Raw genomic sequence first — 55,833 nt, 5'->3', positions numbered from 1 at the left:
CGTATCCGGCATGGCCTGCTCGTCAAAGCTCACGCCCACGGAAACGAGTATCTCCTGGCCGAGCATGCCGGGGCAGTCCAGCACGCTGACCAGGCTCAGGTACACTCCTGGGCCTTTGGCCATGCCTTTCGCGTCAAAGACCTCCACCACCGGTTCGGCGTCTTCCGTGTACACTCTGGCCTGAAAGTCCTTCACTGTTTCACTCCTGAAACCTTGCGCCGCTTGGGCGTCCGGGAAAAAAAGCGCCCGCGTCCGGGGGCGACGCGGGCGCTTGGCGCTTACATATCGTCGGTGATCACCATGGTTCTGGCGGCCCGGGTTTCGTCCAGACGCCCCACCGGCAGGGTGACGGGCGCGGCCCGCACCGCTTCCGGATCGGTTTCGGCCTGGGACAAAATGTCGCGCAGGTCGGCGACAAAGGCGTCGAGCGTGGCTTTCGATTCGGTTTCCGTGGGCTCGATCATCAAGCATTCCTTGACGATGAGCGGGAAGTAGATGGTGGGCGCGTGGTAGCCCCGGTCCAGCAGCGCCTTGGCGATGTCCAGCGCGCGCACGCCGTTGTGCGACTGCTTTTCGGCCGAGGCCACGAACTCGTGCATGCACACGCGGTCATAGGGCATTTCCAGCACGTCGTCCAAGCGCTTGCGCAGGTAGTTGGCGGCCAGCACCGCGTTTTCGCTCACCCGAATGAGGCCTTCGCGTCCCAGGCGCACCATGTAGGCGTAGGCTTTGAGCACCACGCCGAAGTTGCCGTAGAACGGAGCCACGTAGCCGATGGATTTGGGATAGTCGTAGCACAGATGGTAGCGGCACGAGTTGTCCTTGACCACGCGCGAAATGGGCAGATACGGCGTCAGCCGCTCGCTCACGCCCACCGGGCCCGCTCCGGGGCCTCCGCCGCCGTGGGGCGTGGCGAAGGTCTTGTGCAGGTTGACGTGCACCACGTCAAACCCCGCGTCGCCCACCCGCATCTTGCCCATGACGGCGTTCAAGTTCGCGCCGTCGTAGTAGAGCAGGGCGTCCACCTTGCGCAGCATCTCCACGATGCGCGGCAGGTTGCGTTCGAAAAGCCCCAGCGTGTTGGGGCAGGTCATCATCACGGCGGCCACCTGGTCATCGAGGACCTCGGCCAGGGCGTCGGGGTCGACGATGCCGTCCTTGGAGGGCACGGACACCACCTCGTACCCGGCGATGGCCGCCGAGGCCGGGTTGGTGCCGTGGGCCGAATCCGGGCAGAGCACCCTGGTTTTCCGGTTGCCCTTGTCGGCGTGGTAGGCCGCGATGGTGAGCACGCCGGTCAATTCGCCGTGGGCTCCGGCCATGGGGTGCAAGGTGAACTCGGCCATGCCCGTGATCTCGCACAGCCAGCGTTCGGTCTCGTACATGACCGCCAGCGCCCCCTGGGTAAGCTCGTCGCCGCGCGGCAACTGGGGCAGCAGGGGATGGAGCCGGGAAAATCCCGGCAGGGCGGCCACGTCTTCGCAGAACTTGGGGTTGTACTTCATGGTGCACGACCCCAGGGGGTAGAAGTTGGAGTCCACCCCGTAGTTCTTTTGGCTGAGCGCCGTGAAGTGGCGCACCACGTCGAGTTCGGAGAGCTCGGGCAGGCCGGCCGGGGTTTCGCGCAGAAGCTCGCCGGGCAGAAGGGCCTCCAGCTCGCGCCGGGGCGGCGTGGGCCACACGCCTTCGCGTCCGGATACGGATTGGGCGAACACGGTGCTCATAACACGTCCTCCAATTGGGCGGCCAGAATGTCGATTTGGGCCTTGGAGTGCTTTTCCGTGCAGCAGACCAGCAGGGCGTTGTCCATGCCCGGATAGTAGCGCCCCAGGGGGAAGCCGGCCACCACGCCCCGGTCGATGAGCCGCAGGCACACTTCGCGGGCGTCGTCCGGCAGGGTGATCACGAACTCGTTGCCGAAGGGGGTCTTGTTCATCACCTCGACGCCGGAGATGGCCGCCAGTTTTGCGGCGGCGGCGCGGGCGTTCTCCATGGAGAGCCGGGCCGTGCGGCGCAGCCCCTCCTCACCCAGAAGGCAGAGGTGGACGAGCGCGCGCAACGCGCACAGGGCCTGGTTGGAACAGATGTTGGACGTGGCTTTTTGACGGCGGATATGCTGTTCGCGGGCCTGGAGGGTGAGCACGTAGCCTTCGCGGTCCGCGTGGTCCACGGTGCGACCCACGATGCGTCCGGGCATCTGGCGCACCAGGGCCTTGGAGCAGGTCATGATCCCCAGGTACGGGCCGCCGAACGAAAGCGGCAAGCCCAGGCTCTGCCCCTCGGCCACGGCGATGTCCGCGCCCATGTCCGCCGGGGTCTTGAGCACGCTTTGCAACACCGGGTAGACGCTCATGATGCAGACCGCGCCCTTGGCCTTGGTCTGGGCGAAGAACGCGCCGGCGTCGAGCACCGCGCCGAAGAAATTGGGGTTTTGCACCACCACGCACGCGGTCTGGTCGTCCACGGCCTGGGCCATGGCGTTGAAGTCGGTGCGTTCCCCGTCGCGCGGGACCGTGACCAGGGTGAGGTTCAGATTCTTGGTGTAGGTGCCGAGCAGGATGCGATAGATGGGACTGAGCGTCTCGGGAATCACCACCTTGTGCCGTTTGGTATGGCGGACGGCCATCATGACGGCCTCGTAAATGGCCGTCCCGCCGTCGTAGACCGAGGCGTTGGAGCAGGCCAGGCCCGTGAGCCGGGTCATGGCGGTCTGGTATTCGAAGATGGCCTGCAAGGTGCCCTGGGAAGCCTCCGGCTGGTAGGGCGTATAGGCGGTGTAGAACTCCCCGCGCGAGATCAGGGCGTCCACGGCCGAGGGCACGTAGTGATCGTAGTAGCCGGCCCCGAGAAAACTTACGAAATCGGTGCGGTTCTTGCCCGCAAGCTCTTCCAGGCGCATGCGGGTATGCATTTCGGAAAGCCCCTGGGGCAGATGGAAACTCTTGGGGCGAAGCTCGGGCGGTATCTCGGCGAACAGGTCCCCCACCGAGGAGACGCCGATGACGTCGAGCATGGCCCGGACTTCTTCCGGGGTATGGGGAACGTAGGGCATGAAGCCTCCTTGGCCCGGCGCGGCGCGCGCCGCCGTTGTCTTACGCTTGGGAAAAACGTGAGCGAAGTGTCGGAAAAGACGCCGCTAGTGTCCGGCGGCGGCGATTTCCGCGTAGGCTGTGGCGTCCAGCAGGCCTTCGGGCTGGGCGGTCAGGCGCACCTTGATCATCCATCCGGCGGCGTAGGGCTCCTTGTTGACCAGTTCGGGAGCGCTCTCCAGTTCGGCGTTGACCTCCACCACCTCGCCGGTGACCGGGCTGTACAGCTCGCTGGCGGCCTTGACCGATTCGATGGAGCCCATCTCCTGTCCCTGGGTCAGCGCGGTCCCCTGGGCGGGCAGGTCCACATAGGTGATGTCGCCCAGTTGCTCCTGGGCGAAGTGGGTGATGCCGATGGTGGCCGTATCGCCTTCTATCTTGGTCCATTCGTGGGACGGGGTGTACAGCAGTTCGTTCGGAATCATGCGTATTGGCTCCTTTTCAGGCGAAATTGCACAGTTAGGAAAACCGAGCCACTTTACCTTGTCGCATTCCGCCCGGCAAGGGCTTCCTTGCCGGCGGGCTTGCTTCCAGCCGGGCCAGGGTGTAGGCGTGCGCCTCCTGGAGGCGCGCCATGACCATGCAACCGACCGAACCCACCCTGCCCGACTACACCAAAGGTCCTCGCCAGACGCTTCGCGTGGAGGGACTCGGCCGCACCTGGACCCTGAGTCGCACGGCGGACATGGAAACCCTCTGGGAATCGCTCACCCGGGAAGAATTCGGCGAAGACGAACGCATGCCCTACTGGGCCGAGCTGTGGCCGGCGAGCCTTCTGCTCATGCGTTGGCTGGACCAAAACCGGGCGCTTGTGGCCGGCAAGACCTGCCTGGACCTGGGGTGCGGTCTGGGCCTCACCGGCATTGTGGGCAGTTTCCTGGGCGCGCGCGTGGTGGGCATGGACCACCAGTGGCCGGCCGTCTTCTACTCCCGGGAAAACGCCCGGCTCAACAACGTCCCCCAGCCCCTGTGGACCCAGATGGATTGGCGCGCCCCGGCCTTCAAGCCCGCCGCGTTCGACTTCATGTGGGGCGGCGACATCGTGTACGAGACTCGGTTCTACCATCCCCTGGTGACGCTTTTTCGCGACGCCTTGGCTCCGGGCGGACGCATCTGGCTGGCCGAACCCAAACGCAGCGTCTCCACGCCCGTGTGGGAGCGTTTGCGGGCCGACGGCTTCCAGGTGGACTTGATCACCTGCGAGCTCGTGCCGGTGGAAGGGTATCACGTCACGGTAAATCTCTGGCAACTGGCCCACGGAGCGGGTATTGCCCGACCAAACGGCTGATGATAGCCTCCTGCGGCGGCGGGCGAGGCTTTCGTCCGGCGAAACCCGGTTTGCGACAAAGGAACTTCCATGGGCAAGACCATCCGGTTCGGGGTGTCGCTCAACTCCGAACTTTTGGAAAAATTCGACAGGCTCTGTGAGGAAAAAAGCTACTCCAATCGCTCGGAAGCCATCCGAGACCTCATCCGGGGTGTTCTCGTGCAAAAGGAGTGGGAGGACACGGACCGCGAAATCGCGGGCGTGCTCACCCTGGTCTACGACCACCACGTCTCGGACCTGGCGCAACGCCTGATCGAAATCCAGCACGACGACCACGATGTCATCCTCACCACGGTGCATGTCCACCTCGACCATCACAACTGCCTGGAAGTGCTCATCCTCAAGGGACCCGGAGACCGCCTGCGCGCGCTCTCGCAACGTCTCATTTCCACCAAGGGCGTCAAACACGGCAAGCTGACGCTCACAACGACGGGACAGGACCTGGTGTAGACGCCCATGCAAGACGTGCAATCCTCCCCCGCCGAGGTGTCCATCGCCATCGACCGGGTGGGCGTGCGGGGGCTTTGTCTGCCCCTGGTGGTCAAGGACCGCACCACCGGCCAGCAACACACCGTGGCCCGCGTGGACTTGGCCGTGGACCTGCCCGCCCGCTTCAAGGGCACCCACATGAGCCGTTTTGTGGAAGCCCTGGAAAGCTGGAACGGACAGCTGGACTACCACGGATTTCGTGACCTGGTGGCCGGCGTGCGCGACCGGCTCGAAGCCAAGAACGCTCACATTCTCGTGCGTTTTCCCTATTTCGTGCGCCGCGTCTCGCCCAAAAGCGGGGCGTTTTCCGTCATGGATTACGCCTGCCAGGTGGAGGGAGAACTCCTGGGCGAACGCTTTCGCATGACCCTGGGCGCGGATGTGCCGATCATGACCGTGTGCCCCTGCTCCCTGGCCATCAGCGACCAGGGCGCGCACAGCCAACGGGCCGTGGTCAAGGTGCGCTGCCGCTTCAAAGGCTTCATGTGGCTGGAGGAACTGGTGGCCATGGCCGAATCGGCAGGATCGAGCCCGGTCTACGCCCTGCTCAAACGTGAAGACGAAAAACACGTCACCGAAGAGGCCTTCGCCAACCCGCGCTTCGTCGAAGACGTGGTGCGCATGGCCGCCCAGGCCCTGGAAACGTGCCCCAAAGTCACCTGGTACAGCGTGGAAGCCGAAAGCCAGGAGTCCATCCATAATCACCAGGCCTTCGCCCGTCTTGAGCGCCAATTGGCGTGAGGGCGGGGGTGGAGAGGAAAGAAGGAAGAACCGGGGGGGAGGAAACCCCTTTTGTTCACAAAAGGGGTTTCCTCCCCCCGGGGCCCCTCTCCTTCCCCCAAAAACTTTATTTTGGGGTGACACGGCATGCGGGGAGGCTTTCGGACGTGCCCTTGACGAGCCTGTACCCCCGCCTGTCGCACCACACCCTCTCGAAGAGTGGCGTTTCCGCCATCCCGTCGCACTTTCGCACCTTTTCCCGAACCCAAATTGAAGTTTTTTGAAGGATAGGGGTTTGGGGGAAGGGAACTTTTGTTCACAAAAGTTCCCTTCCCCCAATCTTTTCCCTCACTCTCTCTCTTCTCTTACTTCTTCTCTTCCTCCAGCCCGGGCACGGGGAAGCCCGCGCACATCCGTTCCACTTCGGCGCGTACGGTCTTGCGCAGGCCGGCGTCGTCCGGGTGGGCGAGGACGTTGTGCATCCAGGCGGCCAGGCGTTCCATTTCGGGTTCGGCCATGCCCCGGGTGACGGCGGCCGGGGTACCCAGGCGGATGCCGCTGGGGCGCAGGGGCGGGTTGGGGTCGTCGGGGATGATTTGTTTGTTGGTGGTCACGCCGATCTCGTCCAGGAGTTCTTCGGCCCTTTTGCCGTCCAGGCCGTAGGTGGACTGGGTGTCGAGCACGAGCATGTGGTTGTCCGTGCCGCCGGTGACGAGCGCGGCTCCCCGATCGAGAAAGGCCCGGGCCAAGGTTTGGGAGCAGGTCAGCACCCGGCGGGCGTAGTCGTGGAAGGCGGGTTCCAGGGCCTTGCCCAGGGTGAGGGCCATGGCCGCGATCACGTTCATGTGCGGTCCGCCCTGGAGCCCGGGAAACACCGATTTGTCGATCCGGGAGGCCAGTTCCCCGCGGCACAGGATCATGCCGCCGCGCGGTCCGCGAAGCGATTTGTGCGAGGTGGTGGTCATCACGTCGAAGCCTTCGGCCAGGGGGTTGCGCAGCACCTTGCCGGCCACCAGCCCGGCGTAGTGGGAGGCGTCGCACATGGTGAAGGCGCCCACCTCGTCGGCCACGGACTTGAAGGCGGCGTAGTCCAGGTCCCGGGGGTAGGAGGTGTAGCCGCACAGCACGAGTTTGGGCTTGTGTTCGCGGGCCAGGGCGCGCACGCGGTCGAAGTCGATGCTTCCGTCGCTGGGATCGGTCTTGTAGCGCAGGAAACGAAAGAGACGGCCCATGTGGGAGACGGGCGCGCCGTGGGTCAGGTGACCGCCGTGGGAGAGGTCCATGGCCAGGATGGTGTCGCCGGGCTCCAGAAGGCCCAGGTACACGGCCTGGTTCATGGGGGAGCCGGAAAGCGGCTGCACGTTGGCGTGTTCGGCCCCGAACAGGCGGCGGGCGCGTTCGCGGGCCAGGGATTCCACCTGGTCGGTGTAGGTCTGTCCGCCGTAGTAGCGCCGGCCCGGGTAGCCTTCGCTGTATTTGTTGGTGAACACGCTGCCCAGGAGGGCCAGCACCTCGGGATAGGTGTAGTTCTCGCTGGGGATGAGTTCCACCCCCAGGCGCTGGCGGTTTTCCTCACCCACCAGGGCGGCAAAGAGTTCGGGATCGCAGGCAAGAAGCTGTTCGCGTGGGGATCGCATGGGCGTTCTCCTTCTTGGGGAAGGTTGGCATCGGCGTCGATGCAGCCCAGGCGAGCGGCGTGGTGATGTTTCGCGCTTCCCCGTGGTGGCCCACGTTTCTCGCCAGTCACGCGAAACAGCGATATTTGCGCGGAGCAGTAGCCCGGACCCGTGAGGACGTCAACAGCAACATGCGAACGGAAGGGAAGCGCCGCGCGCGAACGCCCAGACGGCGACGCGAGGTCGTCTGGACGCCCCGTCGTTGACCGGGGGCCGGGGAAAGGCTAGGCCCTGACGCCGAACGCTTGGTCAATTCCGGGACCCGGCGACGAGGTGATCCTGCCCGCAAGGGACGGGCGTCACGGCCGGGATGTCAGGCGGCAAGCCACAAGGAGCGAACGTGGGAAAAGGCGCATTTCGCGAAACGGCGGACATCGTGTTGGCTTCGGGCTCGCCCCGGCGCAAGGAGCTTCTGGGATCGACGGGCGCGGCGTTTCGGATCGTGGTGTCGCGCGTGGAGGAGCCCGAGCCGGAAGCGTGGGAGACGCCTGGCGGCTACGCCCTGCGCATGGCCCGGCTCAAGACCGCGGACGTGGCCGGGGAGTGCGCCGGGGCCTGGGTGCTCGGTGCGGACACGGTGGTGGCGGTGGGCCAAGCCATACTGGGCAAACCCGTGGACGAGGCCGACGCCCGGCGCATGCTGGGCCTGCTTGCCGGGCGCGAGCACACGGTGGTGACGGGCTGCTGCCTGATCGGCCCGGACGGCCGGACCGCCTGGGAAGAAGCCGTGGCCTCGCGCGTGCGCTTCGCGCCTTTGCCCGAAGCGGCCATCGCGGCCTACGCCGCCACGGGCGAATCCCTGGACAAGGCCGGCGGCTACGCCATTCAAGGTCTTGGAGCCTTCATGATCGCCGGCGTGGAGGGATCGTATACGAATGTTGTCGGCCTGCCCCTGGTGGAGGTTGTGGAAGCCCTGAGAGGGCATGGGGTCATCGTTGCGAGGAGCGCTTGAAAATCTCCGGCGTGCGGGCTCTGCCTGGGGGAGTTTCCATTGGGTTTCGTTCTGCTCATTCCAGGATGAATCCGAACTCTATCCAGCAGGGCATATCGAGCATTATTGCTTGACCGCGCGGCGAATCGCCCGCAATTTTCCCGCCAGGGAACAGGACATGCTGATGGGCGAGGCATGTCCTGGCGAAATTCCGGCAAGAGGCATACTCGTCAGCGAGGCCTTGCGCACGCCGTCCCATCCCAGCGGAGTCCAGCTGTAACGCTATATATGCAAAGGAGTTCTCGTGGTGGACATTCCACGGATATTCAACATCATGGAAAGCGCTCATCGCATCCATAATCCGTTCACACCGGAAAAGCTTGCCATTCTCGGCAGGGCGTTGCGTTTGGAACCGGGGGCCCGCGTGCTCGACCTGGGCAGCGGTTCGGGCGAGATGCTGTGCACCTGGGCGCGCGATTACGGAATCAGCGGCGTTGGCATCGACATGAGCCAGTTGTTCTCCAAACAAGCGAAACTCCGCGCTGACGAACTCGGCGTCGCGGACCGGGTCGCGTTCCGCCACGCGGACGCCGCCGGCTACGTCGCCGATGAAACGTTCGATGTGGCGGCCTGTGTCGGCGCAACGTGGATCGGTGGGGGAGTCGCCGGCACCATCGAGCTTCTGGCCAAGAGTCTCCGTTCGGGAGGGATCATTCTCATCGGCGAGCCGTACTGGCTGCAATTGCCGCAAACAGAAGAGGTCGCCAGGGGGTGCCGCGCCGGTTCCATCTCAGATTTTTTCTTGCTCCCGGAGCTGCTCGCGTCTTTCGGCGACCTCGGCTACGATGTCGTGGAAATGGTTCTGGCTGACCAGGACAGCTGGGACAGGTACGAGGCCGCCAAGTGGCTCACGATGCGCCGATGGCTTGAAACGCATTCCGACGATGATTTCGCGCAAGAAGTTCGAAACGAACTGACCTCGGCAGCCGAACGCTACGCCACGTACACGCGCGAATACTTGGGGTGGGGTGTGTTCGCGCTCATGTCGCGGTGACGCGGGGCAACCGCCGCATCAGGCAGGACCGCGTTGCAGGTCCGCCGAACGTCCCGCAAGGAGGGCGCTATGAACATCCGGGTGCAATACGATTGCGCAAACATCGAATGGGCCCTCGTGGCCGACATCCTGAAACGCGTCGGCATGGCGCACCATGCGCCGGAGGTTCACGCCAGGGCGTTCGCGCGGAGCCACACCGTCGTGTTCGTCCATGACGACGACAGGCTGATCGGCTTCGGCCGGGCGATCTCGGACGGAGAGTACCAGGCGGCGGTGTACGATTGCGCCGTGCTCCCGGAATATCAAGGAAAAGCGATAGGTTCCATGCTCGTCAAAGCCCTTTTGCAGCGTGTCGAGGGATGCAACGTCATCTTGTATGCCGCGCCGGGCAAGGAAGGTTTTTATGAGAAGCTGGGATTCGGAAAAATGAAGACAGGCATGGCGCGTTTCGTTCATCAGGACGCGATGCGAGACAAGGGATTCCTTGTGTAACAGGCGAGAGCGTGCGCCCGGGGCGACTTGGGAGCGTTTCGCCCTCGTTCCACTTCCGGGGAGCGAACGCCATGCCGACCGAGCGCGCCCGTGACGCCGAAGCCGCGCCGCGCCGACGAATGGTTTGAGCGGGCTGCGCGAACCGACTGTTTTCAACGGCCAGAGAGCGGGAAACCTCCATGGTGAAGAATATCGCTTGTCTGCTTGGCGCGATTTTCGTTCTCATACTCGTCGAGGTGGCGTTGCGCTTTCTTGTGCCGCCGGAGAACCAAAAACAAACCTTTGTTCCCAGTCTCTTCACTGCGGCCGGAGACAAGAAAAACTTTGTCGTGGAATACGACGAAGCCCTGGGATACCGCATCAAGACGCATGGCGATGCGGATACGTTTGTCGATTCCCTGGGGCGTTCCTTTCAAAAGACAAAACCGGCCGGCGTCTTTCGAATCCTCTGCCTGGGCGGCTCCACGACATACGGCGTGGGCGCGGAAGCGGAATTTTCCTATCCGGTCATTCTGCAAGACCTCCTGACCTATGAATACGGAAAGCCCGGGAGCGCCATCGAGGTGATCAACGCGGGCGTTATGGGATATCACAGTTGGCATAGCGTCCTGCGGGCCGCCCTGGAGCTCGACGCCCTGCAGCCGGATGTGTACATCCTCATGGACGGCGTCAATGATTTCTACGCCAGCCAATCCGTCAAGAACATGAGTTCTCTGGAGGACGAAAAAAAAGCGCTGGTCGCACTGGTGAACAGCCGGGACAAGAAGCCGACGGTGCTGTCGCGAGTGGAATCGCTGTGCGAAAATCTCGCCTCGTACCGCCTGTTGAAGACACTGGTTCGACATCCCGTGTCGGACAAGGCCTCGGTGGCGGAACGCCTGGAGCGCTTCGGCTACAGGTCCAATATGGCCCGGTTCATCGAGGACAAAAAAAGCAAGGGCGTCGATGTGGTGTTGGTGGATTATCCTTGGATCTACAACTTCATCACCCCCCACAGAAAGGTCCTCAACTACACGTACCGCGTGGATCAGACGATGATGTCCGAGGCGTCTCGATATTTCCATACGACAAACACCGAGCTGGGCGCGCAATACCATGTGCCTGTCGTGGACATGCAGACTTTCTTCAACGCCCTCATGGACAAGGAACCGGACATCAACAGGATCTACACGGACAACGTACACCTTTCGAAATACTCCAACTTTCTTCTGGCCCAGTGCGTGGCCGGAGCGCTCCGGTCCGATCCGGCCTTTGCCAAAGCGTTCCCCGGCAAGGCGAGGACCCTGGACGCTTCCGGGCATCCACTCCTCAAGCTCTACAGTTGGGGCAAGCGGATCGGCCCGTTCGGCTGGCTGCCGTTGGATACGGCGATTGCGACCCGGATCGTCGAAACCAGGGGGATCGAAGCGGTGCGCGATTCCGGCCTGGAGGGGTGGTCGTATCAGTACCCCGTGAACGGGCCCGGGTCGGTCCGACTGTCGTTTCGCACGAAGGACGCGGTGCAGACGGGCGGCGTGGTTCGCTGCTTTTTTTACCCGCGCATCACGCGCGTCGACTCGGGGTCCGTGACCGTCGCGCAGATCTTTCGGGATGGGAGAAAACAAACGGTCTTTCAGTTGGACCCGTCCAACGAGTACGCCGTGCAGTGTGCGCAGACGTACTTTTTCGACGCGCAGCCGGACGAGGGCGAAGTGTGCGTGGAGGTGACCCTGTCCGGGGAAAGCCAACTGTGGTATAAAGGCGATCGCTATCTTTTCCAGGTTCCGCCGTTCGAGTGATTCCCGCGGGCGGGCCGAGGACGGATCGCCGGTTCGACCTCCGGCCCGGCGGAATTACGCCCGCCCCGTCTGGGCCTTCATCCAGTCCAGCGTGTAGCGCTGCACCCTGGAGGCGTCGGGCGAAGTCCAGAAACCGATGTGCGAGGCCTTGTCGATCCAGAGCAGCAGGGAGCCGGCGATGGCGTCGTGGGCGTATTGCGCGTCGCGCGGGGGGACGTCGTTGTCCGCGTCGCCGTGGACGAGCAGCGTCGGGCACGCGACCTTGTCCAGCGGCAGCTTGTCTATGGCCGCGCCCATGGCCAGGTCGTTGTTCGCTCCGGCCTTGCGTTCGGCGAAACGGTCGCTCATGGTCTTGAACATGGCGTCCACCAGGGCGAACTTGTTGGCGTCGCCCAGGATTTCGCGCACCCGCCGGCCGATTTCGTGCTTGTCCAGGGTGCTTTCCGTCTGGAGGAAGCTCTTCACCACCGCGGCGGGAAAATGCTTGAAAAAAAAGCCCATGAGCCACTGTCCGGGCTTGCTCAAGTACATCCACTCCTCGACGGCGCTGATGCTGTCGCCCTTGTCGTAGTTCCTGCTGATGCCGTCTATCACCACCAGCGCCCGGACCTTGTCCGGATGGCGCTGCGCCAACTGGTACGCTCCCGGTCCGCCGCCGGACGCGCCCAGGACCATGGCCCGGGGGATGTTCAGGGCGTCCAGGAGCGCCGCCAGCATGTCCCCCTGCTCCTGGGCGGACGCGCCCGCGCTCAGGGGCGTGCCCAGGTAGCCGGGGCGCGAGGGGGCGATGATTCGGAAGCCGTTTTTGCGGGGCATCTCCCCTAGAATCAATCCCTGGTCATAGCCGCCGGGGCCGCCGTGCACCACCAGGACGACCGGGCCTTGCCCCCTGTCGGCGTACTCCACCGGGCCCCGCGCCGTTTCAACGATCAGGGAAGGATGCGTCAGGCATTCCCGCAGCTCTTGCGGGGTCACGATTTGCTCGTTGGCGAGCGACTCTCGCAGGTCGCGCGATTGGAGAACGGTCATGTTCCACTCCCGGCGGGTTTGGGATCCAGGTCAGGGACGCAGCGCAACAGGAACTGGTCGAGCCCGTGATGGCGTCCTGACACTGCGGGATCATTCGGCGTCGCGACGGATTTTTTTTATGACGGTAAAGCGGTTACCCAGGGCATGTGGCTTTGTCAAACGCCTGGCGACGGAAGCGGTCCCGGACCGCCGGAGAGGGGGCGTATTGTTTCGCAACCCCCCTCTTGACAAGGAGATTCCGATGATAGAACGATCGTTGCGGTGTAGACGAAGGCTGGCCGCATTGCGCCGGGCTCCCTGAGCGCCGCTCATGGCCGGAACGGCGCGTCCGGGGCCAAAGCCGAAGAAGACGGCGATGCCGCGGAAGCGGCGCCGATCGACACGTTGGTCTGTGGGAAGGGGGGCGTTCCGGCCGTCAGTCGCGCGCGGGCGGGGCTGGCCGTGGTGGCGTCGCGTCATGCCCGCGAGCAAGGTTTTCTTGACGATTTCGTGTCATTTCTATAGGTTCCGTCTATATGACTTTGTAGATAGCTTTGCTTTGCCCCATGCCGTGAATCATGTTTCATCATGGTGAAATATTGTACTTTTTCTGCCGCCAAGGAGCTTGCATGAAGATCAAGAGCGTTTCCACGGTGTTCACCCTGTCCATTAGCTTGTTGCTGCTGATCGGGGTGTCGGGGTTGGTGGTGTATGTTTCAAAAGCGATATACGCCAACACATTGGAAATCGAATCTCGAAACATGGATCAGATCAGCCAAACCCTGGCCCATCAAACGAATGAATATCTTGACGGCTGTCTGAGCGTGGTCCGTTCCATGGCGTTGCAGAAAACGACCAGGGAATATCTTCAGGGCGACGGGGCGATGTCGGGCGTGATCGACGACTCCCTCGCGGCGATCATCAAAACCCGGTCCGACTTGAACAGCGTTTTTCTCGTCAACGCCCAGGGCAAGGCCGTGGCCGGAGTGACCGCCCAGGGCAAGTCCATGGCGGGAACCGATCTCTCGGGGCGGGGCTACTGGAAACCCGTGCTTGAGGGACAAGAGAGCATCAGCCGGCACATCACCAAGGGAGCCGCCACCGGCAATCTGGTGTTGACCGTCGTGGTGCCGGTGAAAAACGACACCGGAAAGGTGATCGGAGCGGTCGGCCTGGCGGTGAACTGGACCAAGTTCGTGGACGAATACGTGCGTCCGGCCAAGGTCGGCCACTCGGGCTACGCCTATTTCGTGGATTCCGACGCCGTGGTCATCGCCCACCGCCGCGACGACATGCTCCTCAAGGATGTGAGCAACCTGGCATTCGTGCGCGACAGCTTGGCCAAGAAAAACGGATACATTCGTTACGTCTTCGAAGGCGTGGACAAGCTGCAATACTTCACCGAAATCCCCCGCACGGGCTGGGTGATTTGCGTCAACGACACCGAGTCCGAACTGGCGGTGGAGGCCATCAAGCAGCGCAACGTGCTCATCGCCAGCGGCGCGGTGGTGTTCGTGGTTCTGTTGGGTCTTATCCTGACCCTGGTGCGCCGCCTCATGCTGCGTCCCATGGCCCTGGTCCAGAACTATTCGGCCCGCGTGGCCGGCGGCGACCTCATGGCCAAGCTGGAAGGAACCTTCCACTACGAATTGGCCGACCTGGCGCACAACGTTTCCACCATGACCGAAGAGCTCAAGGAAAAACTCAGCTTCGCCCAAGGCGTGCTCAAGGGCCTGGCCGCCCCGGTCTTGATCACCAACAAAGAGAACAACTTGGTCTACGCCAACCAGAACATGCTGAACCTGACCGAAAAAGGCGGCAAGGTGGACGACTACATGGGCCAAGGCGTCGATCAGTTCTTCTACAGGGAGCGGGGCCGTGACACCATCACCGCCAAGTGCATCCGGGAAAATCGGGTCTATACCGGCGTGACCACCGAATATGTCACGGACAAGGGCAAGACCCTGAACATCTCCATCGACAGCGCGCCCATGTACGACCTGGCCGGTCAATTGAGCGGCTCGATCGCCACGGTGTTCGACATCACGTCGATCATCGAGCAGCAGTGCCGCATCGAGCAGCAGGGCGAACGGATGACCGAAGCCGCCCGCACCACCCAGGAAATTTCCATGGCCATGTCCCAGGCCACGCAGCAGATTTCCGCCCAGGTGGAGCAGTGCAGCCACGGGGCCGCCGAACAGTCGCAGCGCGTGGGCGAAACGGCCACGGCCATGGAAGAAATGAACGCCACCGTGCTCGAAGTGGCGCGCAACGCCTCCAAGGCCGCGGAAACGGCGGACGAGGCCAAGAAAAAGGCCCAGGAAGGCGCGGGTATCGTCAGCAACGCGGTGCGGGGCATCGGCGAAGCCCAGAGCCAGGCCCTGGCCCTGCGCGAGGACATGACCACCCTGGGCGGACAGGCCCAGTCCATCGGGCAGATCATGACCGTGATTTCCGACATCGCGGATCAGACCAACCTCCTGGCCTTGAACGCCGCCATCGAAGCGGCCCGGGCCGGCGAGGCCGGACGCGGCTTCGCCGTGGTGGCCGACGAGGTGCGCAAGCTGGCCGAAAAGACCATGGCCGCCACCAAGGAAGTGGGCGACGCCATCGAGTCCATCCAGACGGGCACGCAAAAGAACATTCAGAACGTGGAAAAGGCCGTGTCCAAGATCGAAGAGTCCACGGACCTGGCCAACAGCTCGGGCGAAGCCCTGCATCAGATCGTCGCCCTGGTGGACCTCACCACCGACCAGGTGCGGGCCATCGCCACCGCGTCGGAAGAGCAGTCCGCGGCCAGCGAAGAGATCAATCGCAGTCTGGAAGAGGTCAACCGCATTTCGGGCGAGACCTCGCAGGCCATGCACAACGCGGCCGAATCGGTGCATGAATTGGCCGACCAGGCCAAGGTGCTCGACGAGATGATCGAGTCCATGAAGTCGGGAGGCCAAACTTCCGCGAACGCCTTGCCCGCCTCGACCAAGGCGCTCGGCCGGTAGTGCCGCGCCTGCGGGATGCGCGCACGCCCGGGGCGTGGGCGCGGAAAGGGATTTCCGGTGCTTTCCTTGAAATCAGGACCGTGGTTTTCAAGGACAAGGCGGCAGGAGCGTCCGCGCAATATGACGGCGCGCGCATGGCAAGGGCGTTTCGACGGTTGCCCCTTCGCGCCAAGTGGTGCTAAGGACTATGTGAAATAGCGCACGGAGTGCGCGGTCTTCACCAAAACCCGTACGGAGTTTCCATGATCAGCATCGAACGCATTGCCTTGGGTTTCGCTTCGTTGTGTCGGTTGGGCAAACTGCCCGTGCCCGGCACCCTGGCTTCGGTCCTGGCCACCTTGGCCGCGCCTTGGTTTTTCATGTCCGCCACGTATCCGGTCCGCCTGCTCATCGTGGTGCTGCTTTTCATCGGCGGCGGCTTGGCCTGCCAGCTGGTCGAACAGCAGGAAGGCGAACAAGACCCCAGCCTGTGCGTCATCGATGAAGTGCTGGGCCAGTGGATCGCCATCGGATTCTTCTGCACCCTGAACTTCTGGGGCTACCTCGCCGGACTGGTGCTTTTCCGGGTGTTCGACATCCTTAAGCCCTATCCCATCCGGGCCTCCGAAAAGTGGTTGCCGGGCGGCTTCGGCGTGATGCTCGACGACGTTCTGGCCGGCGTGTACTCGGCCATCGTGCTCGGCATTCTGCTCTGGCTTTTCTAGTCCCCCGCTCATTTGGACAAAAAAAGCCCGGCTCCAAGGGAGCCGGGCTTTTTTATGCCGGAAAACGCCGCTTCTTCAGCCCTTTCCGCAACACTTCTTGTATTTTTTGCCCGAACCGCACGGGCAGGGATCGTTTCGGCCCACCTTGGGTCCGGACGACACCACCGGATCCTCCACGGCCTTGACTTTGCCGTCGTAATAATACCATCGTCCGCCGCGCCGGCGGAACTTGGAGCGTTCGCGTATCTTCTGGTCCTGGCCGTCCATTTGGTAGGCAGCCACGAACTCCACCTCGCCTTCGTTGTCTTCCTCGCCGCCGCCCTTTATCGAAAGAATGGTCAGACCCTGCCAGGTGGCGTTTTCGGACCATTCCCGCGTGGCCTTTTCGTCAAAGGACGCCTGCCAACGGCTGTCGAGAGAGTCGCGAAGAAAATCCACCGCGCCGGTGGCGTAGGCGCTGTAGCGCGAACGCATCAGGGACTCGGCCGTGGGGGCGGGGACCGCCCCGGCAATGACGGGGCCGCAGCAGGCGTCAAAAGACTTGCCCGATCCGCAAGGACACGGGGTCGGAGCGTCGGAGGCGGGGATTTCGGAACTGCTGGACATGGGTATCCTTTTCAACGAAGCCTCAAGCTTCGGGTTTGAGACGCCAAGGAGCGGCGCGACTATGATGGACGAACAAAATACCATAGGCTTCGCCGACGGAGTTTTCATCGAACCGGGACTGCGCATCCCGGAGGATGAACTCACCTTCACGGCGGCGCGCGGCGGCGGACCGGGCGGACAGCACGTGAACAAGGTGAGCACGCGCGTCACCCTGAGCTTCGACGTGGCGGGGTCGCCAAGCCTGACCGACGAGCAGCGCCGACGCATCATGGAGCGACTGGCCTCGCGAGTCAACCAGGACGGTGTGCTTCGCGTCACCTCGGGCGAGTTCCGCAGCCAGGCCATGAATAAAGCCCAAACCCGACTGCGCTTCGCCGAACTCCTGCGCGGCGCCCTGGTCCGCGAAAAACCCCGACGCAAAACCAAACCCACGCTGGGCTCCAAACTCCGACGGCTGGAATCCAAAAAACGCCGCAGCCAAGTGAAAAGCTGGCGCGCCGGACGTGACGAGTAGGAAAAGAGGTCGGGCGCGGGGAGGGGCCGGGTGAGGAGTTGCCTCCGGCGGCCACGGGACTCGCGCCCCTTGGAACCCCGAGTGGGCGCTTTGCGTCGGGAGAGCGCTGAAACGAACGGGAACGGCGTCAAACTCTGGCGAGAACACTTCAGGGACGCCCAAACGGCGCACCATTCATGCTCCCTTCGCCCCAAGGATAAAGTTTTTGGGGGAGGGGAGGGGCTTGGGGAGGGGAACCCCTTTTTTGAAAAAAAGGGGTTCCCCTCCCCAGTTCTTCTCTTCCTACTTCTTTTTCTTCTTCTCCGCGAAGTCGACGATGGTTCCCGAGATGCCGGCGAGGTCGCCGGTTATGGTTTCGACGAGTCTGGCGGCGCTGGTTTCCGGGGAGACGAGGTAGCCTTTTTCGTGCCAGGAGCCGAACATGGTGCGCACGGGCGGGGCGCTGCCGCCTTCGGCTTCTCGCGCCTGACGTTGCATGCGGGTATCCACGAGTCCGGGCCGGTAGACGAAGGTGGTGAGCCAGGGGGCTTCGGCGGCGAGCTGACGGCAGAGGGTTTCCAGGGCGAGCTTGGCGGTGCAGTAGACCGCGATGCCGGGCTGTATCAGGTCGGCGGCCTTGGAGCCCAGGAATACGGCCAAGCCTTGCCCCGTGGGCATGAGCGCCGGCACGCAATGGCGCAGGAGTTGCCAACCGGCCTTGGTGTTGGCGGCGAAGACTTCGTCGTATTGTTGCTCGGTGAGTTCCCACAGGGCCGGCCCGGGGTGGAACATGCCGGCGGCGTGGATGAATCCGCCGAAATCGCCCAGGCCCACGGCGGCTTTGACGAGTTCCTTGGCTGTGGCGGCCTGGGAGGCGTCGCCGGCAACGATGGTGGGCTTGTCCCCGGCGGTTACCATGTTCTTGGTCTCTTCGAGCTGGGCTTTGTTGCGGGCGTTGATGACCAGCTTGGCCCCTTGGGCAGCCAGGGCCAGGGCCAGGGCGCGACCCAGGCCCATGGAAGCGCCGGTGAGGATGAGGGATTTTCCCTTGATCATGGTGTTCTCCTTGTGCCGGGCGTCAGCCCTGGGTCACGGTGTTGGTCAGGGTTCCTATTCCTTCGATCTCCACGGTCACGGTGTCGCCGTCTTGCAGGCGTCCCACGCCTTCGGGCGTACCGGTCAGGATCACGTCGCCGGGGAGCAGGGTCATGGAGTGTGAGACGAACTCGATGAGCTGGTCCACCTTGAAGTTCAGGTTGGCCGTGGTGTCGTCTTGGTGCACTTGGCCATTGACGGCGAGGCGTATGGAAAGGTCGGAGGGATCCAGGCCGGTGGCGATGCAGGGGCCAAGGGGCATGAAGGTATCGAAGCTTTTGGCCCTGGTCCACTGGCCGTTCAAGGGCTGGTAGTCGCGGGCCGTAACGTCGTTGGCGCAGGTGTATCCCAGAACGAAGTCCAGGGCGTTTTCGCGGGACACGTTTTTGGCGGTCTTGCCTATCACCACGGCCAGTTCGGCTTCGTAGTGCAGAGTGGTCACTCCGGGGGGGATGACCACGACTCCGCCGGGCGGCAGCAGCGACGTGGACGGCTTGAGAAAGATGATGGGCTCCTTGGGCAGGTCGGAGTGCATTTCTTGGGCGTGGCCCAGGTAGTTCTTGCCGATGCCCACGCCCTTGGACGGATTGCACGGGGACAACAGGCTCACCAGGTCGGCGGCGACCCGGCTGTCGAGCACCGTGAACTGGCCGAATACGTCGCCTCGCACCAGAAAGATGTCCGGGCCGTCCAGAACACCCCAGTGCTCCTGGGCGTCATGAAGAAAACGAACGATTTTCACGTGGTTCTCCTTGGAAATGGGGGAAGAGCGGGCAAGAAAAGACGAAGATGCCTCCGGCGGCCTGGGGGAGTGACTCCCTCGGACCCCCCCGAGTGTGCTCGTTCTTTTTGCCAGCGCCCACATCCCATGTCCAGTGCGAGAATAGGGGAAGAGAAGGACAAAGAAGGCCGCCCTGGCCAAGACGCAAGTGCCTTGGCCAGGGCGGCCGATTTTTTTTGTTTTCTCCCGCTTTCCCCCGTCCTCGCGGCGAAACCCGCCGAAGGCACCTGGGGAGTCCCGAGGGGGTCACCCCCTTGGGCGGGGGGACGGGGGCGGCGCCCCCGTTCTTCCTCTTCTCGCTGCTCTTACCTTCTGCCGCGTCCGCCCCGGTCGCCGCCGCGTCCGTTGCGGTCGCGGTCGCCGCGCGGGCGGGAGGGGGCGGCGAAGTCGGCCAGGTCGATGGTTTCACCGCGTTCTTCGAGCAGCACGGCCTTGCGCGACAGGCGCACGCGTCCGTTGGGCTCCACGGCGATGACCTTGACCTTGAGGTCTTGTCCCATGGACACGGCGTCGGCCGGGGTTTCCACCCGTCCGATGTCGAGCTGGGAGACGTGGACCAGGCCTTCGAGGCCGGGCAGAATCTCGACGACAGCGCCGCAGTCGATGATCTTTTTCACCTTGCCGTTGTAATCGCGGCCCACGTCGGCCTTCTGGTCGTAATAGAGGACCATTTCCTTGGCGCGTTCCAGGGATTCGAGGGTGGGGGCGAAGATGGAAACCTTGCCCGAGTCTTCGATATCGATGGAAGCGCCGGTGGCTCCGGTGATGGCCTTGATGGTCTTGCCGCCGGGGCCGATGACTTCGCGGATCTTGTCGGGGTTGATCTCGACCACGGCCAGTTGCGGCGCGTTGGGCGAAAGCTCGGCGCGCGGCTTGTCCAGGGTGGAGTTCATGACGCCCAGGATGTGCAGCCGGGCTTCGCGGGCCTGGGACAGGGCGGCGCGCATGACCGCCTGCGGGATGCCGGCGATCTTGATGTCCATCTGGATGCCGGTGACGCCTTCGGCAGTGCCGGCGACCTTGAAGTCCATGTCGCCCATGGCATCCTCGTCGCCCAGGATGTCGGTGAGCACGACGTACTGGTCGTCTTCCTTGATCAGGCCCATGGCCACGCCGGCCACGGCGGCCTTGATCGGCACGCCGGCGTCCATGAGCGACAGCGACGCGCCGCACACCGAAGCCATGGACGAGGAGCCGTTGGATTCCATGATTTCCGACACCACGCGCATGGTGAAGGGGAACTCGTCCCCGCTCGGCAGCACGGGCAGGATGGAGCGTTCGGCCAGCGCGCCGTGTCCGGTCTCGCGCCGGGACGGTCCGCGCAGGGGTTTGACTTCGCCCACGCAGTAGGGCGGGAAGTTGTAGTGGAGCATGAACCGCTTGGTGATGTTGCCGGCGATGGTCTCAATGCGCTGCTCGTCTCCGGCGGAGCCCAGGGTGGCGATGCACAGGGACTTGGTCTCGCCCCGGGCGAAGAGCACGGAGCCGTGGGTGCGCGGCAGCGGAGACATCTCGATTTCGATGGGGCGCACGGTCGCGGTGTCGCGTCCGTCGATGCGGGTTCCGGTCTGTTTGATGCGGGCGCGCATGATCTTCTTTTCCATGGCCTCGACAATCTCGCCGGTCTTGGCGGCCACGCCCGGTTCTTCGGGGAAGGCTTCCTTGGCGGCGGTGACGGCCTTGGCCTTGAGGGCCTTGCGGGCGTCCTTGCGGCTCATCTTGTCGGCTATGGTCAGGGCCTGGGCCAAGTCCTCGCCCACGGTGGCGGTCACCAGGTCGACCAGGGGCTGGTTTTCGACCGGGGGCGTGAATTCCAGCTTGGGCTTGCCGGACTTTTCGCGCAGTTGTTCCTGCAGGTCGAGAAGGGGCAGCACGGCCTTGTGGCCGAATTCCAGGGCGTCGGCGATGACCTCTTCGGTGACGAAGTTGCCGCCGCCTTCCACCATGACCACGGCGTCGCGCGAGGCGGCGAACACCAGGTTCAGGGAGGAGCGCTCACGCACGGACGCCGTGGGGTTGAGGACGAACTCGCCGTCCACCAGTCCCACGCGGCCGCCGGCGATGGGGCCCATGAAGGGGATCTTCGAAATGTGCAGGGCGGCCGAAGCGGCGGTGACGGCCAGCACGTCGGATTCGTTTTCGCCGTCGTAGGAGAGCACCGTGGCGATGATCTGCACCTCGTCGCGGAATCCCTTGGGGAACAGGGGCCGGTGGGGCCGGTCGATCAGGCGCGAGGTCAGCACCTCGCGTTCGGAGGGGCGTCCCACTTCGCGGCGGAAGTAGTTGCCCGGAATGTTGCCCGCGGAGTAGGCCATTTCCTGGTAGTCCACGGTGAGGGGGAAGAATCCCTTGTCGACTTCCAGGGCCTGGGTGCAGGCGGTGACCAGCACGACGGTGCCGCCGCACTGGACCCAGATGGCGCCGTCTGCCTGGTTGGCCATGCGGCCGGTTTCGAGAATGATGGTGTTTCCGCCCGCCTGGCATTCCAGACGGGTGGCGTTGTCTAAAAGACCCATATGTTGTTGTCCTTGGTTTCGGTTGCGAAGCCGCGCGGGGCGCGGGGGCCTTGCCGGCCGGACCCGAAACGTGACAAGCGCGCTGGCGGCCATGAGCCGGCCTCATTGGCTCACGGGCGCTGGCGCGCGCATTACGCTCGGGAACGGACCATGCTTCCGTGGAAATCCGGCCGGACCGCCTGGGCGAGCCGGCCGGACGCTCCGTCTATTTGCGCAGACCAAGCCTACCGATCAGGGTCCGGTAGCGATTGATGTCTTTGTTCTTCAAATAGTTGAGCAGCTTGCGGCGCTGTCCGACCAGCTTGAGCAGGCCCGTGCGGGAATGGAAATCCTTCGCGTGGGTCTTGAAGTGGTCGGTCAGGTAGACGATGCGCGAGGTGAGCAGCGCCACCTGCACCTCGGGCGACCCGGTGTCGCCGTCATGGGTTTTGTACTCTTCGATGATCTTGAGCTTGGACTCGGCCGTCATAGCCACAGCGGTATCCTCCGTTGTACGATGCTTCAGGCGGGATTGCCCCCGGGCTCCTGGGGAAAAAGTCCCCGCAGGATGGCCCACCATTGCCCGCCGTCCCGGGTCCTGACCTCGGCCAGGGCTACCGGCCGGCCCTCGGGATCCAGGAACATGGCCCTGGAACCCTCGCAGGAAAACTCCTCCCAGGCGATCCACCCGCCGTTTCGCACCAGAGCGGCCTGGCGCTCGGAAAGCGTCAGGCGCGGCCAGTGGGGCAGGGCGTCGCCAAGAGGCGTCACCTGTGGGGCCAGCCGTTCGGGTTCGGCCAGCAGGCGGGCGTGGTCGCACGCCTGGGCCAGCCCGAAGGGATGGCTGTACTCCCGGGTGAGTTTGGTCAGGTGCGCTCCGCATCCCAGTCGCGTCCCCAGGCTGTGGACCAGGGAGCGTACATAGGCGCCGGAACCCACCGTCACCCGGAAATCTATGTCGGGGAGGTCCATACGTAAGACCTCCGCGTCGAAAACTTGAATCGGCTTCACCACCACCGGAACATCCCGTCCCTTGCGGGCCAGGGCGTAGAGCGGCTTTCCCCCAACCTTTACGGCGGAGTAGGGCGGTATCTCCTGGGTGGTCATGGCCTTCCAGGCGTCAACGGCCTGGGCGGCCTGTTCGGGCGTGACCCGGTCCCAAGGCGCCTCGGCCGTGACCCGGCCTTCGGCGTCGAAGGTGTCCGTGGTCACTCCCAGGCGCAAACTTCCCGAGTATATCTTGATTCCTTCGGTGAGAAAAGGGGCCAATTTTGTGCCTTCGCCGAGAAGCACCACCAAAACGCCCGTGGCCATGGGGTCCAGGGTGCCGGCGTGACCTATCTTTTTTTGGCCCAGGCGGTGCTTGATGTCCTGCACGCACTCCGACGACGTGGGGCCCTGGGGTTTGTCGAGCACCAGCACGCCATGCATCTGGGGGGGACGGGGCTTTTTTTCCACTAGGCTTCCAACACCTTGCTCAAGGCCTCCACCAGTTGGACTTCGGATTCGTCCAGCGTGCCGGAAAAACTCGCGCCGGAAGCGCTCTTGTGGCCACCACCGCCAAAGGCCGCCGCCACGGGCTGGATGTCCACCCCCTCCAGGGAGCGCAGGCTGATCTTGACCATGCGCCCCTGGTCTTCGCGCAGAAGCAGGGCCACCTTGGTGCCACGGATGCGCAACACGTAGTTGATGAGCCCTTCGGTGTCGGCCTTTCCGGCGCCCAGGCGCGCCAGCTGTTCGAGAGTGATGCGGATGACGCCCAGCCGGCCGTCGTAGTATTGGCGCGCGCTGGTGAGCACTTCGCCGAAGAGGCGGATGCGCGCGGTGGTCCACTGGTTTTCGATCAGGGCGTTGACCCGGCCGGGGCGCATGCCCAGGCGGATGATGCGTGCGGCCATTTCCATGCATTCTGGGCCGGTGTTGCCGTAGCTGAAGGAGCCGGTGTCCGAGACCAGGCACAGGTACACGGCCTCGCCCAGGTGGCCGGCCAGGGGCACGCCGGCGGCTTCGGCCAGCATGCCCACCATTTCGCCGGTGGAAGAAAGTTCCGGCTCCACCCAGTTGAACGCGCCCCAACGGGTGTTGTCGATATGGTGGTCGATGACGAGCACCTTGGCCCCTTGCATGGCGGCTTCGAGCGCCGGTCCGGCGCGGCGCTGGTCTCCGCAATCCAGGGTGACGATCCAGTCGTAACCGCCTTCGGGTATGGTGGTTTCCACCGGGGCGGGCAGGGGCAGCCAGTCGTACTGCTCGGGCATGCCGGTGCAGTTGTACAGGTGAAAGCTTTTGCCCAGGGCGGTAAGCAGGTGGGCCATGGCCGCCATGGAGCCGGCGGCGTCGCCGTCCGGCGAGGCGTGCGAAGTGACCAGAAAGCGATCCTCGCTGGTGAGTACCCGCAGGATGTCATGCATGGGGCTGGCCATAGACCATGGTCTCCAGAAAGTCGTCGTGTTTGAAGCGCAGTTCGGGAACCGACTTCATCTTGAGCGCCCGGCTCAGATGGGAGCGCAAAAATCCCTTGGCCTTTTCCAGGCCTTGGGCCGCGGCCTTGCGGCGTTCGTCGTCGCCATGCAGGGTGTAGAGCACCGTGGCCACCGAAAGGTCGGGATTCAAGCGCACTCCGCTGATGGTCACCAGTTCGAGCCTGGGGTCCTGTATCTCTTCGGCCAGCATGAGGGCCAGCTCGCGCAGAATCTGGTCGGCCAGACGCATGGAGCGGCGGGAGGGGCCGGCGTGTGTGGTCATGCAACTTCCTGTCCGGGCGGCGCTTGCGCTCCTCGAAAGGGCGCCCGCGGGTCCCGGGTGTTCGTCCAGTTTGAAGGCGGCGTCGTTTCAGCAGGGACAGGGGCGAAAACGCGTCACTGCCCGATGAGTTCGATATCGTCGTATATAAGTTCCGCCTCGTCCGCGGCAACCACCATGTTGAGGGCCTTTTGCAAAAGCCCCCGCGCGTGGCCCGCGTCCGGGCTCACCGTGACCACGCCCAGCACCAGGGAGTCGAGCACGTCCTGGTGGGCGACTTCGCTTACGGCCACGTTGAACTTGTTGCGCAATTTCATTTTCAAACGCTGCGTCACCGAGCGTTTCCCTTTGAGGGAATCGTTGCCGTGCAGGCGAAATTCCAAGGTGAGCACGCCAACGATCATGCACTTTTCCGCCAGCGTTTCGAAGCGTTCTTCAGCGTGTGTTGCGTCACCGGGAAAAGTCCGTGTTCCGTGTCGTCAAACCGTTCGCGCTTCCTGACGCGGGACGCGGCGTCCCGCCCGGTGGAAGTGTTCATTGGGCAGCCTGCAGTCTCGGCAGGAGGTCCTTGGCGATGGCGGCCGCGGCGTTTTGTATTCCCGTCTTGTTCCAGTGGATATCGTAGGCGTGCATTCGGGGGGAATTCGCGCCGAATGCCTGATACAGGTCTATGTAATCCGTATGGGTCTGCTTGGCCAGGGCTATGATCTTGTTTTTGTATTCCTGGTCCACGAAAGGGCGTTTGGCCTTCTGGTCGCGATAGTCGAACTCCTCTTTGCGAGCGTTGTGCAGAAAAGAGCAATCGTCCGTGATCACCAACAGGAAGCGAAAGCCGTTTTGTTTCGCCAATTCGTTAAAGGCCTGCAGGGCGCATCGCGTGCAATCCAGGGCGTTGCGGAACACGCCGGGCATCTGGTCGGTGGGAGTCCAGAACATGGTGTTCATGTCCAGGTCGTCGGGAAAATTCCAGTCGGCCAGAAGGGCGTTGTAATACGGATCGGAGCGCAATTGCTGATAGCGATAGGCGTATTGCGCGTCCCGGGCGACGCTGTCCTTGAGCCAGTTGAAGAGGGAGAGTTCGCTCAGGTGTTTTTCCAAAAATTCTTCCAGCACGACGTAAAATGTCTTTAGATGATAGGAGGGAAGCTCTTTCAAGGCGTATTGCGACGCATCGGGATCCGCCGAAATCCTGGAGCATTGACCGTCGCGCCATGCGAAAGTCGGTTGGGAGGCATGGAGCGGGTGTTGCCGCTCCCTGATGGCGTTGAGGATGGCGGAATCGTTCTCGAATGTGCTGGAGTTGAAGACGACCGGAACGAACTCCGGATGGAATTGCAGTCCGAGTTGTTCCACGTAGGCGAACATGGTGCCCAGCCCGATGCCGGGAAAGGCCATGGGGATCATTTCGAAGGGGCGGTCCTTGACGCCTTCGTTAAGGGCGTTTTCCAGCATGCCGATCAAAACGGAGCCGGAGACGAACGAATCTCCGACCAGAAGAATGCGACGCTTTCCGGTCGCGGCCGGGTCCCTCGCGTGGTCGTCGAACCCCAGGGAGTTGATGAGCGTCGAGGCCGAATCGGGATCGAAACGGATTCCTGTTGGCGCATCGACGCGGAAGCGCACGGGGGGGACGTAGGTCGTTGTGGAGCGCGTGTAGTGTTCATACCCGTAGAGAAAAAGGGACAAGCACGCGATGAGCAACGCGGTGAACAGAAAAAAGCGTTTCACCATGGACGGCGTACTCGTAAAGAAAGGAGGATAGACATATCGCGGGCGGTTCTCTGAGCCTGCCGGGAGGCATAATCGGCGTGCGACGCGCGGCCGTGAAGGCGAAGGGGCGGCCCGGAAGGCCGCCCCCGGCTGTTACAGCGTATCTTTTTCTTCCACGGTCTCGAAGGCTTCGATAATGTCGCCGACCTTGAGATCGTTGTAGTTTTCGATGCCCATGCCGCACTCGTAGCCCTTGGTCACTTCCTTGACGTCGTCCTTGAAGCGCTTGAGGCTGGCCAGCTTGCCAGTGTGGATCACCACGCCCTGGCGGGTGAGCCGGATGAGGGCGTTGCGGGTGATCTTGCCGTCGAGCACGCCGCAGCCGGCCACGGTGCCCACCTTGGGCACGTTGAAGGTCTGGCGCACTTCGGCCTGACCCAGGTACTGCTCCTTGAGCACCGGAGCCAGCATGCCCGACATGGCGTCCTTGATCTCTTCCACCAGCTTGTAGATGATATCGTAGAAGCGAATGTCCACGTTCTCGCGTTCGGCCAGGTCCTTGACCTTGACCGAGGGGCGCACGTTGAAGCCGATGACGATGGCCGAAGAAGCCGCAGCCAGAAGCACGTCGGATTCGGTGATGGCGCCCGTGCCGGAGTGGATGACCTGCACCTTCACCTTGTCGCCCGAAAGCTTGTTCAGGGCGTCGACGATGGCCTCCTGGGACCCCTGCACGTCGCTCTTGAGCACCAGCTTGAGCACCTGGGCCTCGGCTTCGGCGCGCGAGGCGAGGAAGGTCTCCAGGGTGAGCTTGGTGGCCTTGCCCAGCTCGCGTTCGCGCTGCTTGGCCAGGCGGGTCTCGGCGATGCGCCGGGCGACTTTTTCGTCCTCAAGGCAGGTGAAGACCTCGCCCGCCTCGGGCACGCCCTCGAACCCCTGTACCTCCACGGGCATGGCCGGACCGGCGGTCTTGATCTTGCGGCCCTGGTCGTCGAACAGCGCCCGCACCCGGCCCGAGAACAGGCCGCACACAAAGGCGTCGCCCTGGTGGATGGTGCCTTCCTCGATGAGCACCGTGGCCACAGGGCCTCGGCCCTTGTCGAGCTTGGCTTCGACGATGTGGCCCTTGGCCCGCTTGTCCGGGTTGGCCTTGAGTTCGAGCACTTCGGCCTGGAGGAGGATCATCTCCAACAGGGCGTCCAGACCGGTGCGCTGCTTGGCCGAAACGTAGGCGTAGATGCTCTCTCCGCCCCATTCCTCGGGCACCAGGCCCAGGTCGGCCAACTCGCGCTTGACCCGGTCCGGCTCGGCGCCGGGTTTGTCGATCTTGTTGACCGCCACCACGATGGGTACGCCGGCCGCCTTGGAGTGGTTTATGGCCTCGCGGGTCTGATCCATGACGCCGTCGTCGGCGGCCACGACCAGAACAACGATGTCGGTGACCTTGGCCCCGCGGGCGCGCATGGCCGTGAAGGCTTCGTGACCGGGGGTGTCGAGAAAGACCACGTTTCCGCGCGGGGTGGAGACATGGTAGGCGCCGATATGCTGGGTGATGCCGCCGGCTTCGCCCATGACCACGTTGGTGGAGCGGATGGCGTCGAGCAGCGAAGTCTTGCCGTGGTCGACGTGGCCCATGATGGTCACGACCGGCGGGCGCGGCACGCGGTGCTCGTCCTCGTCGGGGGTGTCGACCTCCAGGAACTGCTCCTCGTCGAAGCCGACCTTTTCCACTTCGTAGCCGAATTCGGAACAGGCCAGAACGGCGGTGTCGTAGTCCAGGGACTGGTTGATGGTGGCCATCATGCCCATGGAAAAGAGCACCTTGATCAGGTCCTGGGCCTTGATGCCCATCTGACGGGCCATGTCCGAAACGCGGATGGCGTCGTCCATGCGGATCTTGCGCTTGACGGCCTTCTGCGGCTGGCTCTGGGCCTGGGCGGCCAGAATCTGGGCCACCTGATCGACGCCCTTCTTGTTCTTCTTGGGGCCGCGTCCGCCGCGTCCGGTCTTGTCATGGATGTCCATGCCGCGTTTCTTGCCGCGTCCGCGCGAATCGCCGTCGTCAAGGGGAGCGGACTGCGCGCCGAATTCCACCACGCGCTTGTCCTTGCGGCGCTTGCGCGAGTCGGAGTCGGAAGGCGGAAGTCCGGGCTTGCCGCCGTCGCCGGGGCGCGGTCCGCCTGGGCCGGCGGGGCGCGGGCCGCCTGGGCCGGCGGGACGTGGGCCGTAGCCTCCGGGACGCGGGCCGCCGGGACCGCCGGGGCGCGGGCCGTAGCCGCCGGGGCGCGGGCCGCCGGGGCCGCCGGGCCGCTGGCCGTAGCCGCCGCCCGGAGCGCTCGGCCGGGCTTCGGGCTGGCGCGGTTCCGGAGCCCGGGGCTCGGGCATGGAAATAATACGCACTTGCGGCCCGATGGGCACTTCGCGCTTGGGTTTTTTCTTGCGCTTTTCGCCTGCGGCACCTTCACCTGCGGCGCCTTCGCCCGCGGCTCCTTCGGTAGGGGCCTGCTCGGGCTTGGCCGTCTCCGCGGGCTCCTCGCCGGTCGCGTCCTGGGGCTTGGCCGGCTCGCCGGGCTGCTCCGCCTTGGCTTCGGCCTGCGCGGGCGCGGACTCTTCCGCCTTGAGCTCAGGCTTGCTTTCAGCCGTGCTTTCGGCCGCGGCTTCGGGAGCGGCGGCAGTCTCTTCCGCGACTGTGGCTTGCGGGGCGGCAGGCGGGGGAGGCGTCTGCTCCATGGCCGGGGTCGGTTCCGGTTCGGGCGCGGGCTTGGGCTCGTCACCCATGGAAATAATGCGCGCGGGCGGCGTCTCGATCACGCGGGCGCTCTTGGACGATCGGGAACGCTTGGCCGGAGCCTGCGGTTTGGATTCTTCCGGCTCGGACGCGCTGTCGGGGACGGGCGAGACCGTTTCCTCCTGACGCGCGGGCTGCGGCGCCTGGGAGGCTGGTTGTTCGGGAGCGCGAGCCTGGGCCGGCGCGGCCGGCTCCTCGCCTCCGCGGGTATGGGCGCGTCGACGACGCACCACCACCCCGGGCTGCGACTGACTCTGCACCACCTCGGACCGGGAAAGTCCCTGGCGGATCTTTTCGCGCACCTGCGCAACCTGGTCGTCCTCAAGGGTCGCCATCTCGCTCGATACGCGGATGTCGAGCTCCCTCAAGGCGTGATAAATGTCTTTGTTGCCAACCTTGAGCTCTTTGGCGAGGTCCCTGACCCTAAGCTTCGTCACTGTTGCCTTCCCCCTTGCCCTTCCGTTTCCTCACGGCGGCGGCGCGCCTTGGCAGGGCTTCCCGGCAGGATTCCCCGGCGCAGCAATAATAACCCCTTCCGGGCTGTACGGCCGCCAAGTCCGGGGCGAATTCGCCGCGCCAGACGTGGCGGATAAGTTCGTTCTTGGGCAGCCTCTTGCGACACACCACGCAGGTGCGCACAGGGCCTTCCTTGACCGTGTCAGACGTTTTCTTCGTCATCCCCGGTATGTTCCCGTTCCGACGGCTTGTCTTCGGCTTCTTGCGCAGGCGCTTCGCCGGTTGTTTCCTCGACCGCTTGCCCGGTTTCGGTCCCGGCGACCTCGTCAACCGGGGTCTCGTCCTCCGGGGTCTCGTTCTCCCCGGCCTCGTCCTCGTTTTCCGGGGCGGGCGGGGGCGTGGGCATGAGCAGCCGGATGGCCGCGCGCAGGTGGTCGAGCTTGGTGGGCGTCATGCCCTCGATGCGTTCGAGTTCCTCGTCCGTGGCTTCGGCCAGCATGGCCACGGTGTCGAAACCGGCGTTGAGGAAGTTGTCCATGTTCATTTCGGCCACACTGGCCAACTGCTCCATGCCGGCGCGGGCGGCGTTGAGCTCGGCGTAGCGCGAATCGGTGAAAATATCGATCTTCCAGCCCAGGAGTTTGGCGGCCAGCTTGACGTTTTGGCCCTTGCGGCCGATGGCCAGGGTGAGCTGATCGTCGGGCACCACCACTTCGAGGGTCTTGTCGTCCTCGTCGACCATGATGCGGGTGATTCGCGCCGGCGACAGGGCGTTGGCCGCGAACGTGGCGATTTCGGGGTGCCAGACCACGATGTCGATGCGCTCGCCGTGCAATTCCTGCACGATGTTCTGGATGCGCGAACCGCGAATGCCCACGCAAGCGCCCACGGGATCGACGTCGCGGTCCTTGGACGAAACGGCCACCTTGGCCCGGGAGCCGGGATCGCGCGCCACGCCCAGGATGCGCACCGTGCCGTCGGAAACTTCGGGCACTTCGCGCTTGAAGAGTTGAGCCATGTAGTCGGGGTGCGTGCGCGAGACGATGATCTGGGGACCGCGTCCCTGGGGCAGCACCTCGATGATGAAGGCCTGCACCCGGTCGCCGCGTTTGTAGCGTTCGCGGGGGATCTGCTCTTCCTTGGGCAGCATGGCCTCGGTGCGTCCGAGGTTGATGATCCAGCCGCCCCGGTCGCGGCGCTGGATGATGCCCGAAACGATCTCGCCCTTGCGGTCCTTGTATTCCTCGTAGATGATTTCCTGCTCGGCGTCGCGCATGCGCTGGATGATCACCTGCTTGGCCGACTGGGCCGCGATGCGTCCCAGGTCTTCGACTTTGAGCTTGAAGCCCAGTTCGTCGTCGAGCTGGACGTTGGGATCCACGAGCACGGCCTCTTCGAGGGTGATTTCCGTGGTGGGGTCTTCCACCTCGTCCACCACGATCTTGAAATGAAAAACGTCGATTTCGCCGGATTCGTCGTTGTAGCTGACTTCCACATCCATGTGGTCACCGTACTTGCGGGCCACGGAAGAACGCACCGCTTCCTCCAGCGTGTCAATGAGCAGGTCGCGGTCTATGCCGCGGTCCTTGCTGATCTGATCGATTGCCTTGCGAAGCTCCATGCCCATTGGCGTCCTCCGAAAGCCGGGCGCGCGGCGTCCGGCGTTGTCTTCCTTCAGTCTCTTCGTCCGCCCCGGGGTGGTTTGGGCGTCTCGAATTCGTGCACCAGCCTGGCCTTGGACACGTCCGCCCAGGCGAAGCGGAACGAAACGCCCTCGCAGTCGAGGCGAAAATCGTCCGCGCCCAGTTCGGCCAGAAGCCCGCGAAATCGCTTGCGGCCTTCCACAGGCGCGGCCAAAGTGACGTCGAGCACGCGGCCCACGTACGGGGCCAACTGGGAAAAGGCGAAAAACCTCCGTTCCAGGCCCGGCGACGAGACTTCGAGCTGGTAGGAACCCCGGATGAGGTCCTCCACGTCGAGAGCCAGACCCACCTGGCGGCTGACCTGGGCGCATTGCTCCACATCCACCCCCTGGGGGGAGTCGAGAAACAGACGCACCAGGGGGCGTCCGGCTCCGCCCGCGATTTCCAGTCCCCACAGGGTCAGGCCCAGGGTCTGGACAAAGGGCTCGGCCAGCTCGCGCAGCCTGTCCAGTGTCGCTTGGTTGTCCATGCTCATGCCGGGTTGGAGGTCATAATAAAAAAAAAGTGGACCGAACCAGTTGGTCCACCCCTGTATCGCCTTGTCCCGCCGGGGACAGAGGAGTCATGAGGATTTTTCTCTGGAGCGGGCGACGAGACTCGAACTCGCGACACCAAGCTTGGGAAGCTCGTACTCTACCAACTGAGCTACGCCCGCTCGCCAAAAGGGGACATTATAATTTTGTTGCTCGTTGTCAAGCCCTTTTCCCCGCAGCTTCGGGGGATTTCGGCGCGTTTCGCCCGGAACAGGGGGGTGGGCGAGGGAAAGGACGGGGAAAAACATGTCGGTTCCCGGCAGGTTCGGCAAGACCGGTCCTGCTCGAAACGATGCGTCCGTGGCGCGCGATGTTCAGTTCTTACGTATTTTATTGTTGACCATGCTACAATATGTACGTATTCGTCGACGACATGTTTATATTTGCGTATCTGGCGTCACATTTTCTTGAGCTCAGGGCGGAAAACAGTTCGCGAAGCGGGCTCGCGCTGTCGCTTCGGCCCCTGGTTCCGGTTGTTGAAGGGGAAATGCGGCGCATGCTTCGCTTCGGACGTGAAAGATGGAAAACCGACTCGCTGGAGGACCACGATGCGTCGCAGGAAAGAGTGTGTTGAAGGTTTGACGAGGTGTGAAACTCGCCTGGCCCGCTTGGTGTTATATTGCGCAGTGTTGGTCTTGTGTTCGGTCGCGTCGGCCCATGCTTCGGGCGACCGGGGGCCGGGATCGGATGCGGCGCGTTCCTCGGCTTCGTCGCAGGCCGCCGCGGCCGTCGTCGATCCGGCGGCGAAAACACAACTCGCCAAGGCGTTGAAGGCGTTCGATCGCTATTTCCGGTCGACGTCTCCCTGTGAAATCGATCCTGAGTCCAGGGCGCGTATCGAACAGGCCGGTCGTGAGCTGGACGCGCGCGGCCAGGGGGCCTTGAACGGCGAAGAGCTCTATGTGGTGGCCGCCGCGGCCACCCTGGCCAGGGAGAAGAATCGCCCTTCGGTTCTGTGGTACAAAGCCGCCACCACGTCTCCTGTTTCGGACCTGACTTCCGCCAGGGCTTTCAACAATTTCAGCGTGTTCGTGGCCAAACAGGGGCTTACGCCCGACCTGGCCATAGCCGCCACGAAGAACGCACCGAACCGGTTCGGCGACTCCAAGAACCCCGATGTCAGGTTGGAAGTGGCCTGGGCGCTTGCCTACAGAGCCGCGCTCCTCGCTCAGATGAAGAAGCCGGAAGAGGCCCTGGAGTCCTTGAACGACCTGCTCAAGCGGTTTCCTGACGAGGACGACCTGGCGATGAAGCGGTTTCTGGCCCGGACCATGCTCGAAAAGGCCGAGATCCTGAGCGATCTGGGGTGCGAAACCCAGATGCGCGACACCCTGGCCGCGCTGGTCGAACGCTTTGGCGCGTCCGACGACCGGGAGATTTCCGTGTTTGTGATTCAGGCATTGTTTTCTCAGGGGCGGTTGGCGGCCGAGCAGGGCGACCTTTCGAAGGGGGGCGGGCTGTTGGACCAGGCCATACAACACGCCCGGGCCGCAGGGTTTGACCGTAACGCCGAACTGGGCTTCGCCCGTCTGCTGAGTTTCAAGATGGAAATCCTCCAGGAGGGCCATCGCTACGATGAGGCCCTGAAGGTTTACGAGGACCTGAACCGCCGCCTTTCCCCGAGCGAGAATCCGGAGGTTCGGCCCATGCTGGCTATGGCGCTGTACAACTCGGCGTTTTTCCTGCGCGAACTGGGGCGCTCCAAGGACGTTATGGCCCGGCTCGAAGCCCTGGACAAGCGCTTTGGAGACAGCCCCGATCCTCGGGTGCGGGCCGTGGTCGCACGGGGGATGTTGAACAGGGGATACATGTTTGCGGACATGGGGGAGCCGGGCAACAGCCTGGCCGCCCTTGACGAGATCGTGGCCCGGTTCGGGGCCGACAAGGACCCGGCCGTGCGGGAGTGGGTGGGCATGGCCCTGTACAGCAAAGGCATGGCCCTGGACAAGGCAGGCGAGCCCGAACAGGCCCTGCGGGCTTTCGAGCGGTGCCGTCACATTCTGGCGGGATACGACCAAAAGTATCTCCGGCGCTTGACCTGCGAAACCCTGACCAAGGCGGCGGACGTGGCCGACCGGTTGGGGAAAAAGGCCGAGGCGCGTGCGTACCTCGACGCGATGGTCAAGGATTTTGGCGACTCGCACGACCCGGAAATCCGGCGGCTGGTGGAAAAGGCCAAGGCGAGTCTCACGAGTTCTTGACAGGGGGACCGGCTCGCGGCGGCGAGCGGGGGATGCGGCCTCGCCGCAGCGACCGGTAACAGCCCGTTGAAAGAGTCGATTCTTGCAGCGCGTTCTTTGAACAGGCTGGTAAAGGTTCCGGGCCGGGGCAACGGCGTGGACTCGTTGACGCCGGCCGGTACGGCGGATAGGGTGCGGCGTATTGTGTAACATGTTTACGAAAACACTTTCGCCCAGCGCGTGTCTGCAACGAAGCGCTTTTCCCGCGCATGCGTCTGGCCGATTTGGTCAACGAAGAGAGACCCCATGCGTTGTTGTGTTCCCGTCTTGCGCCTGCTGGTCGTGTTGACGCTGCCGCTGGCTCTGAATTTGGCTGCGGCTGACTCCGGCCTGGCCGCCGAGCGCGGCCGCACGGCCGCAAGCGATGACGCCGCGCGGCTGGAGAAGCGCATCGACGACCTGGAGTCCCAGCTTCGCCAACTTAAAGACATTGAAACGTTGCGGAGACAAGAAAGCGAACGGAAAAGAGGTGACGACCTGCAGCGTCTGGGAGACCGATTTCAGGACGTGAAAACCCAGACGACTGAGCAGGCGAAGGCCGTGCATGGGTTGGATGTGAAGGTCACAGAAGCTCTTTCATCCGCAAAGACAGCACAAGTTTTTTTGGCAGGGCTTGGCCTCTTGATCACGTTGTGTATGGTTATAATTGGTGGAATTTCGTTTTTTAATGCAGGGAGAAAAGGAAGGGAGGAAGCGGAGAAGGCTGCAGAGCAGTGGCTTAAAGAGAACATGGAGAAATACGAAGATAACATGTTAGCATGGGGTTCAAGACAAGAGTCTGAGTTCAAGTCAAAAATTGAAAAACTTGTTGAAGAATATAAAAATAAGTTTGAACAAGAGTTGCAATGTCTCTGCAAGGTTCGCAACGATGCTGAAGAAAATTTGGCTCAAATTATCAGCAAGGTGCAACTCGCTGCTAGCGAGGGAAGAAGTCCTGCCCTGTCAGACAAGCAGGAAAAGCTTCTTGAAGAGGCCGGAGAAGAATTAAAAAGTGAAGATGAAAGTGGATTTGCATACACAGATTGGAGATTAAAAGCGTTTATTGCGTATAATAATTCTGATTACATGAATGCTGTTCGTTGTTTCGAGAAAATAATAGAAGACGCCGGGGCGCCTGATAACGAAAAAGCAAAAGCTCTTTTTAATAAGGGAATCGCGCTCCACAAACAGAATAATACTGATGGTGAATTGGCCACCTACGATGACGTGATTCGCCGTTTTGGGGACTCTCGCGACCCCGGCGTTCAGGAGCAGGTGGCCAAGGCGCTTGTTAATAAGGGGGCTGCACTTAGAGAAATGAAGAATATAGAAGGGGCATTGGCTGCACTTGGCGAGGTGATTGTTCGTTTCCATAACTCAACGGAGCCTGGTCTTCAGGAGGCTCTAGCGATGGCGCTTGTCAACATGGGGACACTCCATCACAGGCTGGGTAACACAGCGAAGACAGTGTCTTGTTACGAAGAGGTTATACATGAATATGGTGATAGCAATGAGCCAAGCCTGCAGACGCAAGTGGCAAAGGGATACAGCGGGCTGGGTTTTGAAAAGCTTCTTCAGGCCAAGCAGATTTGGTATAATGAGCCACAGCGTTTGGCTTTACTTGATGACGCGTTGAAAAATATTGAAAAAAGTATGGTCTATATTCGTGGTAAAGATCGCATAGGGGCGCTCGGCAACAAAGCCTACGCATTATTTCTTGTTGGCAGACAGGACGAAGCTAAACCAGCCCTTTTACGTGCTTTAAAAAGAGGTGGAAAAACGCTTTTTAATGATAAAATATTCGATTCTCAGTGTCACCCCGTCCCCGAAGACGAAGCCTTTCGCGCCCTGTTGGACGAGCTTTGGGCGCAGGTGAAGCCCACCTTGCCGGCGGCCATGGGCGGTACGGCCGATGGCCCTGGCGACGCTCAGGCCGGTGACAAAGGCGACTCCCAGGCCCATCACGACAAGGGCTGATACGATCGCCCCGTCTTCCTCCCGTCCTTCCTCGTAGCCCTTTCTCGCGGGCGTTTGTCGGCCTTTTCGCCGGCGTCGGTGTTTGTCGTTTCGCGCCGGCGTCAACTTCTCTCCCCTTGGCACGCTTCCTGCTGATCCCCGGTTCGAGGAGGCGTCCGACATGCAGCAAAGCTCAATAAGCGCGATATTCGGCGCTCTCAGCAACGAAATGCGGCTCAATATCATCGCCAATAATTTGGCGAACGCCAACACCGTGGGCTACAAGGCCGACAAGGTTTCGTTTCAGGACGTGTTCCAGCGTCTGGCCACCGACTACGCCCCGGATCCTCGCGACGCCCTGCACCTCAAGAAGCGGCTGCCGAGCGCCGTCATCGTGGCCAAGCCCCGCCTGGCCGAGCAGACCGTGGACCTCAGCCAGGGGGCGCTCGAACATACCGAGAACCCCTTCGACCTGGCCATCAGCGGCCCGGGGTTCTTCCGGGTGCAGACGCCAAACGGTCCCATGCTCACGCGCAACGGACAGTTCTACCGCAATGTGGACGGTCAACTGGTCACCAACCAGGGGTTCGCCCTCATGGGCCAGTCCGGCGCGGTGAGCGTGCCCGAAGGACGCAACGTGGCCATCATGCCGGACGGCTCGGTCATGGTGGACAACCAGCCCGTGAGCAGCGTGGACCTGGTGAAGGTCGCCGATCCCAAGACCCTGCAAAAGGTGGGCTCCAGCCTGTTCACCGGGGCCAACGGCGCCCTGCCCGCCACCCAGGCCACCAATACCAGCGAAACCATGATCTACCAGGGATACCTGGAAAAACCCAACGTCAACGTGGTTACGGAGATGGTGGGCATGATCGAGGCGCACAGAAGTTTCGAGGCGTATACCAAGATCATCACCAGCACCCAGGACATGGACGAAAAAGCCTCCCGCGTGGGCGAGTCCAGGTAATCGGATTAAGGAGGAAACACCGTCATGATGCGATCCCTGTACACGGCCACCACAGGCATGCAGGCCATGCAACTGCAGATAGACACCATGGCCAACAACCTGGCCAACGTGAACACCATCGGTTTCAAGAAAAGCCGGGCGGAGTTCGAGGACCTCATGTACCAGACCTTGAACGTGGCCGGCACCCAGAACGAAAGCGGCTCGCGCCTGCCCACGGGCTTGCAGGTGGGCATGGGCGTCAAGCCCACGACGGTGCACAAGTTCTTTTCCCAGGGCGATTTTCAAAACACCGGCAACCAGTTGGACATCGCCATCTCCGGCCAGGGCTTTTTCAAGCTCGACGCCAACGGCGACGAGGTCTACACACGCGCCGGCTCGTTCAAGACCAACCAGGACGGCACCATCGTCACGGCCCAGGGCTACATCCTGCAACCCCAGTTCACCGTGCCGCCCGAGACCGTGACCATCACCATCACCGAGCAGGGCAAGATTTCCTGCACGGGCCGCGACGGGACGGAATTGGCCTCCACCACCATCCCCGTCTACACCTTCATAAACCCCGCCGGCCTGACCGCCCAGGGGCGAAACATCTACAAGCAGTCCGACGCCTCGGGCGCTCCCCAGGAAAACACCCCCGGCGACTTGAACGCCGGAACCCTGGTGCAGGGATATTTGGAAATGTCCAACGTGCAGATGGTGGACGAAATGGTGGGGCTCATCGTGGGACAGCGCGCCTACGAGGCCAACTCCAAGACCATCACCACGGCCGACGCCATGTTGCAGACGGCCACCAACATCAAGCGGTAAGGGCGAACAAGGGAGGGACAGCGCATGTTGATCAAGACCACCGGCGCGCGTCTTCTGGGCGCTTTTATCCTGGTGTCGGCGTTGGCCGCGGCCCAGATCGTTTTCGGGGCGGATCCGTTCACCTGGCGGGTGCGTCTGCTGCCCGCGGCGGCCATTTCCGGCGACCGGGTCATGCTCGGCGAGATCGCCCAGCCCGTGGGCGACATGGACGCCGAAACCTGGAAGATTCTCGCCGAAACCCCCCTGTGGAACTTTCCCGGACGCGAGGGACAGATGACCCTGGCCCGCAGCAAGGTCATAGCCGATCTGGAAAAGATTTTTCCCAACGTGGAAGGCAATTTCGTGGTGCCCGAGCAGATCACCCTGCGCAAGGGAGGGGCCAAGCCCGTGTCCGGCGGCGACGTGAAAAAGCTTGTCGTCGAGTTTTTGACGCGATCCATGAACAACGAACCCGGGGACCTGGAGGTCAAGGACATCCATATGCCCCAGCAGGTCTTTGTCAACGAGGAGAGCGAGCGCCTGTCCATCGAATCCGGCGGCCCCGTAGCGCCGGGCCGGGTGCACATGCGCATGGTGGTTTCGGACTTGGAGGGCAAGACCCTGCGTCAGGCTTCGGCCACGGCCTTCGTCAACTTTTGGCGGATGATCCCCGTGTCCTCGCGCGACCTCTATGTCAAGGAAGGCTCCATCAAGGAAGGCATGTTCATCTACGAAAAGCGCAACATGGCCTACGTCAAGGGCATTCCCTGGGACCCCAAGTCGCCCGAGCTCATGCGGGTGAAGACCTCGCTCACGCCGGGAACGCCGCTGACCAGCGAAACCCTCGAACCCATGCCCCTGGTGAGCAAGGGCGACCAGGTGATCCTGGTCTGGAAGGGACCGCACATTCAACTGACAATGCCCGTCACCGCCCTGACCGAGGGCGGCAAGGACAAGCTGATAACGGTACGCAACATGCAAAGCGGCAAGGAACTGACGGCCACGGTGGTCGATTCCAAGACCGTGGTCGCCCGGTAAGGAGGAGGCCCCATGAATTCCAACATCAAGACCCTGGTCGCCCTGGCCGTGTCGGCAGCCCTGTGCGGCGGCTGCGTGCAGCCGGCCACCAAGAATCCGACGCCCATGCCGTCGCTGACCCCGCCCGTGGCCCAGGCTCCGCCTCCGTCGCACAATCCGGCTTCGCTCTATTCCCAGGCCTCCCAGCCCAACTACCTCTATGAGGACAACCGGGCCAGGCGCGTGGGCGACATCGTGATGGTCAACATCGTGGAGAAGTCCGACGCCAAGAGCACGGTCAAGACCAAGAGCAACAAGGACAACGAAACCAACATGGGCGTGTCGGCCTACATGAGCAACCACCAAATCGACCCCGTGCCCGGGTCGACCCTGCTCACCAACGCCGGGGTCAACGCCGGCCAGCTCATCAACATGCAGGGGCGCATCGGCTCAAGCCCCATCGTGAAGACCAGCTCGAACAACCAGTTCACGTCGGACGCCGAAACCAGCCGCAAGAACTACATCACCTCGACCATCGGATGCCGGGTGGTGAACATCCTGCCCGGCGGGGTCATGCAGGTGGAAGGCGCCAGACAGGTGCGCGTCAACGACGACACCCAGATCATGGTGGTGCGCGGTCTGGTCCGGCCTTCGGACATTCAGCCCGACAATTCGATCAATTCCGTGGCCATGGCCGAATGCCAGGTGGAAATGTACGGCACGGGCGTGCTGGCCGACCGGCAAAAGCCCGGCTGGTTGTCCAGGGTGCTCGACAACGTGTGGCCCTTCTAGGCGCGGCGAGGCGGATGGGACATCCAGGGAGAGGATGACATGGCTTTCACGACAATGTTCAAGACGGCGCTGGCGGCTCTGATTCTGGGACTGGCGCTCCTGGCGCCCACCCAGGCCCAGGCGGCCCGTATCAAGGACTTGGCCTCCTTTTCGGGGGTGCGCACCAATCAGCTCGTGGGCTACGGCCTGGTGGTGGGGCTTACCGGAACCGGAGACAAGCGCGGGTCGGATTTCACCATCCAGACCATCTGGAACATGCTCGACAAGATGGGCGTGCGCGTGGACAAGAAGACCCTGCGTCCGGCCAACGTGGCGGCGGTCATGGTGACGTGCCAAATGGACTCCACCACCAAGACCGGCTCCAAGCTCGACGTCACGGTCTCGTCGCTGGGCGACGCCACCAGCCTCATGGGCGGCGTGCTGCTCTTGACGCCGCTCAAGGGCGTGGACGGCAACGTCTACGCCATCGCCCAGGGGCCGGTGGCCGTGGGTGGCTTTCAGGCCTCCGGCGCGGCGGCCTCCACCACCAAGAACGTGCCCACCGTGGCCACCATTCCCGGCGGGGCCAACGTGGAGCGCGCTCTGGATTTCGAGTTCAACGCCCAGCACGATCTGACCATCAATATCGGGTACGCGGATTTCTCCACCACCATGCAGATCGTCACCAAGGTCAACCAGGCCATGGGCGGCAACTACGCTCGCGCCCTGGACGCCTCGACGGTCAAGGTGGACGTGCCTCCGCAGCACCAGGGCAACATCGTGCCCCTTATGGCCACTCTGGAAAACCTGCAAATTTCCCCGGACAACAAGGCCCGCGTGGTGGTGGACGAAAAGACCGGCACCGTGGTCCTGGGCTTGAACGTCAAGCTGACCCGCTCGGCCGTGACCCACGGCAACATGCAGATTCTCATTCAGGAGTCGGCCGACGTTTCCCAGCCGTTGCCTTTCGCCCCCCAGGGCGCCCAGACCGTGGTGGTGCCCCAGACCAACGTCAACACCTCCGAGCAAAACCGGGCCCTGCGCATGATCGAAGGCGCGAGCCTCCAGGAGTTGGTGGAAGGCCTCAACGTGCTGCGGGCCACCCCGCGCGACCTGATAAGCATCCTCAAGACCCTGCGCGCCGCCGGGGCCCTGCAGGCCGACCTCGAGGTCATCTAGGCCATGGCCATTCCCTCGGAAGCCGAAGCCAGAGCCGCAGTCGGCGAGGACGTCGCCCGCAAGATGCGGATGGACGCCCTGCAAAAGCGCATCGCTCCGGGGCCGAGCAAGGAAAAGAAGCTCAAGGAAGCCTGCGAGGGGTTCGAGGCCGTGTTCATCGGGCAGTTGGTCAAGGAAATGCGCAAGTCCGTTCCCAAGGACGGCCTGCTGCACGGCAACATGCAGGACCAGTACGTCTCCATGTTCGACGAGGAATACGCCAAGACCCTAACCAAGAACGGAGGCATCGGCCTGTCCGACTTCATGTTCGCCCAGTTGAGCGCGCGCGACAAGGCCGTGAAGCCCGAGGACGCCAAGAGCATGGCCGTCAGCGGGGAAAAGCGTCTCGATCCCAAGCAGGGCCCGACCCTGGCCGGAGTGCGTCGCACGGCGCTTGACCGCATGCCCGTGGGCAAGCCCAAGGTCGAAGGCCAGACCATGATCCAGCCGCCGATGGCGATGAAGGGCGCCTCCGCTACGGGGACCCGCGACGCGTCTTCCCGGCCCGTGGCGGTCGGTTCCGCGTCCTTGCGTTCCGGGCTTTCCGGCACGCCTTCCCAGCGCCTCGGCCTGCCGGGGGCGGCCTACCTGCAAGGGGCGGACAAGGCCCTGGCCGACGCGGGCGACTCCCTGGTGCAGCCCGTGTCCGGCGAGATCACCTCGGACTTCGGTTGGCGGCGCGATCCCTTCACGCATCAGAAGGCCTGGCACAGCGGCGTGGATATTGCCGCTCCCGCCGGAAGTCCCGTGGTGGCCTGCGCCGACGGCGTGGTCAGCTACAGCGGTTCCCGGGGCGGGTACGGCAACCTGGTGGTGGTGGATCATTCCGACGGAACCCAGAGCTACTACGGGCACAACAGCGCCAACAGCGTGACCGTGGGACAGGCCGTTCAGGCTGGCCAGCAAATTGCAAAGGTTGGACAGACCGGCAGAGCCACGGGACCACACGTGCACTTCGAATTGCGCCGAAACGGCGTGGCCGTGGACCCCCGGAAGGCAGGCGGAATAACGCTTGCGGCCAGGGACACAAGCCCTCTGCTGATACCGGACCTCTAGGACGCCAACCCACGCGGAGCAGGCCATGCACAACGAAATTCTGGAAAACCTTACCCGGCAGCACCAGGCGCTCAGGCTTCTCAAGGCGCTTCAAGAGGAAGAATTTACCCACTTGTGCGAGTTCCGTCCCCAGTCGGTGGGCGCGCTGGAGTTTTCCATCCAGGAGCTCATGCGCCAGCTCATGAGCGAGCGCAAGAGCCTTAAGCGCATTCTGGCCCGCATGAGCCCCGAAGCCCAGCGCCTGGCCGACATGCGCGAGCCTCTGGCCGACATTTGGGATCAGGTGAGCCAGCGCCTGGAAGCCATAGACAAGCTCGAACAGTTCTGCGCCAAGCAGGCGGAAAAGAGCTACTCCATGGCCCTGGCCCTTTTCGATCAGTGCAACGGCTACCTTGATTTCTTCAAGAAGGAGCTGGCGCCCAAGCAGAAGACGTATGGCCGCAAGGGCCTGTACGTCTCCACCAAGCCCGCTCCGGCCATGATGCGGGGAGCATTGTAAATGTCGGGCATCGAATCGCTGCTCAACATGGGCCAAAAGGCCTTGAACGCCTCGCAGGTGGGCATTCAGGTCACGGGCCAGAACATTTCCAACGTCAATACGACGGGGTATTCGCGCCAGCGCGTGCTTTTCGAGGCGGACATCTACCTCGACAACTCGCCGGGACAGATGGGCACCGGGGTCAAGGCCACGGAGATCCAGCGCCTGTTCGACGCATACCTGGAAAAGGCCTACAATCTGAAGGCGTCCTCGCGCGACCGGTACAACGCGCTCTATTCGGGACTGACCTCCGTGGAGTCCACCTTCAACGAATCCACCAATGATGGCATCGGGGCCAGCCTGTCCACGTTTTTCGACGACTGGAGCAAGTTGAGCGCCGCTCCGGGGCAGTACCCCCTGCGCCAGACGCTGCTTTCCGACACCGCCAACCTCATGGGCGTACTGAGCCAGGCCGACGCCGACCTTTTGGCCCTGCAAAGCCAGGCCAACCAGCAGATCACCCAGGACGTGAACTCCGCCAACGAGATCATGTCCCGCATCGCCGACATCAACGGCGAGCTTTCCATGACGGACTCGCCCGGCGGGCAGAACGCCAACGGCCTGCTCGACCAGCGCGACGCCCTGGTGCGCAGCCTGGCCACGATCATCGACGTGACCACCGTGGACAACGGGGGGGGCAACTTCACCGTGCTCACCAAGGCGGGGCAGACCCTGGTGGACCGCACCCGGACGTTCGATCTCAAGCTGGAAAGCAACAAGGTGATCCGCAACCTGCCGTCCAATTCGAATTTCGACGGAACCGTGGGGTTCTCCGGCCAGGACGACTTCGAATACACCATCAAGGTCGTGCAGGGCGGCACGGTCAGCAACGGCTCGGGCGCGGCCCTGTTTCAGGTGTCGCTCGACGGCGGAGTCACCTGGCTGACCAGCGGCTCGGGCGAAATCCAGACCTTTTCCGCCAGGCCCGAGAGCGGCAAGGTGGACGTTGGCAACCTGCAGATTTATTTCGGCAAGTATTCCAACACCGCCCTGAGCCCCACGGGCCAGTTGAACAAGGGCGACATGTTCACCGTGGTGCCCAAGAGCGGGCTCTACTGGTATCAGTCTGCGGCCACGCCCATAAACATCACCCCCCAGACGGCCTTCAACGGGCAGGACAACCCCCTGCGCGTCACCGGAGGCGAACTCGGCGGGCTCTTCACCCTGCGCGACTACAGCCTGGGCCGCTACCGCGAACGCCTGGACACCCTGACCAAGGGCCTGATCTGGGAGACCAACCGCGTCCACAGCCAGGGCGCGGGACTGGCCCAGTTCTCCACCGTCACCGGGACCTACTCGGTGCGAAACGCCGACGCGCCCCTGTCCAGTCCCTCCACCGGGTTGGCCTTCGGCGATCGCCTGGCCTCCGGGGCTTCGACCCTGTATGTTTACAACTCCCACACCGGAGAGTTGGTCTCCAACGGATTTCTCAACTTCGACTTTTCCGGAGGCGGGGGACTGGATCTGTTCGATCCGTCCAAGCATTCGCTCAACGACGTGGTCAAGGCCATCAACAACACCTTCGGCACGTTCCTTACGGCCAGCGTCTCCAACAACCAGCTCGAAATCCAGGGCAAGGACGGCTACTCCTTCGGCTTCGGCACGGACGCCGCCGGGCTGTACGCGGCGCTTGGCGTCAACACCTTCTTCACGGGAGACTCGCCCTCCACCATGGGTATCAACTCCGTGTGCGGGGCCAATTCCGACTTCGTCAACGCCGGCCACATCAACGGCGCCGGCGAGGCCAATACGGGCGACAACGTCACGGCCCTGGACATCGCGGCCCTGCGCTCCAAGGAAATCACCCTGGGCGCCTCGTACGAAAAGCCTTCGCAGACGACGTTGACGTCCTATTACAACGGTCTGGTCGGCGTGGTGGGCGTGGATACCGAAAACGCCAAGTTCAACTACGACTACCAGAACTCCCTGGCCACCGACTACAACAACCGGCAACTGGAAATCGCGGGCGTGAACATGGACGAGGAAATGTCCAACCTCATCAAGTTCCAGCACTCCTACCAGGCGGCGGCCAAGATGATCTCCACGGCGGACCAGATGTGGCAGACCGTCCTGGGACTCAAGCAATAAGGAGCGGGCCATGGCTCTTCGCGTCGCCCAGCAGATGATCTACCAGTCCAGCGTGAGCCGCATGAACCTCACGCTGACCCAGATGATGGAGTCCAACCTGCAGTCCGCCACCCAGAAGCGGATCAACCGTCCCTCGGACGATCCCGCCGGCATGGCCAAGGTGTTGAGCTATCGCGATTCCTTGCAGGCCATCGACCAGTACCAGGCCAACATCGGTACGGCCAAGGGATGGCTCAACCTGGCGGACTCCACCCTGGTGCAGGTGAACACGGTCATCACCCGGCTCAAGGAGCTGGCCGAGCAGGGTTCCACCGGCACCATGAGCGCCGACAACCGGACCCAGATCGCCTCCGAGGCCAGGCAGCTCTTCAAGCAGCTTATTTCCATGGCCAACACCAAGTTTGACGACAGCGCGCTGTTCGGGGGCCACAAGACCGGATCGGCCCCCTTTCAGGAAACCCTGTCGCTTTCGGTCAACCAGGAAAACGTGCTGTCCAACGCGGGGTTTTCCATAAACGGCTACAGCGAATCCACCACGCTGGTGCAGTTCCTCGACTCCGGCCCGCTTTCGAGCTCCTCCCGCTACCGTTACACCACCGACGGAGGCGAGACCTGGACCGCGGGCACGGTGAGCGACCCGGGCACGCCGAACCGCTTTCATCTGGACCTGGGCGGCGTCAGCCTGGACCTGGACCGTCAGACTTCCGTGACGGCCACCAGCGAGGCCGACACCAATGACACCAATGGCACCTGGCTCTGGGTGCGTCCGGCCGCCCAATACTACGGCGACGACACCGACAAGGTGGAAGTCGACCCCATGCAGGGCGCGGGCAGCCTGGTGAAGGGCAGGGCCGAGGGGTATTTCCAAAGCAATGTGATCGTGCGCATCGACGAGGATTCCACCCTGGCTGGAACCATCGGCTATTCCTACAGCCTGGACGGCGGAAGGTCCTGGACCACCTCGAACACCTCCACGCCGGACGCCTCGTCTTCCCTGGCCAGCCTGAACGTGCCCGGCGGGGTGCTGACCCTGTACTCCAACGGAGGCAACACACTGCGCGCCGGCAACATGTTCGTGGTGCGCCCGCGCGAGGCGCTCATCAACATCGACATTTCGCCCTCGGAACGTGTGGCCGTCAACGGCGTGGGCAAGGACATCTTCGGCGGTCTCTACCAGGACCCGGCCAGCAACGCGGCCCGGCCCGTGGTCATCGACGGCACGTCCGGGGCGTCGAACCTGTTCGAGACCGTGGGCAAGCTGGTGGGGTTTCTGGAAACCAACAATCAGTCCGGCGTGCAGCAGTGCCTGGAAGACCTGCGCTCCGCCAGCCAGGCCGTGCTCAACTACGCCGCCGACGTGGGCGGACGCGAAAATCGGTTGACCATGGCCAAGGGCGTGCTCGACAATCTGGCCGAAAATCAGACACAGCAGCTTTCCAACACCGAGGACGTGGATTTTTCCGTTCTCATGACCAAGATGGCGCAGCAACAGTTGGCCTATCAGTCGGTGCTCAAGTCCACCAGCATGATCATGAACCTGTCGCTCATGAATTACATGTGATCTTCGGGCATTGACAAGGTCCATGCCCGGAACTAGGGTGCTCGGCCATAGTCAAGGAAACGAGGCGGTATGCTCATACTTACCCGCCGTCCGGGTGAAAGCATCCATCTGGGCGACAAAATAAAAATCACCGTACTTGGGGTACAGGGCAAGCAGATCAAGATAGGTCTCGAAGTGCCCCAGGAAATGCCCGTGTACAGAGAAGAAGTCTACCTGCGTGTCTTGGAGCAGAACCGTCTGGCCCTTGAAGCCAATCAACAAGATGTCTTTGCGGCGGCAGCGTTATGGCAAAAAAGCAAGACCGAGTGATTCAAAGCCGCATCGGCAAGCTCACCATAGCCCCGGAACGCGTGCTCCATTTTCCCCGGGGGCTCATTGGCTTCGAGCAAGAGCGGGAGTTCACCCTGGTGCAGATCAGGGAGGACTCGCCCTTTCTCATTCTGCAAAGCATGCACGATCCGCGTCTGGGCCTTTTGGTGGCCGATCCCTTCAACTTTCTCGAAAGTTACGACGTGGTGGTGGGGGAACCGGAACGCAAACTCTTGCGTATCGAGAACATCCGTCAGGTGCTGGTTCTGGTCACGGTGACCATCCCGCCGGGCAAACCGGAAGAAACCACCCTGAACCTCACCGGTCCCGTGGTGATTAACATGAAAAGCCGCATCGGCCTGCAAATCCCCCAGGTGGACCCCAAGTATCCGTCCCATTACCAGCCCGGGCAGACGAAAAGCGAGGACCAGGCCGAATAGACGGCCCGCGCCGAGAGAACGGCCGGTCCTCGGCGGGCGGGACTTTCGGCGGAACCGCCTGGCGACACATTCCCGCTGGCTGCGTTACGTTGTTTCCCTCAACAGCCGCCCAAAAAGTCGATTCGTGCAGCCTGTTCAAAAAACGTGCTGGCAAGTCGCGCAAAAAAGTCAAGCCCGAAGCGGAGTTGGTATCCGTTGAAGGGGTTGCTTGTTTTTCGCAGCAACGCAGCCAGCGAGGATTTTTCAACAGGCTGTCAAGCCCGGATCGGATGCGAACTCCGTTCCGGGCTTGTTGTTTTGCGTCTTGCCACCGTGCTGGCGCGAGCAGGGGGAGTCGAGGCTTTTCATTCCCCGGGCGGGAGAGGCGCGGGGCGCGAGGCTGTCGTGACGCGCGGTGCGTCCAGGGGGCGCCCTTCCTGCGATGAGGCCGCTGAAAAAGAAGGCGGTCCGGCGAAAAGGGCTTTCCCCTTCCGCCGGACCGGGTGAATTTTAGCGCGTGGTTCCAGGCTATTGCAAAAAGTCGATCTCGTTGTCGATCAACTTCTGGGCGATCTTGCGCGAATCGGGCTGATAGGTTCCGGACTGCACCTGCTGCTTGAGGGCTTCCACCCGGTCGACGCGCACGTCGGACGAACCGGCCGCTTCCTTCACGGCCTGGGCGAGCAGTCTGGCGTCGCCGGACAGGGACACCTTGTCGCCGGAGGACGAGTCCGAGGCGCTCTTCAGCTTGGCCTTGACCCGCTCCACCTTGGAGGCCGAAGAGGTCTCCTCTCCGCGGTCAACCATGTTCTGGGCGTACGGATTCCCGGTCCCCAGTATCTTCTTGATATCCATCTCTCCCTCCTCGGCGAAAGCCATTCGCCGAGACGCCGGTCCGGCCCTCCCCCCGGAGTGGCCGCCCAAAGGGCGGCAGTCGGATCATGCGTCGCTCTTTAGAAGCGGTCTAGAGCATCGTTTCGTCGACCACGGCCAGGGCGATGCGCCAGAGGCGTTCCAGTATGCGCACCCGTTCCTGTCCGATCATTTCCTCCAAGTCGTTTTCGCCTTTCACCCGAAAGATCTGCATGTCTTCCCCGTCGGGGGGGTAGGCGAACACGAATCTGGCCTTGAACTCCTGTTCCAACTCGTTCTTTATGTCGGTCACCACCGGGTTTTCCGACCCGGTGACGATAAGATTTTCCACGATTTCAGCCGTCACCTTCTGGACAAGCTCTCGTCTCTTGGCCTCGCGGGAGATGTCCACCTGGTCGATGGCTCCGGCGGCCCGAAGCGAGCGGCGGTACCGGGCGAGTCGCCTCGCCGTGGTCACCTGCCTGCCGTAGGTGCGCAGCATATTTCTGACCAGAGCGGGATTGGCGGCCACGATGCTACTCCTCTTTCTTCATCCATCCTATCGGACGCGAGGGGGATCGACTTTAGACCTGAAGAAAAAAAAGATGACGCGCGGTCTCGCGGGGTTACACGCGGAGGCGTTTTTTTTGAAATTCGCCGTTCGTCCGGGCGTCCGCAACGGACCAATCGTCCGAAGCCGGCACGGTTCACCGCGTGGCGCAGACGGGCGCACGCTACACCATTTCCCGTCCAAGGTCATCAGGGGAAACGGCAGGTTGGCCTTGAACCCGGAGAGGGTTTCCACTAGGTTGCCAGCCCATGCCAGCGAATGTGAGAAACGTGCTCGTAGTGGCCAAAGCCGGCGACGAACGGGCCATGGAGGCCGCCCGGGAACTGGGCGGCTGGATCGAGGAACTGGGCGTGGGTTGCCACGTGGTGCAGAACCGCACCCGGACCGACTGCCGCGCCGGGCTCCGGGCCCTGCTGGGCGATGGCCCCGAACCCGAGCTCGTGGTGGTCCTGGGCGGGGACGGCACCATGATCAGCGTGGCCCGCAAACTCATGGGGCTTTGCCTGCCGATTTTGGGCGTCAACCGGGGCCGGCTGGGATTTCTCTCCCAGCTTTCCTGGGGGCCGGACTGCCGCGAACGCATCGTCAAGGCCGTGACCGAAGGCTTCGCGGTGAACACGGTGATGATGGCCCTGTGCGAGGTGGAACGGCAGGGCGAAAAGGTGTTTTCCTGCGGGGCGGTCAACGACGTGGTTGTCAGCCGGGGCGCCATCGCCAGGCTGGTGCGCCTGGGCGTATCGTTCGCGGGCGAACGCCTGGGAACCTTCCGGGCCGACGGCATGATCGTCTCCACGCCCACGGGAACCACGGCCTATTCCATGAGCGCCGGGGGGCCGTTGGTGCATCCCGACCTGGAAACCTTCTCCCTCACGCCCATTTGCGCGTTTCTCGACACGCTCAAGCCCATGGTGCTGCCCACGGACCGGGTTTTGTCCCTCACGGTGGAGGAGGGCGCCGCCGGCATCATGCTCACCTGCGACGGACAAACCCTGTTCCCGCTGGAAACCGGGGACGAGGTGCGCATTACCAGGGCGCAAAAGCCCATGAAGCTGGCGGCCGTGGGCAATCACTCCTACTTCGGCAAGCTCCTGGACAAGGGCTTCATCACACAACGGTGATTCAATGACGGTGACGAATCAGGGTGTATCCCTTTCTCCGGCCCCGGCGGATCTCAGGTTTGGCAAGGACCCGTTTCTCGACGCCTGGATTTTGCACTTCCTGAGCGAAAACACCCTGGTCTATGCCATCGACCCCCAGGACAACGCCTCTCCCGAACAGCTGCGCTTCATGGTGGTGCTGGGCACGGACCAGATTTTCGTTCCCTGCTCCGACGAAATGCTGGCCCTGCTCCTGGAAAAAAGTCCCGAGCCGCTCCTCATGGATTCCTACGCCCAGGCGTGGCGGCAAGTGCAGGATCTCATCGAGCAAAACGCCCAGGGCGACTACGACAAGATGATGATCCGGTCGCTTTGCGACCATAAATACCGTCAGGCCTTAAGCGACCGGGTGATGATTCCTTCGCGGCTGCTCAAGCGGTTGACCACCATCGTTCTGGCCCAGACCGGACAGGACGACCCCGGCCGGGAGCGCAGGAAGTCGCTCAACCGCCGGGCCTTGCGGTTCCTGCAAAGTTCGAGCATGCATCGCCTGCTCACCACCTGCCCGGGGATTTCTCCGGCCTGCCAGAGCATAGAGGACATGCGTTTCGAGCTGAACATGCTCGAAATTTCGCGCCTGCTGGCCTTGTCCGTCTGGGAGGACCTCTGGGTCGGGGACGGCTCCGGCCCCAGCCCCGAACAGGTGGAAGCCCTCATGGCGGCCAGTCCCGACATGGAGCCCCTGCGTCGTATCCTGGGGTCTTCCGGGATCAAGTCCATGAAGATTCTTTACGTGCCGGAAACCTCGGGCGGGGTGATTTTCGACATTCTGGTGGCGCGTTGCCTGATTCGCATGGGACACCGGGTGGTGCTGGCCCTCAAGGAGGGCTTTGCGCTCGACTCCCCCACCTTCTGGGACGCCCAGGACGATCCCACCCTGAACCAGGCCCTGCTCGGGGCGACCTTCCTGGCCGACACCAGGGCGACCAAGAACGCCTTGCTGCGGGCTGTGCGGGAAAATCCCCTGCTGGTCATTTCCGACGGGTCGCGCGAGCGCCTCAACCTGCACAAGGTGAGCGTCACCTTTTCCCGGGCTTGGAAGGAGTGCGACCTGATTCTGGTCAAGGGCGAGAGCAACTATCGGCGCACTCTGCTCACCAGCGCCCGCTTCACCCGCGACATCCTGAGCGTGCGGCGCACGCCCGAAGGCGCGACCCTGGTGGAAGCCAAGCCCCGTCCGGGCGGCGTGCGCACCTTCACCGAGCCGGAAATTTCGGCCAAGTCCGAGGCCATCATCAGCCGCATGCGTTCGGAAAAGGCCGCCGGCAAGTCCATCATGTTCTATTCGGCCATCGTGGGCTCCATTCCCCACGAGACCGACATGGCCATCAAGGTGCTGAACACCTTTGTGGCCCATTTGCGAAGCCGGCTCACAGGCACCTATGTGGTCAATCCGGCCGAGCACTTCGAGGAGGGCATGGACGCCGACGACCTCATGTACATGTGGGAAAAGGTGCAGCGTTCGGGGCTCATCAACGTCTGGCGCTTTCAGACCTACGCGGACATCGAGACGGCTTTCGAACTCATGGGGCGTCCCGTGCCGCCCGTTTGGGCCGGAAAGGACGCCACCTACTCCACGGGCTGCACCAAGGAGATGCACATCGCCCAGGACGTGCAGAGGTCCCAGCCCGAACTCCAGATCATCGGACCGAGCCCGGAAAAGTTCCTGCGGCGACGCGAATACGGGGTGGGCAAGTTCTTCGACGCGGCCATCGCGGCACGCTAGAGCCCGTGGGCTCTCCCCGCCGGGTGCGTCCGCTTCACGAAAGACTCGCGGGGCGTTTCCTGGGAAGCGTCCCTGCACTGCCGGACACGACCGCGCCGGCACAATTCGACCCGGCACAGGGGGGAGCGCGCATGCAATACGACCTCGTGGTTCATGTGGACTCGGACGAACGCAAGGTCCTGGACCTGGCTTTGGGCAACATTGTCAACTACCTGGCGGCTCTGCCGGAAGAAACTTTTCAAGTGGATCTGGTGGCCAACGGTCCGGCGGTGACGCTGTTCGTCCGGCCCGGCGAGGCCGTGGCCCGGAGTGTGGCCGACCTGGGCGCGCGGGGGGTGCGTTTCAAGATGTGCTCCAACGCCTTGCGCAAGTTCGGCGTGGCCGAGGCGGATCTGCTCGATGGCTGCCAGGTCGTTCCGGCGGGCGTGGTGGAACTGGTGCGCCTGCAGCGTCAGGGCATGGCGTATATCAAGCCGTGAAGCCGCGCGGGATGAACGGTTTTTCTTTTGCCGCGGCAAAAATGCCGGAGGCGGGATTGCGTGCCTGCCTTCCCCTTGCGTTTTGTTCTCTTCTTTTTGTATAAAAAGAATTATGTTTCGAAAATTGAGAGGATTGGTCTTGCGAAACCGCGCGGGGATTCTTGAATGCCCGTGGAGCGGTCCGGTTTTCTCACGGTTTCGGGCTGGTGCCGTGACAAGGTGGTTGCTGTGAATCCTCCCAATGCATTGCAAGCGCCAAGGCGTGTTCTCGTGGTGGATGACGACCCGCTCAATGTTCGGGTCATGGCCCGGTTCATCGAAAAGCTGGGACATGAAGCTCTGGGGTGTCGGAACGCGGAAACCGCCCTGAGCCTGGTGGACGAGTCCATTGATCTGCTCATCGTCGACGTCATGATGCCGCAATCGACGGTTTCACCCTGGTGCGCTCCATTCGCGCGCGCCATGAACTCGACGATCTGCCCATCCTCATGGCCACCACCCTGGACGACAAGGACTCCCGGCTCGAGGCCGTGAAGGCCGGGGCCAACGACTATCTTTCCAAACCCATCGATCAGACCGAATTCAACATTCGCGTGGAAGGACTGTTGCGTCTCAAGGCCAGTCGGGACGAGGTGCGCGGCCACATGGCTCTCCTCGGCAAGGTGGTGGAGGAGCGCACCAACGATCTGCGCGAGGCCCTGGCCGGACTGCGCAAGTCCAGCAGCGAGGTGGTCCTGAGGCTTTCCACGGCCGCCGAATTCAAGGACGACGACACGGCCGCCCACATCAAGCGCATGAGCCTCTACGCCGCCTTGCTGGCGAAGCGTTGCGGCCTGCCGGACGGCGAAGTGCAACTGCTCCAGGAAGCCAGTCCCATGCACGACATCGGCAAGATCGGCATCCCGGACGCCATTTTGCTCAAGCCGGGAAAGCTTACGCCCCAGGAGTGGGAGGTCATGAAGCGCCATGTGGAATACGGCGCGAAGATCCTTGGCGATTCCGACCTGGAACTCATCGCCGCCGCCCGCGAGGTGGTCTGGACCCACCACGAGCGCTTCGACGGCTCGGGCTACCCCAAGGGCCTCAAAGGCGAAGGCATTCCCCTTTCTGGCCGTATCTGCGCCGTGGCCGACGTGTTTGACGCCCTCACCAGCAAGCGCCCCTACAAGGAGGCGTTCCCGCTTGGGAAAGCCCTGGGCATCATGGTGGAGGGGCGCGGCGCGCATTTCGACCCTGCGCTGCTCGACCTGTTCCTCGACAGTCTGACCGACGTGAAGGCCATCATGGCCGATCACCCGGATTAGACGGGAAGAACGCCTCCGGCGGCCAAGGGGCGCCGCCCCTTGGAACCCCGCTGGGGGGAGAGCCTCCCCCCGGACCCCGGCGTGTGCGAGCGGGAGGGGTGAAAATATACATGGGGCTGTCAGCTCGCGAGGGGAAGGCGAGAAGAAAAAGGGAGCAGGGAGACACAACGCCACCGCGCAAGGAAGGGAATTTATTTCAGTTGGACAATACATGAAAGCGCCGAGCGTTGAACACCCGGCGCCATATTAAAGTTGTTTATCCTTCATGTTTTTGTACACCCTGCCGTCGTTTCTGTTGCCGACAAGTAGACCTTCCACGCGGGAGACATCATACCGGTAAATGATGCGGTACTCTCCGACGTCCACACGTATCAGCCCAGCTTTTTTGTATTCTTCGCCCTTGAGAGTCTTTGAATCGTTTGGTTCCGGGGCTTCGGAGAGTCCAAGTATCTTTTTGCATACCTGGCCGCACTGTTTTCCCAGAAGCTCCCGAATGAACTTTTCCGCATCCCTGGTAAAGTCAATCGTCCTCGACAGCTTCTTCATGGAGTCCCCGCAGAAGTGTCTTCATGGCCTCCTCGGGTCCAGTCATGCCGTTTTCCAGGGCTTCAAGCGCTCGCTTTCCCCAATAGGCGTCCTCGTAGGAGGACAAGCGGTCGTACTCTTCGGTGGACAAGAGCACAGCGTATCTGCTCCCGGATTTGATGACCTCGACCGGTCCCTTGCGAGACTCATCAAGATACCATCCGAATCTGTTCTTAACATCTGTGGAGTTTGCCCTGACCATAGAAGTACCTCCTGTCTACCTGTCCTCCCCCTGGCCCAGGCGTCCCAATCCCCGCAGGCAATCGGGGATTCTCATGGGGGTCACCCCCTTGAGCCGCCGGAGGCTCTTCCTTCTTCTCTTTCTCCTTGCCTCAATCCTCGTTTTTCGGCGCGTGGCTGCCCCGGAAGTATAACCGCACCGGGGCGTGCTTGATGTCGAAGAGCTTTCTGATCTGGTTTTCCAGGTAGCGCGAGTAGGAGGTCTTGATCCGTTCGGGATCGTTGACGAAGAACACAAAGGTGGGAGGCACGGTGTCGGTCTGGGTGAGGTAGTAGAACTTGGCGCGCCGGCCCTTGACCAGGGGGGCCTGGTGCTTGCTCACGGCCTCGCGCAGCAGGCGGTTGAGCGCGCCGGTGCCGACGCGGATGTGGCATTCCTTGCGCAATTTTTCGGCGGCGGGCAGCAGTTCGCGCAGCCCTTTGCCGGTAAGCGCCGAGGCGTAGAGCACCTGCACGTGGGGGCAGATGCGCAGTTCGTGGCTGAGTTCCTGCTTGAGTTCCTTGAGGGCCTGTCCCGGACAGAGGTCGATCTTGTTGACCAGGATGAAGAACGGAATTTTTTCCTTGTCCAGGTAGGCGATCAGGCGCTTGTCCTGCATGGCCACGCCGCCGGGGCCGTCGATGACCAGGATGGTGACATCGGCACGCTTGCCGCTGCCAAGCGCGGTCAGGCTGGATATGCGCTCCAGGGAGTCGTCGATCTTGGTCTTGCGTCGCACGCCCGCGGTGTCCACGAACACGTACCGCCGGCCGCCGCGCTCGAAGGCCACGTCCACGGCGTCGCGGGTGGTGCCGGCCTGGGAACTGACGATCAGGCGCGAGTCGCCCACCAGGGCGTTGACAATGGAGGACTTGCCCGCGTTGGGTCGCCCGAGCAGGGAGAGGGTCAGGCCGGTGGGCGCGGTTTCCTCGGGGGCTTCGTCCTCGGCCGGCAGGCGGGCCAGGATTTCGTCCACCAGGGTGCGCACTCCGAAGCCGTGTTCGGCCGAAACCGGGGTGAGGTCCAGTCCCAGGGAATGGAACTCCGCCGTAAAGAGGGCTTCCTTTTCGGGGCCGTCCACCTTGTTCACGGCCACCAGCACGGGCTTTCCCGAGGCGCGCAAGAGTTCGGCCACGCGTTCGTCCTCGGCGGTCAGGCCGTCGCGCCCGTCCACCACCAGCAGCACCATGTGGGCGGCCGTGACCGCTCGCCGGGCTTGTTCGAGCACGTCGGCCTCCAACCCCTGGGGGTCTTCCAGGGTGAGGCCGCCGGTGTCCACCAGGTTGACCGGGCGTCCGGCCAGCACTGCGCGGCTTTCCAGACGGTCGCGGGTGACGCCTGGGCGGTCGTGGGTTATGGCCTTGCGCCGGCGCAGCAGGCGGTTGAACAGGGTTGATTTGCCGACGTTGGGCCGGCCGATAATGGCGATGGTATGGGGCATGGGCTTGGTCTCCGGATGGCGGCGGGCGGGCCCGCTGGGTTTCGGCGCGCGCCCGGAGGGGCCGTATGCGCCAGGCGAGGCCGTTTCGTCAACCGGCGGGAGCGAAACGGGCCGAAAGTTCCTCGACGCCCACGAGTTCGGCGTACACCTGCCCAAGGGCGGCCATGAAGGCGGCGTGCACCTGGGGAGCGCCCACCACGGTCTGGCCGAAGGTCAGGTCGCGCGTCGCGCAGGCGTCTGCCAACACGGTGCAGGCGAATCCCAGGTCAAAGGCGGCCCGCACCGTGGCGTCCACGCACATGTGGCTCATCATGCCCGCGAAGAAGACGCACTCGGGGTTCGTGGCGCGCAGGATGTCCAGGAGCGGCGTGTTCCGAAAGGAGTTGGGAAAACGCTTCTCCACAATGGATTCGCCGGGCAGGGGGCCGGTCAGGGGATGGAGGTCCGCGCCGGGGGTGCCTTCCTCGAAAAAGGCGGCTCCCCGCGCCGACAGGTGGCGCACGTGGATAACCGGCAGGCTTCGGGAGCGAAACAGGTCCTGGGCCTGGCGGGCCTTGGCGGCTGCCGCCTCGGCCTGGAAGAGCTCCATGCGGCCGCCGGGAAAATAGTCGTTTTGTATGTCGATGACGACAAGCGCGTAGGCCATGGTCGTGTCTCCCGGGCGTGGGCCTGACCGCACCCTGTTTCGCCCTGTACCGTATCAGTGTTTGGGGTTGTTGTCCGCGAAAAGAGCGGACGTGTCCCCGACTGGACGCGGCTTACAGTTCCGGGGCGCCGGCCGGCACCAGGCAGACCAGCACCAGGGGGGTGTCGCCGGTGTTTTTCACCTGATGCTCCCGTCCGGGGTCGACGAAAACCACACTGCCCGGACTCACGGCGCGCCATGTGCTCCCGTCGAAGATCTCGCCCTGGCCGGCGTGATAGAAC

General features: G+C 63.0%; 54 protein-coding genes, 1 tRNA gene, 1 pseudogene and 1 riboswitch (2 of these 57 running past the window's edge). Of the genes and pseudogenes, 28 read left to right on the top strand and 28 right to left on the bottom strand.

All coding sequences use genetic code 11. The features are described from left to right. The 4 genes from ACYQ01_RS05695 to gcvH all read right to left on the bottom strand — a co-directional run. Positions 1 to 195 carry the 5' portion of a hypothetical protein gene (locus ACYQ01_RS05695; RefSeq protein ID WP_459932859.1) on the bottom strand. The gene continues 123 nt to the left of window position 1, outside the view, so only the first 195 of its 318 coding nucleotides appear in the window; its start codon is at positions 193 to 195; its stop codon lies off the left edge, out of view. 83 nt (positions 196 to 278) lie between these two features. Then, on the bottom strand, positions 279 to 1,724 hold the full coding sequence (gene gcvPB / locus ACYQ01_RS05690) for an aminomethyl-transferring glycine dehydrogenase subunit GcvPB (protein ID WP_459932858.1): 1,446 nt from the start codon (positions 1,722 to 1,724) through the stop codon (positions 279 to 281). Beyond that, positions 1,721 to 3,052 carry an aminomethyl-transferring glycine dehydrogenase subunit GcvPA gene (gene gcvPA / locus ACYQ01_RS05685; RefSeq protein WP_459932857.1) on the bottom strand — a complete coding sequence of 444 codons (1,332 nt, stop codon included), beginning with the start codon at positions 3,050 to 3,052 and terminating at the stop codon, positions 1,721 to 1,723. Before gcvPA ends, gcvPB begins: the two co-directional genes overlap by 4 nt. Positions 3,053 to 3,136: 84 nt before the next feature. Next, on the bottom strand, positions 3,137 to 3,514 hold the full coding sequence (gcvH, locus tag ACYQ01_RS05680) for a glycine cleavage system protein GcvH (protein ID WP_459932856.1): 378 nt from the start codon (positions 3,512 to 3,514) through the stop codon (positions 3,137 to 3,139). 149 nt (positions 3,515 to 3,663) lie between these two features. Between gcvH and ACYQ01_RS05675 the strand changes: the two genes are divergently transcribed. From ACYQ01_RS05675 to folE2, 3 genes are all read left to right on the top strand, one after another. Next, a complete protein-coding gene (locus tag ACYQ01_RS05675; protein ID WP_459932855.1) occupies positions 3,664 to 4,377 on the top strand; it encodes a class I SAM-dependent methyltransferase in 714 nt (237 codons plus the stop codon). Positions 4,378 to 4,446: 69 nt separating this feature from the next. Next, positions 4,447 to 4,866: a nickel-responsive transcriptional regulator NikR gene (gene nikR / locus ACYQ01_RS05670; protein WP_459932854.1), complete on the top strand. Its 420-nt coding sequence runs from the start codon at positions 4,447 to 4,449 to the stop codon at positions 4,864 to 4,866. Between the two features lie 6 nt (positions 4,867 to 4,872). Next, a complete protein-coding gene (gene folE2, locus ACYQ01_RS05665; protein ID WP_459932853.1) occupies positions 4,873 to 5,646 on the top strand; it encodes a GTP cyclohydrolase FolE2 in 774 nt (257 codons plus the stop codon). A gap of 344 nt (positions 5,647 to 5,990) precedes the next feature. Here folE2 and ACYQ01_RS05660 read toward each other — a convergent pair whose 3' ends face one another. After that, positions 5,991 to 7,262, bottom strand: a complete 1,272-nt coding sequence (locus ACYQ01_RS05660; protein WP_459932852.1) for a serine hydroxymethyltransferase — start codon at positions 7,260 to 7,262, stop codon at positions 5,991 to 5,993. 37 nt (positions 7,263 to 7,299) lie between these two features. Next, positions 7,300 to 7,382, bottom strand: a riboswitch (ZMP/ZTP riboswitch). Positions 7,383 to 7,641: 259 nt separating this feature from the next. On the opposite strand from ACYQ01_RS05660, the gene ACYQ01_RS05655 reads away from it, so the two are divergent. From ACYQ01_RS05655 to ACYQ01_RS05640, 4 genes are all read left to right on the top strand, one after another. After that, complete coding sequence (locus ACYQ01_RS05655) at positions 7,642 to 8,253, top strand: Maf family protein (protein ID WP_459932851.1); 612 nt, start codon at positions 7,642 to 7,644, stop codon at positions 8,251 to 8,253. Positions 8,254 to 8,539: 286 nt separating this feature from the next. Beyond that, positions 8,540 to 9,286, top strand: coding sequence for an SAM-dependent methyltransferase (locus ACYQ01_RS05650; RefSeq protein WP_459933893.1), 747 nt, complete (start codon positions 8,540 to 8,542; stop codon positions 9,284 to 9,286). A gap of 69 nt (positions 9,287 to 9,355) precedes the next feature. Continuing rightward, the gene (locus tag ACYQ01_RS05645) at positions 9,356 to 9,778 is read left to right on the top strand and encodes a GNAT family N-acetyltransferase (RefSeq protein ID WP_459932850.1); all 423 of its coding nucleotides are present in this window, start codon (positions 9,356 to 9,358) and stop codon (positions 9,776 to 9,778) included. A gap of 179 nt (positions 9,779 to 9,957) precedes the next feature. After that, positions 9,958 to 11,556, top strand: a complete 1,599-nt coding sequence (locus ACYQ01_RS05640) for an SGNH/GDSL hydrolase family protein (RefSeq protein WP_459932849.1) — start codon at positions 9,958 to 9,960, stop codon at positions 11,554 to 11,556. Between the two features lie 54 nt (positions 11,557 to 11,610). On the opposite strand, the gene ACYQ01_RS05635 is transcribed toward ACYQ01_RS05640, so the two are convergent. Further along, positions 11,611 to 12,585 carry an alpha/beta fold hydrolase gene (locus ACYQ01_RS05635; RefSeq protein WP_459932848.1) on the bottom strand — a complete coding sequence of 325 codons (975 nt, stop codon included), beginning with the start codon at positions 12,583 to 12,585 and terminating at the stop codon, positions 11,611 to 11,613. 608 nt (positions 12,586 to 13,193) lie between these two features. Here ACYQ01_RS05635 and ACYQ01_RS05630 point away from each other — a divergent pair. Together ACYQ01_RS05630 and ACYQ01_RS05625 are read left to right on the top strand one after the other, a co-directional pair. After that, positions 13,194 to 15,563 carry a methyl-accepting chemotaxis protein gene (locus ACYQ01_RS05630; RefSeq protein ID WP_459932847.1) on the top strand — a complete coding sequence of 790 codons (2,370 nt, stop codon included), beginning with the start codon at positions 13,194 to 13,196 and terminating at the stop codon, positions 15,561 to 15,563. A 242-nt stretch (positions 15,564 to 15,805) separates the two neighbouring features. Then, positions 15,806 to 16,267: a phosphatidylglycerophosphatase A family protein gene (locus ACYQ01_RS05625; RefSeq protein WP_459932846.1), complete on the top strand. Its 462-nt coding sequence runs from the start codon at positions 15,806 to 15,808 to the stop codon at positions 16,265 to 16,267. 75 nt (positions 16,268 to 16,342) lie between these two features. On the opposite strand, the gene ACYQ01_RS05620 is transcribed toward ACYQ01_RS05625, so the two are convergent. Beyond that, positions 16,343 to 16,873 (bottom strand): YchJ family protein, encoded by a 531-nt coding sequence (locus ACYQ01_RS05620; RefSeq protein ID WP_459932845.1) that lies wholly within the window; start codon positions 16,871 to 16,873, stop codon positions 16,343 to 16,345. A gap of 61 nt (positions 16,874 to 16,934) precedes the next feature. Here ACYQ01_RS05620 and arfB point away from each other — a divergent pair, with 61 nt between their 5' ends. Continuing rightward, entirely contained in the window at positions 16,935 to 17,387 is a 453-nt protein-coding gene (arfB, locus tag ACYQ01_RS05615; protein WP_459932844.1) for an alternative ribosome rescue aminoacyl-tRNA hydrolase ArfB, read from the top strand. A 282-nt stretch (positions 17,388 to 17,669) separates the two neighbouring features. Here arfB and ACYQ01_RS05610 read toward each other — a convergent pair whose 3' ends face one another. The 14 genes from ACYQ01_RS05610 to ACYQ01_RS05545 all read right to left on the bottom strand — a co-directional run bounded on the left by ACYQ01_RS05610 (position 17,670) and on the right by ACYQ01_RS05545 (position 31,791). Next, complete coding sequence (locus ACYQ01_RS05610; RefSeq protein WP_459932843.1) at positions 17,670 to 18,422, bottom strand: SDR family NAD(P)-dependent oxidoreductase; 753 nt, start codon at positions 18,420 to 18,422, stop codon at positions 17,670 to 17,672. A 22-nt stretch (positions 18,423 to 18,444) separates the two neighbouring features. Beyond that, positions 18,445 to 19,203 carry a fumarylacetoacetate hydrolase family protein gene (locus ACYQ01_RS05605; protein WP_459932842.1) on the bottom strand — a complete coding sequence of 253 codons (759 nt, stop codon included), beginning with the start codon at positions 19,201 to 19,203 and terminating at the stop codon, positions 18,445 to 18,447. 344 nt (positions 19,204 to 19,547) lie between these two features. Further along, complete coding sequence (gene pnp / locus ACYQ01_RS05600; RefSeq protein WP_459932841.1) at positions 19,548 to 21,758, bottom strand: polyribonucleotide nucleotidyltransferase; 2,211 nt, start codon at positions 21,756 to 21,758, stop codon at positions 19,548 to 19,550. Between the two features lie 205 nt (positions 21,759 to 21,963). Beyond that, positions 21,964 to 22,233 carry a 30S ribosomal protein S15 gene (gene rpsO / locus ACYQ01_RS05595; RefSeq protein ID WP_459932840.1) on the bottom strand — a complete coding sequence of 90 codons (270 nt, stop codon included), beginning with the start codon at positions 22,231 to 22,233 and terminating at the stop codon, positions 21,964 to 21,966. Positions 22,234 to 22,259: 26 nt separating this feature from the next. Beyond that, positions 22,260 to 23,168: a tRNA pseudouridine(55) synthase TruB gene (gene truB / locus ACYQ01_RS05590; RefSeq protein ID WP_459933892.1), complete on the bottom strand. Its 909-nt coding sequence runs from the start codon at positions 23,166 to 23,168 to the stop codon at positions 22,260 to 22,262. Between the two features lie 26 nt (positions 23,169 to 23,194). Then, positions 23,195 to 24,160 carry a DHH family phosphoesterase gene (locus ACYQ01_RS05585; protein ID WP_459932839.1) on the bottom strand — a complete coding sequence of 322 codons (966 nt, stop codon included), beginning with the start codon at positions 24,158 to 24,160 and terminating at the stop codon, positions 23,195 to 23,197. Next, positions 24,141 to 24,482 carry a 30S ribosome-binding factor RbfA gene (gene rbfA / locus ACYQ01_RS05580; RefSeq protein WP_459932838.1) on the bottom strand — a complete coding sequence of 114 codons (342 nt, stop codon included), beginning with the start codon at positions 24,480 to 24,482 and terminating at the stop codon, positions 24,141 to 24,143. Before rbfA ends, ACYQ01_RS05585 begins: the two co-directional genes overlap by 20 nt. A 113-nt stretch (positions 24,483 to 24,595) precedes the next feature. Continuing rightward, a complete protein-coding gene (locus tag ACYQ01_RS05575) occupies positions 24,596 to 24,883 on the bottom strand; it encodes a DUF503 domain-containing protein (RefSeq protein ID WP_459932837.1) in 288 nt (95 codons plus the stop codon). 130 nt (positions 24,884 to 25,013) lie between these two features. Next, positions 25,014 to 26,210 carry a hypothetical protein gene (locus tag ACYQ01_RS05570; RefSeq protein WP_459932836.1) on the bottom strand — a complete coding sequence of 399 codons (1,197 nt, stop codon included), beginning with the start codon at positions 26,208 to 26,210 and terminating at the stop codon, positions 25,014 to 25,016. Between the two features lie 132 nt (positions 26,211 to 26,342). After that, the gene (gene infB / locus ACYQ01_RS05565; protein ID WP_459932835.1) at positions 26,343 to 29,414 is read right to left on the bottom strand and encodes a translation initiation factor IF-2; all 3,072 of its coding nucleotides are present in this window, start codon (positions 29,412 to 29,414) and stop codon (positions 26,343 to 26,345) included. Beyond that, positions 29,401 to 29,655, bottom strand: a complete 255-nt coding sequence (locus ACYQ01_RS05560; RefSeq protein ID WP_459932834.1) for a YlxR family protein — start codon at positions 29,653 to 29,655, stop codon at positions 29,401 to 29,403. The genes infB and ACYQ01_RS05560 overlap by 14 nt, the downstream gene beginning before the upstream one ends. Further along, on the bottom strand, positions 29,636 to 31,060 hold the full coding sequence (gene nusA, locus ACYQ01_RS05555; RefSeq protein ID WP_459932833.1) for a transcription termination factor NusA: 1,425 nt from the start codon (positions 31,058 to 31,060) through the stop codon (positions 29,636 to 29,638). The genes ACYQ01_RS05560 and nusA overlap by 20 nt, the downstream gene beginning before the upstream one ends. A 47-nt stretch (positions 31,061 to 31,107) precedes the next feature. After that, positions 31,108 to 31,611, bottom strand: a complete 504-nt coding sequence (locus ACYQ01_RS05550) for a ribosome maturation factor RimP (RefSeq protein WP_459932832.1) — start codon at positions 31,609 to 31,611, stop codon at positions 31,108 to 31,110. A 104-nt stretch (positions 31,612 to 31,715) separates the two neighbouring features. Then, positions 31,716 to 31,791 (bottom strand) — tRNA-Gly (locus ACYQ01_RS05545). A 489-nt stretch (positions 31,792 to 32,280) separates the two neighbouring features. Between ACYQ01_RS05545 and ACYQ01_RS05540 the strand changes: the two genes are divergently transcribed. The 13 genes from ACYQ01_RS05540 (at position 32,281) to fliW (ending at position 46,592) form a co-directional block, all read left to right on the top strand. Then, the gene (locus ACYQ01_RS05540) at positions 32,281 to 33,870 is read left to right on the top strand and encodes a tetratricopeptide repeat protein (RefSeq protein ID WP_459932831.1); all 1,590 of its coding nucleotides are present in this window, start codon (positions 32,281 to 32,283) and stop codon (positions 33,868 to 33,870) included. Positions 33,871 to 34,155: 285 nt separating this feature from the next. Then, complete coding sequence (locus ACYQ01_RS05535) at positions 34,156 to 35,865, top strand: tetratricopeptide repeat protein (RefSeq protein ID WP_459932830.1); 1,710 nt, start codon at positions 34,156 to 34,158, stop codon at positions 35,863 to 35,865. 160 nt (positions 35,866 to 36,025) lie between these two features. Then, positions 36,026 to 36,808 carry a flagellar basal-body rod protein FlgF gene (gene flgF / locus ACYQ01_RS05530; RefSeq protein WP_459932829.1) on the top strand — a complete coding sequence of 261 codons (783 nt, stop codon included), beginning with the start codon at positions 36,026 to 36,028 and terminating at the stop codon, positions 36,806 to 36,808. Between the two features lie 24 nt (positions 36,809 to 36,832). Continuing rightward, positions 36,833 to 37,615 (top strand): flagellar basal-body rod protein FlgG, encoded by a 783-nt coding sequence (gene flgG / locus ACYQ01_RS05525; protein WP_459932828.1) that lies wholly within the window; start codon positions 36,833 to 36,835, stop codon positions 37,613 to 37,615. A 24-nt stretch (positions 37,616 to 37,639) separates the two neighbouring features. Next, a complete protein-coding gene (flgA, locus tag ACYQ01_RS05520) occupies positions 37,640 to 38,632 on the top strand; it encodes a flagellar basal body P-ring formation chaperone FlgA (RefSeq protein WP_459932827.1) in 993 nt (330 codons plus the stop codon). Positions 38,633 to 38,644: 12 nt separating this feature from the next. After that, a complete protein-coding gene (locus ACYQ01_RS05515) occupies positions 38,645 to 39,403 on the top strand; it encodes a flagellar basal body L-ring protein FlgH (protein ID WP_459932826.1) in 759 nt (252 codons plus the stop codon). Positions 39,404 to 39,442: 39 nt separating this feature from the next. Further along, positions 39,443 to 40,561, top strand: coding sequence for a flagellar basal body P-ring protein FlgI (locus ACYQ01_RS05510; protein WP_459932825.1), 1,119 nt, complete (start codon positions 39,443 to 39,445; stop codon positions 40,559 to 40,561). Between the two features lie 3 nt (positions 40,562 to 40,564). Then, the gene (locus tag ACYQ01_RS05505) at positions 40,565 to 41,656 is read left to right on the top strand and encodes a peptidoglycan DD-metalloendopeptidase family protein (protein ID WP_459932824.1); all 1,092 of its coding nucleotides are present in this window, start codon (positions 40,565 to 40,567) and stop codon (positions 41,654 to 41,656) included. Positions 41,657 to 41,681: 25 nt separating this feature from the next. Then, complete coding sequence (flgN, locus tag ACYQ01_RS05500) at positions 41,682 to 42,155, top strand: flagellar export chaperone FlgN (protein ID WP_459932823.1); 474 nt, start codon at positions 41,682 to 41,684, stop codon at positions 42,153 to 42,155. After that, entirely contained in the window at positions 42,156 to 44,282 is a 2,127-nt protein-coding gene (gene flgK, locus ACYQ01_RS05495; RefSeq protein WP_459932822.1) for a flagellar hook-associated protein FlgK, read from the top strand. Between the two features lie 10 nt (positions 44,283 to 44,292). Continuing rightward, on the top strand, positions 44,293 to 45,843 hold the full coding sequence (flgL, locus tag ACYQ01_RS05490) for a flagellar hook-associated protein FlgL (protein WP_459932821.1): 1,551 nt from the start codon (positions 44,293 to 44,295) through the stop codon (positions 45,841 to 45,843). Between the two features lie 69 nt (positions 45,844 to 45,912). Beyond that, positions 45,913 to 46,152, top strand: a complete 240-nt coding sequence (gene csrA / locus ACYQ01_RS05485; RefSeq protein WP_459932820.1) for a carbon storage regulator CsrA — start codon at positions 45,913 to 45,915, stop codon at positions 46,150 to 46,152. Then, a complete protein-coding gene (fliW, locus tag ACYQ01_RS05480; protein ID WP_459932819.1) occupies positions 46,128 to 46,592 on the top strand; it encodes a flagellar assembly protein FliW in 465 nt (154 codons plus the stop codon). The genes csrA and fliW overlap by 25 nt, the downstream gene beginning before the upstream one ends. Before the next feature lie 507 nt (positions 46,593 to 47,099). Here the strand turns inward: fliW and flgM are convergent. Together flgM and ACYQ01_RS05470 are read right to left on the bottom strand one after the other, a co-directional pair. Then, on the bottom strand, positions 47,100 to 47,426 hold the full coding sequence (gene flgM, locus ACYQ01_RS05475; RefSeq protein WP_459932818.1) for a flagellar biosynthesis anti-sigma factor FlgM: 327 nt from the start codon (positions 47,424 to 47,426) through the stop codon (positions 47,100 to 47,102). Between the two features lie 109 nt (positions 47,427 to 47,535). Then, complete coding sequence (locus ACYQ01_RS05470) at positions 47,536 to 47,955, bottom strand: DVU0524 family FlgM-associated protein (RefSeq protein ID WP_459932817.1); 420 nt, start codon at positions 47,953 to 47,955, stop codon at positions 47,536 to 47,538. Positions 47,956 to 48,242: 287 nt separating this feature from the next. Here ACYQ01_RS05470 and ACYQ01_RS05465 point away from each other — a divergent pair, with 287 nt between their 5' ends. The 5 genes and pseudogenes from ACYQ01_RS05465 (at position 48,243) to ACYQ01_RS05445 (ending at position 52,660) form a co-directional block, all read left to right on the top strand. Then, the gene (locus tag ACYQ01_RS05465) at positions 48,243 to 49,112 is read left to right on the top strand and encodes an NAD(+)/NADH kinase (RefSeq protein WP_459932816.1); all 870 of its coding nucleotides are present in this window, start codon (positions 48,243 to 48,245) and stop codon (positions 49,110 to 49,112) included. A 4-nt stretch (positions 49,113 to 49,116) separates the two neighbouring features. Further along, positions 49,117 to 50,877 (top strand): ARMT1-like domain-containing protein, encoded by a 1,761-nt coding sequence (locus ACYQ01_RS05460; protein ID WP_459932815.1) that lies wholly within the window; start codon positions 49,117 to 49,119, stop codon positions 50,875 to 50,877. A gap of 131 nt (positions 50,878 to 51,008) precedes the next feature. Continuing rightward, a complete protein-coding gene (locus ACYQ01_RS05455; RefSeq protein ID WP_459932814.1) occupies positions 51,009 to 51,356 on the top strand; it encodes a DsrE family protein in 348 nt (115 codons plus the stop codon). A 165-nt stretch (positions 51,357 to 51,521) separates the two neighbouring features. Beyond that, a pseudogene (locus tag ACYQ01_RS05450) lies at positions 51,522 to 51,886 on the top strand (response regulator); the annotation flags it as partial. 114 nt (positions 51,887 to 52,000) lie between these two features. After that, positions 52,001 to 52,660 carry an HD-GYP domain-containing protein gene (locus ACYQ01_RS05445; RefSeq protein ID WP_459933891.1) on the top strand — a complete coding sequence of 220 codons (660 nt, stop codon included), beginning with the start codon at positions 52,001 to 52,003 and terminating at the stop codon, positions 52,658 to 52,660. Positions 52,661 to 52,906: 246 nt separating this feature from the next. Here the strand turns inward: ACYQ01_RS05445 and ACYQ01_RS05440 are convergent, their stop codons facing one another. The 5 genes from ACYQ01_RS05440 to ACYQ01_RS05420 all read right to left on the bottom strand — a co-directional run. Continuing rightward, on the bottom strand, positions 52,907 to 53,206 hold the full coding sequence (locus ACYQ01_RS05440; RefSeq protein WP_459932813.1) for a type II toxin-antitoxin system RelE family toxin: 300 nt from the start codon (positions 53,204 to 53,206) through the stop codon (positions 52,907 to 52,909). After that, complete coding sequence (locus ACYQ01_RS05435; RefSeq protein ID WP_459932812.1) at positions 53,181 to 53,447, bottom strand: type II toxin-antitoxin system prevent-host-death family antitoxin; 267 nt, start codon at positions 53,445 to 53,447, stop codon at positions 53,181 to 53,183. The genes ACYQ01_RS05440 and ACYQ01_RS05435 overlap by 26 nt, the downstream gene beginning before the upstream one ends. Before the next feature lie 130 nt (positions 53,448 to 53,577). Beyond that, a complete protein-coding gene (der, locus tag ACYQ01_RS05430) occupies positions 53,578 to 54,906 on the bottom strand; it encodes a ribosome biogenesis GTPase Der (RefSeq protein WP_459932811.1) in 1,329 nt (442 codons plus the stop codon). Positions 54,907 to 54,994: 88 nt separating this feature from the next. Next, entirely contained in the window at positions 54,995 to 55,552 is a 558-nt protein-coding gene (locus ACYQ01_RS05425) for a cysteine hydrolase family protein (RefSeq protein WP_459932810.1), read from the bottom strand. A 112-nt stretch (positions 55,553 to 55,664) separates the two neighbouring features. Beyond that, positions 55,665 to 55,833, bottom strand: the final stretch of a protein-coding gene (locus ACYQ01_RS05420; protein ID WP_459932809.1) for a cupin domain-containing protein. The gene runs 185 nt beyond the window's last position; 169 of the gene's 354 nt are visible here — the last part of the coding sequence; the start codon falls outside the window, past its right edge; the stop codon is at positions 55,665 to 55,667.

Source organism: Fundidesulfovibrio butyratiphilus (assembly GCF_054657235.1).
This window is presented reverse-complemented; position numbering and strand designations above follow the sequence as displayed.

Bases quoted from the DNA above. Each gene is read 5' to 3' on its own strand.
- gcvPB (WP_459932858.1), bottom strand. From the start codon at position 1,724: ATGAGCACCGTGTTCGCCCAATCCGTATCCGGACGCGAAGGCGTGTGG.
- gcvPA (WP_459932857.1), bottom strand. From the start codon at position 3,052: ATGCCCTACGTTCCCCATACCCCGGAAGAAGTCCGGGCCATGCTCGAC.
- gcvH (WP_459932856.1), bottom strand. From the start codon at position 3,514: ATGATTCCGAACGAACTGCTGTACACCCCGTCCCACGAATGGACCAAG.
- ACYQ01_RS05675 (WP_459932855.1), top strand. From the start codon at position 3,664: ATGACCATGCAACCGACCGAACCCACCCTGCCCGACTACACCAAAGGT.
- nikR (WP_459932854.1), top strand. From the start codon at position 4,447: ATGGGCAAGACCATCCGGTTCGGGGTGTCGCTCAACTCCGAACTTTTG.
- folE2 (WP_459932853.1), top strand. From the start codon at position 4,873: ATGCAAGACGTGCAATCCTCCCCCGCCGAGGTGTCCATCGCCATCGAC.
- ACYQ01_RS05660 (WP_459932852.1), bottom strand. From the start codon at position 7,262: ATGCGATCCCCACGCGAACAGCTTCTTGCCTGCGATCCCGAACTCTTT.
- ACYQ01_RS05645 (WP_459932850.1), top strand. From the start codon at position 9,356: ATGAACATCCGGGTGCAATACGATTGCGCAAACATCGAATGGGCCCTC.
- ACYQ01_RS05640 (WP_459932849.1), top strand. From the start codon at position 9,958: ATGGTGAAGAATATCGCTTGTCTGCTTGGCGCGATTTTCGTTCTCATA.
- ACYQ01_RS05635 (WP_459932848.1), bottom strand. From the start codon at position 12,585: ATGACCGTTCTCCAATCGCGCGACCTGCGAGAGTCGCTCGCCAACGAG.
- ACYQ01_RS05630 (WP_459932847.1), top strand. From the start codon at position 13,194: ATGAAGATCAAGAGCGTTTCCACGGTGTTCACCCTGTCCATTAGCTTG.
- ACYQ01_RS05625 (WP_459932846.1), top strand. From the start codon at position 15,806: ATGATCAGCATCGAACGCATTGCCTTGGGTTTCGCTTCGTTGTGTCGG.
- ACYQ01_RS05620 (WP_459932845.1), bottom strand. From the start codon at position 16,873: ATGTCCAGCAGTTCCGAAATCCCCGCCTCCGACGCTCCGACCCCGTGT.
- arfB (WP_459932844.1), top strand. From the start codon at position 16,935: ATGATGGACGAACAAAATACCATAGGCTTCGCCGACGGAGTTTTCATC.
- ACYQ01_RS05610 (WP_459932843.1), bottom strand. From the start codon at position 18,422: ATGATCAAGGGAAAATCCCTCATCCTCACCGGCGCTTCCATGGGCCTG.
- pnp (WP_459932841.1), bottom strand. From the start codon at position 21,758: ATGGGTCTTTTAGACAACGCCACCCGTCTGGAATGCCAGGCGGGCGGA.
- truB (WP_459933892.1), bottom strand. From the start codon at position 23,168: ATGCATGGCGTGCTGGTGCTCGACAAACCCCAGGGCCCCACGTCGTCG.
- ACYQ01_RS05585 (WP_459932839.1), bottom strand. From the start codon at position 24,160: ATGGCCAGCCCCATGCATGACATCCTGCGGGTACTCACCAGCGAGGAT.
- rbfA (WP_459932838.1), bottom strand. From the start codon at position 24,482: ATGACCACACACGCCGGCCCCTCCCGCCGCTCCATGCGTCTGGCCGAC.
- ACYQ01_RS05575 (WP_459932837.1), bottom strand. From the start codon at position 24,883: ATGATCGTTGGCGTGCTCACCTTGGAATTTCGCCTGCACGGCAACGAT.
- ACYQ01_RS05570 (WP_459932836.1), bottom strand. From the start codon at position 26,210: ATGGTGAAACGCTTTTTTCTGTTCACCGCGTTGCTCATCGCGTGCTTG.
- ACYQ01_RS05560 (WP_459932834.1), bottom strand. From the start codon at position 29,655: ATGACGAAGAAAACGTCTGACACGGTCAAGGAAGGCCCTGTGCGCACC.
- nusA (WP_459932833.1), bottom strand. From the start codon at position 31,060: ATGGGCATGGAGCTTCGCAAGGCAATCGATCAGATCAGCAAGGACCGC.
- ACYQ01_RS05550 (WP_459932832.1), bottom strand. From the start codon at position 31,611: ATGAGCATGGACAACCAAGCGACACTGGACAGGCTGCGCGAGCTGGCC.
- ACYQ01_RS05535 (WP_459932830.1), top strand. From the start codon at position 34,156: ATGCGTTGTTGTGTTCCCGTCTTGCGCCTGCTGGTCGTGTTGACGCTG.
- flgF (WP_459932829.1), top strand. From the start codon at position 36,026: ATGCAGCAAAGCTCAATAAGCGCGATATTCGGCGCTCTCAGCAACGAA.
- flgG (WP_459932828.1), top strand. From the start codon at position 36,833: ATGATGCGATCCCTGTACACGGCCACCACAGGCATGCAGGCCATGCAA.
- flgA (WP_459932827.1), top strand. From the start codon at position 37,640: ATGTTGATCAAGACCACCGGCGCGCGTCTTCTGGGCGCTTTTATCCTG.
- ACYQ01_RS05515 (WP_459932826.1), top strand. From the start codon at position 38,645: ATGAATTCCAACATCAAGACCCTGGTCGCCCTGGCCGTGTCGGCAGCC.
- ACYQ01_RS05510 (WP_459932825.1), top strand. From the start codon at position 39,443: ATGGCTTTCACGACAATGTTCAAGACGGCGCTGGCGGCTCTGATTCTG.
- ACYQ01_RS05505 (WP_459932824.1), top strand. From the start codon at position 40,565: ATGGCCATTCCCTCGGAAGCCGAAGCCAGAGCCGCAGTCGGCGAGGAC.
- flgN (WP_459932823.1), top strand. From the start codon at position 41,682: ATGCACAACGAAATTCTGGAAAACCTTACCCGGCAGCACCAGGCGCTC.
- flgK (WP_459932822.1), top strand. From the start codon at position 42,156: ATGTCGGGCATCGAATCGCTGCTCAACATGGGCCAAAAGGCCTTGAAC.
- flgL (WP_459932821.1), top strand. From the start codon at position 44,293: ATGGCTCTTCGCGTCGCCCAGCAGATGATCTACCAGTCCAGCGTGAGC.
- csrA (WP_459932820.1), top strand. From the start codon at position 45,913: ATGCTCATACTTACCCGCCGTCCGGGTGAAAGCATCCATCTGGGCGAC.
- fliW (WP_459932819.1), top strand. From the start codon at position 46,128: ATGGCAAAAAAGCAAGACCGAGTGATTCAAAGCCGCATCGGCAAGCTC.
- flgM (WP_459932818.1), bottom strand. From the start codon at position 47,426: ATGGATATCAAGAAGATACTGGGGACCGGGAATCCGTACGCCCAGAAC.
- ACYQ01_RS05465 (WP_459932816.1), top strand. From the start codon at position 48,243: ATGCCAGCGAATGTGAGAAACGTGCTCGTAGTGGCCAAAGCCGGCGAC.
- ACYQ01_RS05460 (WP_459932815.1), top strand. From the start codon at position 49,117: ATGACGGTGACGAATCAGGGTGTATCCCTTTCTCCGGCCCCGGCGGAT.
- ACYQ01_RS05455 (WP_459932814.1), top strand. From the start codon at position 51,009: ATGCAATACGACCTCGTGGTTCATGTGGACTCGGACGAACGCAAGGTC.
- ACYQ01_RS05445 (WP_459933891.1), top strand. From the start codon at position 52,001: ATGGCTCTCCTCGGCAAGGTGGTGGAGGAGCGCACCAACGATCTGCGC.
- ACYQ01_RS05440 (WP_459932813.1), bottom strand. From the start codon at position 53,206: ATGAAGAAGCTGTCGAGGACGATTGACTTTACCAGGGATGCGGAAAAG.
- ACYQ01_RS05435 (WP_459932812.1), bottom strand. From the start codon at position 53,447: ATGGTCAGGGCAAACTCCACAGATGTTAAGAACAGATTCGGATGGTAT.
- der (WP_459932811.1), bottom strand. From the start codon at position 54,906: ATGCCCCATACCATCGCCATTATCGGCCGGCCCAACGTCGGCAAATCA.
- ACYQ01_RS05425 (WP_459932810.1), bottom strand. From the start codon at position 55,552: ATGGCCTACGCGCTTGTCGTCATCGACATACAAAACGACTATTTTCCC.